At 71.3% G+C, this 55,312-nt stretch carries 53 protein-coding genes (1 of these 53 cut by a window edge); 28 read left to right on the top strand and 25 right to left on the bottom strand.

Features of this window, described 5'->3' with window-relative positions:
• The 3 genes from JMJ55_RS15360 to JMJ55_RS15370 all read right to left on the bottom strand — a co-directional run.
• Positions 1-6,674 (bottom strand): hypothetical protein (locus JMJ55_RS15360; protein WP_456237077.1); only part of this gene is annotated, 6,674 nt, incomplete at its 3' end.
• A gap of 51 nt (positions 6,675-6,725) precedes the next feature.
• The gene (locus JMJ55_RS15365) at positions 6,726-7,625 is read right to left on the bottom strand and encodes a hypothetical protein (RefSeq protein ID WP_202826461.1); all 900 of its coding nucleotides are present in this window, start codon (positions 7,623-7,625) and stop codon (positions 6,726-6,728) included.
• A complete protein-coding gene (locus JMJ55_RS15370; RefSeq protein ID WP_202826462.1) occupies positions 7,618-8,619 on the bottom strand; it encodes an NADP-dependent oxidoreductase in 1,002 nt (333 codons plus the stop codon). The genes JMJ55_RS15365 and JMJ55_RS15370 overlap by 8 nt, the downstream gene beginning before the upstream one ends.
• 64 nt (positions 8,620-8,683) lie before the next feature.
• Here JMJ55_RS15370 and JMJ55_RS15375 point away from each other — a divergent pair, with 64 nt between their 5' ends.
• Positions 8,684-9,157, top strand: a complete 474-nt coding sequence (locus JMJ55_RS15375) for a DUF427 domain-containing protein (RefSeq protein ID WP_236033757.1) — start codon at positions 8,684-8,686, stop codon at positions 9,155-9,157.
• A 1-nt stretch (position 9,158) separates the two neighbouring features.
• Here JMJ55_RS15375 and JMJ55_RS15380 read toward each other — a convergent pair whose 3' ends face one another.
• A complete protein-coding gene (locus tag JMJ55_RS15380; protein WP_202826463.1) occupies positions 9,159-11,162 on the bottom strand; it encodes a 4Fe-4S binding protein in 2,004 nt (667 codons plus the stop codon).
• Between the two features lie 78 nt (positions 11,163-11,240).
• Between JMJ55_RS15380 and JMJ55_RS15385 the strand changes: the two genes are divergently transcribed.
• The 12 genes from JMJ55_RS15385 (at position 11,241) to JMJ55_RS15440 (ending at position 21,852) form a co-directional block, all read left to right on the top strand.
• Positions 11,241-11,906, top strand: coding sequence for a biotin/lipoate--protein ligase family protein (locus JMJ55_RS15385; protein WP_202826464.1), 666 nt, complete (start codon positions 11,241-11,243; stop codon positions 11,904-11,906).
• Complete coding sequence (locus JMJ55_RS15390) at positions 11,903-12,418, top strand: DUF6505 family protein (protein WP_202826465.1); 516 nt, start codon at positions 11,903-11,905, stop codon at positions 12,416-12,418. The genes JMJ55_RS15385 and JMJ55_RS15390 overlap by 4 nt, the downstream gene beginning before the upstream one ends.
• Positions 12,415-13,446: a DUF6352 family protein gene (locus JMJ55_RS15395; RefSeq protein WP_202826466.1), complete on the top strand. Its 1,032-nt coding sequence runs from the start codon at positions 12,415-12,417 to the stop codon at positions 13,444-13,446. The genes JMJ55_RS15390 and JMJ55_RS15395 overlap by 4 nt, the downstream gene beginning before the upstream one ends.
• Positions 13,446-13,910 carry a DUF3305 domain-containing protein gene (locus tag JMJ55_RS15400; protein ID WP_202826729.1) on the top strand — a complete coding sequence of 155 codons (465 nt, stop codon included), beginning with the start codon at positions 13,446-13,448 and terminating at the stop codon, positions 13,908-13,910. The genes JMJ55_RS15395 and JMJ55_RS15400 overlap by 1 nt, the downstream gene beginning before the upstream one ends.
• On the top strand, positions 13,907-14,458 hold the full coding sequence (locus JMJ55_RS15405) for a DUF3306 domain-containing protein (RefSeq protein WP_202826467.1): 552 nt from the start codon (positions 13,907-13,909) through the stop codon (positions 14,456-14,458). The genes JMJ55_RS15400 and JMJ55_RS15405 overlap by 4 nt, the downstream gene beginning before the upstream one ends.
• Before the next feature lie 106 nt (positions 14,459-14,564).
• Positions 14,565-15,161, top strand: coding sequence for a TorD/DmsD family molecular chaperone (locus tag JMJ55_RS15410; protein WP_236033758.1), 597 nt, complete (start codon positions 14,565-14,567; stop codon positions 15,159-15,161).
• 13 nt (positions 15,162-15,174) lie between these two features.
• Positions 15,175-15,393: a twin-arginine translocation signal domain-containing protein gene (locus tag JMJ55_RS15415; protein WP_202826468.1), complete on the top strand. Its 219-nt coding sequence runs from the start codon at positions 15,175-15,177 to the stop codon at positions 15,391-15,393.
• 8 nt (positions 15,394-15,401) lie between these two features.
• On the top strand, positions 15,402-18,332 hold the full coding sequence (locus JMJ55_RS15420) for a formate dehydrogenase subunit alpha (RefSeq protein WP_202826469.1): 2,931 nt from the start codon (positions 15,402-15,404) through the stop codon (positions 18,330-18,332).
• A gap of 1 nt (position 18,333) precedes the next feature.
• A complete protein-coding gene (fdh3B, locus tag JMJ55_RS15425) occupies positions 18,334-18,930 on the top strand; it encodes a formate dehydrogenase FDH3 subunit beta (RefSeq protein ID WP_202826470.1) in 597 nt (198 codons plus the stop codon).
• Positions 18,927-20,093, top strand: a complete 1,167-nt coding sequence (locus JMJ55_RS15430) for a formate dehydrogenase subunit gamma (protein ID WP_202826471.1) — start codon at positions 18,927-18,929, stop codon at positions 20,091-20,093. The genes fdh3B and JMJ55_RS15430 overlap by 4 nt, the downstream gene beginning before the upstream one ends.
• A 10-nt stretch (positions 20,094-20,103) precedes the next feature.
• Complete coding sequence (mobB, locus tag JMJ55_RS15435) at positions 20,104-20,607, top strand: molybdopterin-guanine dinucleotide biosynthesis protein B (protein ID WP_202826472.1); 504 nt, start codon at positions 20,104-20,106, stop codon at positions 20,605-20,607.
• Positions 20,608-20,616: 9 nt separating this feature from the next.
• On the top strand, positions 20,617-21,852 hold the full coding sequence (locus tag JMJ55_RS15440) for a molybdopterin molybdotransferase MoeA (protein ID WP_202826473.1): 1,236 nt from the start codon (positions 20,617-20,619) through the stop codon (positions 21,850-21,852).
• A gap of 3 nt (positions 21,853-21,855) precedes the next feature.
• Here JMJ55_RS15440 and JMJ55_RS15445 read toward each other — a convergent pair whose 3' ends face one another.
• From JMJ55_RS15445 to JMJ55_RS15455, 3 genes are all read right to left on the bottom strand, one after another.
• Positions 21,856-23,217, bottom strand: a complete 1,362-nt coding sequence (locus JMJ55_RS15445) for an ATP-binding protein (protein WP_202826474.1) — start codon at positions 23,215-23,217, stop codon at positions 21,856-21,858.
• Positions 23,218-23,278: 61 nt separating this feature from the next.
• Positions 23,279-23,995: a response regulator gene (locus tag JMJ55_RS15450; RefSeq protein WP_202826475.1), complete on the bottom strand. Its 717-nt coding sequence runs from the start codon at positions 23,993-23,995 to the stop codon at positions 23,279-23,281.
• 80 nt (positions 23,996-24,075) lie between these two features.
• On the bottom strand, positions 24,076-24,666 hold the full coding sequence (locus JMJ55_RS15455) for a MarR family winged helix-turn-helix transcriptional regulator (protein ID WP_202826476.1): 591 nt from the start codon (positions 24,664-24,666) through the stop codon (positions 24,076-24,078).
• A gap of 186 nt (positions 24,667-24,852) precedes the next feature.
• Between JMJ55_RS15455 and JMJ55_RS15460 the strand changes: the two genes are divergently transcribed.
• The 3 genes from JMJ55_RS15460 to JMJ55_RS15470 are packed head-to-tail and all read left to right on the top strand — an operon-like array spanning position 24,853 to position 28,075.
• A complete protein-coding gene (locus JMJ55_RS15460) occupies positions 24,853-25,929 on the top strand; it encodes a branched-chain amino acid aminotransferase (RefSeq protein WP_202826477.1) in 1,077 nt (358 codons plus the stop codon).
• Positions 25,930-25,935: 6 nt separating this feature from the next.
• The gene (locus JMJ55_RS15465) at positions 25,936-26,514 is read left to right on the top strand and encodes a LysE family translocator (protein ID WP_202826478.1); all 579 of its coding nucleotides are present in this window, start codon (positions 25,936-25,938) and stop codon (positions 26,512-26,514) included.
• A gap of 31 nt (positions 26,515-26,545) precedes the next feature.
• Positions 26,546-28,075: an AMP-binding protein gene (locus JMJ55_RS15470; protein WP_202826479.1), complete on the top strand. Its 1,530-nt coding sequence runs from the start codon at positions 26,546-26,548 to the stop codon at positions 28,073-28,075.
• On the opposite strand, the gene JMJ55_RS15475 is transcribed toward JMJ55_RS15470, so the two are convergent.
• From JMJ55_RS15475 to JMJ55_RS15530, 12 genes are all read right to left on the bottom strand, one after another.
• Positions 27,981-29,348: a hypothetical protein gene (locus tag JMJ55_RS15475; protein ID WP_202826480.1), complete on the bottom strand. Its 1,368-nt coding sequence runs from the start codon at positions 29,346-29,348 to the stop codon at positions 27,981-27,983. The two genes, JMJ55_RS15470 and JMJ55_RS15475, sit on opposite strands and share 95 nt — an antisense overlap.
• Positions 29,345-29,728, bottom strand: a complete 384-nt coding sequence (locus JMJ55_RS15480; RefSeq protein ID WP_202826481.1) for a VOC family protein — start codon at positions 29,726-29,728, stop codon at positions 29,345-29,347. Before JMJ55_RS15480 ends, JMJ55_RS15475 begins: the two co-directional genes overlap by 4 nt.
• The gene (locus JMJ55_RS15485) at positions 29,725-30,180 is read right to left on the bottom strand and encodes a molybdenum cofactor biosynthesis protein MoaE (RefSeq protein WP_202826482.1); all 456 of its coding nucleotides are present in this window, start codon (positions 30,178-30,180) and stop codon (positions 29,725-29,727) included. Before JMJ55_RS15485 ends, JMJ55_RS15480 begins: the two co-directional genes overlap by 4 nt.
• Complete coding sequence (gene moaD / locus JMJ55_RS15490) at positions 30,177-30,428, bottom strand: molybdopterin converting factor subunit 1 (protein WP_202826483.1); 252 nt, start codon at positions 30,426-30,428, stop codon at positions 30,177-30,179. The genes JMJ55_RS15485 and moaD overlap by 4 nt, the downstream gene beginning before the upstream one ends.
• Positions 30,429-30,436: 8 nt before the next feature.
• Positions 30,437-31,123, bottom strand: coding sequence for a hypothetical protein (locus JMJ55_RS15495; RefSeq protein WP_202826484.1), 687 nt, complete (start codon positions 31,121-31,123; stop codon positions 30,437-30,439).
• A 92-nt stretch (positions 31,124-31,215) separates the two neighbouring features.
• Positions 31,216-31,818 (bottom strand): CDP-diacylglycerol--glycerol-3-phosphate 3-phosphatidyltransferase, encoded by a 603-nt coding sequence (pgsA, locus tag JMJ55_RS15500; protein WP_202826485.1) that lies wholly within the window; start codon positions 31,816-31,818, stop codon positions 31,216-31,218.
• 50 nt (positions 31,819-31,868) lie between these two features.
• Positions 31,869-33,749 carry an excinuclease ABC subunit UvrC gene (gene uvrC / locus JMJ55_RS15505; protein WP_202826486.1) on the bottom strand — a complete coding sequence of 627 codons (1,881 nt, stop codon included), beginning with the start codon at positions 33,747-33,749 and terminating at the stop codon, positions 31,869-31,871.
• A gap of 293 nt (positions 33,750-34,042) precedes the next feature.
• Positions 34,043-34,456 carry a dihydroneopterin aldolase gene (gene folB, locus JMJ55_RS15510; RefSeq protein WP_202826487.1) on the bottom strand — a complete coding sequence of 138 codons (414 nt, stop codon included), beginning with the start codon at positions 34,454-34,456 and terminating at the stop codon, positions 34,043-34,045.
• On the bottom strand, positions 34,453-35,232 hold the full coding sequence (locus JMJ55_RS15515) for an SDR family oxidoreductase (RefSeq protein WP_202826488.1): 780 nt from the start codon (positions 35,230-35,232) through the stop codon (positions 34,453-34,455). Before JMJ55_RS15515 ends, folB begins: the two co-directional genes overlap by 4 nt.
• A gap of 32 nt (positions 35,233-35,264) precedes the next feature.
• Entirely contained in the window at positions 35,265-36,527 is a 1,263-nt protein-coding gene (locus JMJ55_RS15520; protein ID WP_202826489.1) for a DNA polymerase IV, read from the bottom strand.
• Positions 36,527-36,898: a hypothetical protein gene (locus tag JMJ55_RS15525; RefSeq protein ID WP_202826490.1), complete on the bottom strand. Its 372-nt coding sequence runs from the start codon at positions 36,896-36,898 to the stop codon at positions 36,527-36,529. Before JMJ55_RS15525 ends, JMJ55_RS15520 begins: the two co-directional genes overlap by 1 nt.
• Entirely contained in the window at positions 36,888-37,784 is an 897-nt protein-coding gene (locus tag JMJ55_RS15530) for an ROK family protein (RefSeq protein ID WP_202826491.1), read from the bottom strand. Before JMJ55_RS15530 ends, JMJ55_RS15525 begins: the two co-directional genes overlap by 11 nt.
• Before the next feature lie 41 nt (positions 37,785-37,825).
• On the opposite strand from JMJ55_RS15530, the gene JMJ55_RS15535 reads away from it, so the two are divergent.
• A complete protein-coding gene (locus JMJ55_RS15535; RefSeq protein ID WP_202826492.1) occupies positions 37,826-38,059 on the top strand; it encodes a sulfurtransferase TusA family protein in 234 nt (77 codons plus the stop codon).
• A complete protein-coding gene (locus JMJ55_RS15540) occupies positions 38,056-38,982 on the top strand; it encodes a histone deacetylase family protein (protein ID WP_202826493.1) in 927 nt (308 codons plus the stop codon). Before JMJ55_RS15535 ends, JMJ55_RS15540 begins: the two co-directional genes overlap by 4 nt.
• Here JMJ55_RS15540 and JMJ55_RS15545 read toward each other — a convergent pair whose 3' ends face one another.
• Positions 38,983-39,225 (bottom strand): hypothetical protein, encoded by a 243-nt coding sequence (locus JMJ55_RS15545; protein WP_202826494.1) that lies wholly within the window; start codon positions 39,223-39,225, stop codon positions 38,983-38,985. It abuts the gene before it with no gap.
• A 64-nt stretch (positions 39,226-39,289) separates the two neighbouring features.
• On the opposite strand from JMJ55_RS15545, the gene JMJ55_RS15550 reads away from it, so the two are divergent.
• From JMJ55_RS15550 to JMJ55_RS15565, 4 genes are all read left to right on the top strand, one after another.
• Positions 39,290-39,712: a VOC family protein gene (locus JMJ55_RS15550; protein WP_202826495.1), complete on the top strand. Its 423-nt coding sequence runs from the start codon at positions 39,290-39,292 to the stop codon at positions 39,710-39,712.
• 244 nt (positions 39,713-39,956) lie between these two features.
• Positions 39,957-41,687 (top strand): YbaL family putative K(+) efflux transporter, encoded by a 1,731-nt coding sequence (gene ybaL / locus JMJ55_RS15555; RefSeq protein ID WP_328702676.1) that lies wholly within the window; start codon positions 39,957-39,959, stop codon positions 41,685-41,687.
• A gap of 181 nt (positions 41,688-41,868) precedes the next feature.
• Positions 41,869-43,113, top strand: a complete 1,245-nt coding sequence (locus JMJ55_RS15560; protein ID WP_202826497.1) for a Zn-dependent hydrolase — start codon at positions 41,869-41,871, stop codon at positions 43,111-43,113.
• A 125-nt stretch (positions 43,114-43,238) separates the two neighbouring features.
• Complete coding sequence (locus tag JMJ55_RS15565; RefSeq protein ID WP_202826498.1) at positions 43,239-46,094, top strand: cadherin repeat domain-containing protein; 2,856 nt, start codon at positions 43,239-43,241, stop codon at positions 46,092-46,094.
• Positions 46,095-46,115: 21 nt separating this feature from the next.
• On the opposite strand, the gene JMJ55_RS15570 is transcribed toward JMJ55_RS15565, so the two are convergent.
• Complete coding sequence (locus JMJ55_RS15570) at positions 46,116-46,856, bottom strand: VIT1/CCC1 transporter family protein (protein WP_202826499.1); 741 nt, start codon at positions 46,854-46,856, stop codon at positions 46,116-46,118.
• Positions 46,857-46,965: 109 nt separating this feature from the next.
• Between JMJ55_RS15570 and tkt the strand changes: the two genes are divergently transcribed.
• The 6 genes from tkt to JMJ55_RS15600 all read left to right on the top strand — a co-directional run bounded on the left by tkt (position 46,966) and on the right by JMJ55_RS15600 (position 52,701).
• Positions 46,966-49,014, top strand: a complete 2,049-nt coding sequence (gene tkt / locus JMJ55_RS15575) for a transketolase (protein ID WP_202826500.1) — start codon at positions 46,966-46,968, stop codon at positions 49,012-49,014.
• A gap of 37 nt (positions 49,015-49,051) precedes the next feature.
• Positions 49,052-50,092 carry a type I glyceraldehyde-3-phosphate dehydrogenase gene (gene gap / locus JMJ55_RS15580; RefSeq protein ID WP_202826501.1) on the top strand — a complete coding sequence of 347 codons (1,041 nt, stop codon included), beginning with the start codon at positions 49,052-49,054 and terminating at the stop codon, positions 50,090-50,092.
• Between the two features lie 56 nt (positions 50,093-50,148).
• Positions 50,149-51,345: a phosphoglycerate kinase gene (locus JMJ55_RS15585; protein ID WP_202826502.1), complete on the top strand. Its 1,197-nt coding sequence runs from the start codon at positions 50,149-50,151 to the stop codon at positions 51,343-51,345.
• Between the two features lie 63 nt (positions 51,346-51,408).
• Positions 51,409-51,684: a hypothetical protein gene (locus tag JMJ55_RS15590; RefSeq protein ID WP_202826503.1), complete on the top strand. Its 276-nt coding sequence runs from the start codon at positions 51,409-51,411 to the stop codon at positions 51,682-51,684.
• Positions 51,685-51,727: 43 nt separating this feature from the next.
• Positions 51,728-52,273, top strand: a complete 546-nt coding sequence (locus tag JMJ55_RS15595; RefSeq protein ID WP_202826504.1) for an NUDIX hydrolase — start codon at positions 51,728-51,730, stop codon at positions 52,271-52,273.
• Positions 52,270-52,701 carry a hypothetical protein gene (locus tag JMJ55_RS15600; RefSeq protein WP_202826505.1) on the top strand — a complete coding sequence of 144 codons (432 nt, stop codon included), beginning with the start codon at positions 52,270-52,272 and terminating at the stop codon, positions 52,699-52,701. Before JMJ55_RS15595 ends, JMJ55_RS15600 begins: the two co-directional genes overlap by 4 nt.
• 42 nt (positions 52,702-52,743) lie before the next feature.
• On the opposite strand, the gene JMJ55_RS15605 is transcribed toward JMJ55_RS15600, so the two are convergent.
• The 4 genes from JMJ55_RS15605 to mtaB all read right to left on the bottom strand — a co-directional run.
• On the bottom strand, positions 52,744-53,544 hold the full coding sequence (locus JMJ55_RS15605) for a creatininase family protein (protein ID WP_202826506.1): 801 nt from the start codon (positions 53,542-53,544) through the stop codon (positions 52,744-52,746).
• Between the two features lie 17 nt (positions 53,545-53,561).
• Entirely contained in the window at positions 53,562-54,008 is a 447-nt protein-coding gene (locus JMJ55_RS15610; protein WP_202826507.1) for a hypothetical protein, read from the bottom strand.
• A 10-nt stretch (positions 54,009-54,018) separates the two neighbouring features.
• Positions 54,019-54,906 (bottom strand): signal recognition particle-docking protein FtsY, encoded by an 888-nt coding sequence (gene ftsY, locus JMJ55_RS15615; protein ID WP_236033772.1) that lies wholly within the window; start codon positions 54,904-54,906, stop codon positions 54,019-54,021.
• Between the two features lie 401 nt (positions 54,907-55,307).
• Positions 55,308-55,312: the final stretch of a tRNA (N(6)-L-threonylcarbamoyladenosine(37)-C(2))-methylthiotransferase MtaB gene (gene mtaB / locus JMJ55_RS15620; protein ID WP_328702663.1), read on the bottom strand. Its footprint extends 1,234 nt past the window's final position; the window shows 5 of its 1,239 coding nt (coding positions 1,235-1,239); its start codon lies off the right edge, out of view; its stop codon occupies positions 55,308-55,310.

Consider the following 55,312-nt stretch of genomic DNA (forward strand, 5'->3'; position numbering starts at 1 on the left):
ATGCTGTCGGCGCCGGTGCCGCCGTCCAGCGTATCCTTGCCGGCATTGCCAGACAGCGTGTCGTCGCCGGCGAGGCCGCTGAGCGAGTCGCTCCCGGCGGTGCCGGTGAGTGCCTCGGCCGTCGCGGTGCCCGGGACCGAATTCACGGTCGTAAAGGTGCCGGCCGAGAAATCCCCGGTTCCGATCGTCAGCGGCTCGGCAGCATTCAAGCGGACTGCCAGATCCCCGCCATCCAGCACGCCGTCCCGGTTCACATCGACGACGAGCCAGCCGCCGGCGACCGCATCCGGCACCCAGTAGGCCGAATAGGTGAGCGGCAGGGTGCCCGCGCCCGGCAGGGAGAGGCCCGCCGTCAGGCTGGTCTGCGCGGCGGTGCTGCCCTGCCAAACTAGGCCGAGGCCAATCCCATACGGGTTGAAGGTCCCGTCGCCGTCACCGAGCGTTAGCTTGTCGCCCTCGGCGCTGCTGAAATCGGCGATGGTGTCCATGCCCGAGAGCACGGACCAGTCGGGCGCGCTGGCGAGGTTCAGTGGTTGGAGGTTGAACACATCCGCGCCGGTCCCGCCGATGAGGGAATCGCCGCCGCCATCGCCTTCGAGATAGTCGTTGCCCGCGCCGCCATCCAGCGTATCCCGCCCGGCGCCGCCATAGAGCTGGTCGTTGCCGGCCCCGCCCGAAAGCAGGTCCGCATGGTCGCCGCCCTGCAGCATGTCGTTGAAGCCGGAGCCGAGCACAGCCTGGATGTTTACCAGCGTGTCGTGGCCGCCAAGCCCGTCATCAATGGCCTGGCCGCCATGGAGATCGACCATGACGCCGGCGCTGCTGTTGCTGTAGCTGGCGGTGATCAGCGTATCCACTTTGCCGGCGATGATCGTGTCGTTGCCCTTGTCGCCGCGTAGGAAAGTCTGCACGCCGGCAATGGCGACGCCGGTCATCTTGTCGGCGAGGATGGTGCCGATAACCGAATGGACATTCACCAGCGTATCGGTGCCATCCCAGGGGTTGGCAGCAATGCCGGTCACGAGGTTGATCGTCACGCCATGGGTCGGCGGGCCGCCATAAAAGCTGTTATAGGCGACGGTGTTGACCCCGCTGCGGCCGTCGAGGAAATTATCGCCGCCGACGCCGATCAGGGTATCGTTGACCGGCGTGCCATAGATGGTGTCGTTGCCGTCGCCGCCCGAAGCGCTAGAGAAGCGAAGCAGCGCGTCTACCGCGCCGCCCTGCTTGACGGCGGCGCCCTGGTAGCCGCCACCGGCGATGGTGGTCGTGCCGAGGTCGATCAGCACGTTCTCGGCGCCGCTGTAGCGGTATTGATTGGTCCCGCTCGCGCCGTCCAGCAGGTGGCTGCCGAGAACTGCGCTCTCGATCGTATCGTTGGCACTGCTGCCAGTGATGGTATCGTTGAAGTTGGAGCCACGAACCCGGATGACATTGATCAGGGTGTCGGTACCGCCGAGGCCGTCGCTCGCCGTGCCAGCGCCGAGATCGATGACGGCCGCCGCGGTCGCACCCTGGTAATCGGCGCGATTGGCGCCGAGGCCGAAGCCGTCGATCGTGTCATTGCCGCCAGCGCCGCGCAGATTGACAGTCAGGCTGTAGGTGCCGGCCGGCGCCGCGACCGGGCTGCCGCGTAACAGGTCGCCGCCGGTGGTGCCGTTAACGCCGGCGATATAGGTCAGCGTATCGGTGCCGTTGGCGCCCTTGTCGACCGTGGCATGCTGCCAGTCCGAATAGGTGACCGTCAGCGGACCGCTGTAATTGGTGTAGTCGATGGAGGTCGAAGCGAGCGGCAGCGCGCCGTTGATGATATCGGAGCCGGTGCTGCCCCAGAACTGCGTGCCGGAGCTCGGATAGCCGGGCAGGCCCGCAGCGCCGGAGAGGATATTGGTGCCGGTCAGCGTGTCGTTGCCCGGCGAGCCTTCGACGTTGCGGATGCCGCTGATGGTTTCGGTATTGCCGAAATTATCGGTCGCGGTCCCGGTCGTCAGATTGACATCGACGCCCTGCGTTCCGGCCGGCTGGCCGTAATAGGCACCATAGGACAGGCGATCGACGCCTCCCCCGCCGCTGATCGTGTCATTGCCGCCGAGCGGATAGAAGACCTCCGCCCCAGCACCGCCGGCCATGCTGTCGGCGCCGGCGGTGCCGACGATCCGGCTGATGCCGGTGAACGTGTCGGTCGCGGTGCCGCCGGCGGTCAGCGTCTTGACCACCGTGCCGCTCCCATTGCCCGTCCAGGTGACGGCGATGCTGGCGACACCGGGAGTCGCGGCATAGGTGACGACGTCGGTGCCGCCATTGCCGTCGATCTGCCAGGAGACGGCGCCGGCCCCCTGGAAAGTGTCGTTGCCGGTGCTGCCGCGGATCGCCACCACATTCACCAGCGTGTCGGTGCCATTGCCGCTCGACACCACGGAGCCGGTGGCGAGGTTGGCGTTCAGGCCCCCCTGGCCCGCATAGTCGGCGATGTTGTGGATATTGCCGGCACCGTTGATGGTGTCGTTGCCGCCCATGCCACGCAGGAAGATATCCGCCGTCGCGCCGGCGGCGCCCTTCAGGCTGTCGGCGCCGCTGCCGCCCTGGATGATTTCGATCACGCTGAAGGTATCGGTATAGGCGATGCCGCCGACGGTCTTCGCGACCACGCCGCCACTGCCGGCGAGGGTCACGGAAACCGCGGCGGACTGGGCGCTGTAGTCGAGCGTATCGGTACCGCCGCGGCCGTCAAAGATATCGTTGCCCGCGCTGGCGCTGAAGACGTCATCGGTGGCGGCGCCACGGATCGCGTCATTGCCGGAACCGCCCTGCACCCGCAGGACATTCAGCAGTGTGTCGGTACCGCCGAAGCCATCGCTCGCCGTCCCCGCCTGGAGGTCGACGGTGACCGCGGCGGAACTGCCGCTGTAGCTGACGAGGTTGCGGAGGCTGCCCTTGCCGTCGATGCTGTCATTGCCGGCATCGCCTTCCAGGGTGATCGTGGTGCCGGTCGCCAGCGTGGTACCGATGAGGGTGTCGTTGCCGCCGCTGGCGCGGATGCGCTCGATATTGGTGAACTGGTCGGTGCCGGCGGCGATGCCGTTGGACGTCTTCGCAACGGCGCCGGCGGCATTGCCGGTGAAGGTCGCGACCAGTGCGACGCCGCTGCTGAAGCGCGCATAATCCAGGCTGTCGAAACCGGCGCCGCCATCGATCGAATCGCTGCCCAGGCCGGGGCTGAAGGTCTCGGACGCCGCCGCGCCGATCAGCGTGTCGGAGTAGTCCGAGCCGAAGAGGTTGGTGACGGCGGTCAGGCTGTCGGTGCCGCCATAGCCATCGGTCGCGCTGCCGGTGGCGAGGTTGACCGAGACCCCCGTCGGATCCAGCTGGTAGCTGACGGCATTCCACCCATTGCCGTAGCCGTTGAAGCTGTCATTGCCGGCGGCGCCGATCATCTGCACCAGATTGGTGGCGGTCGCGCTGCCGCTGCCGAGGAAGCTGTCGGCGCCTGCGGTGCCGATGATGCTTTCGAGGGCCAGCAGGGTGTCGGTGCCGCCCGATTTCGTCACCGTCGCGCCATTCCCGGTGGCAAGCTGGACGCTGATCGGCTGATGGGCGGCGAGGGAGGAATAGCTGACGGTGTCGGTGCCGGCATTGCCGTCGAGGCTGTAGAAGCCGGTTGCGTTGCCGAGAAAGGTGTCGCCGGTCGCGCTGCCGCGGATGGCCAGCACGTCCAGCAGCATATCGGTGCCATAGCCGGTGGAGATGGCGCTGCCGGTGACGAGGTTGACGGTCAGGCTGCCTTGCCCGGTGTAGTCGGCGATGTTGTGGCTGTTGCCGGCGCCGTTGATGGTGTCGTTGCCGCCCATGCCGCGGAGGAAGATATCCGTCGTGGCGCCGGAGAAACCCTGCAGAGTGTCGGCGTTGATGCTCGCCGTGACGATGCCGATGCCCGAGAAGCTGTCGGTCCCCCCGGCCGATTTGAGCACCGTGCCGCCCTGGGCGGAGGTCAGGGTGACCATGACCGTGCCGACGCTGGTCTGGCTGGCATAATCGAGCCGGTCGATGCCGCCGCCGCCGGCATAGCTGTCATTGCCGGTGGTGCCGAAGAAGACCTCGTTGCCGGTGCCGCCGGTGACGGTATCGTTCCGGCCGTTGACGCCGACCACGCCCTCGATCGAGGTCAGCCGGTCGGTGAAGCCCCAGGAATCGATGGCGATGCCGGTCGCCAGGTTGACGTTGAAGCCGCCCTGGTTGCTGCCGGTATAGCCTGAGGCGACGACCGAGGTCGCGGTGTAGCGGACCGTGTCGAAGCCGCCGCGGCCATCGATCGAGTCATTGCCGGCGACCGGCCGGATGACATTGTCGCCGTCATCACCGAGCAGCGTATCGTCATAGTCGCTGCCGCCGATGTCCTCGAAGCCCGCGAGGCTCTGCACGGCGCCGGCGACGGTGGCCTTGCCGGCCAGGAGGTCGACCGTGACGCCCGTGGTGCCCGAGGCCGGGCTGAAATCGTAGTATTCAAGGCGGTCAGTGCCGCCGCCACCATTCAGCGAATCCGCCCCGCCGGCGCCGGCCATGACATATTCATTGGCGAGGCTGCCGATGATGGTATCCGCCCCGGTGGTGCCGGCGATGTGGCGGACGAGATTGAGGCTGTCGATCTCGTTGCCCGTCAGGCTGACGGTGCCGGCATCGCCCAGCAGGACCGTGATCGGGCCGGTGCGGCCGCGATAGTCGGCGACATTCTCGAAGACGCCATAGCCGCGGATGGTGTCGTTGCCGGTGCCGCCATCGAGGAAGACGAAAAAGCCGCTCGGCGCAGCGGTCGCATGGCCCTGCAGCTCGTCATGGCCGGCATCGCCATAGGCGTAGTCGTTCTCGTCGGTGACGGTGCCGACCACGATCAGGTCGTTGCCCTCGCCGCCACGGAGGATGTCGCGGCCAGAGCCGCCATTCAGCGTGTCGTTGCCGGGGCCGCCATCGATGCTGTCATGGCCGGCGCTGCCGCTGAGCGAATCGGCGCCTTCGAGGCCGGTGATGCTGTCATTCCCGGCGAGGCCGTCGATCGTATCGGGCCCCGTGGTCCCTTCCAGCGTGTCGTCGCCCGCGCTCGGCACGGCGGAGGTGGCGAGGGCCAGGAGGCCGGTGGTGGCGGGGCTGCCGGCATAGTCGTCGCCGGTGACGAGGCTGACGCCGACGGTATAGGCGCCGACCGCCGAGGGCTGGACGTAATAGGTGCCGGAGGTCAGCGGGGTGAAGGCACCGTAATGGGGATTGCCCGCCGCGTCGTAGAAGGTGCCACCGGACGTGCCGCCGCCGGCGGTGTTGGTCGTGGTCACGACATAGGTCTGGCCCGCCGTCAGAGTGACCGAGAACCAGTCATAGTCGCCGGTGAAGCTATACTGCCCGGTGGCGGTGCCGCCGACCGTGAGATGGCCGGTGGTCGCCGGGGTCGCGGCATAATCGTCGCTGGGTGCGGTCAGGGTATAGGTGTAGCTGCCCGCCCCGATCAATGGGTTGCTGGCGATGTAGTAGGTGCCGGCGGTGCGGATGGTGAAGGTGACGACCCCGCTGCTCGAATACATGGAGCCGAAGGCGGCCGGTTGGCCGGCGGCGTCGAGGACGGGGCTCATGAAGCCGAAGCCGAAGCTGGGGCCGGTCAGCACATAGGTCCGGTCCGCCTGTAGGGACACGGCATACCAGTCGGAATCGCCCATGACCTCATGCGTGCCGGAGAAGGGCACGCCGATGGTCGCGGTGCCGGCATGGGCAGGATCCTGGCCGTGGTCATCGGCATAGCTGGCCAAGCTGAGGCTATAGGCGCCGAGGCCGGTATCGCTCTCGGCCGCGATGTAATAGGTGCCGCTGGTGAGTGGCGAGCCCGCCAGGGTGGAACTGCCAAACGCCACCTGTTCGCCGGCGGAGGAATAGATCGCGAGATGTCCGCCGCTCGCGGCCGTGCCGCTGAGACTCACCGCATAGGATTGGCCGGCGGTGAGGGTGACCGCGAACCAGTCGGAATCCCCGGATCCACCCCAGCTGCCGCTGGCCGTGCCGCCGACCGCGAGGGTGCCGGTCGTGGCCGGCGTCCCGACATAATCATCCGGCACGGTGCTGGCCGAGAGGGTGTAGGCCCCGGTGGTGCCGATAGCCTCGACGAAATAGGTGCCGGTGGTGGGGACGGAGACCCAGACGGTCTTCGGACCGGTCCCGCTGTAATAGCCGAGCTCACCGTCATTGGCGTCGACGATGGTGATGCTGCTGGCCGCGCCGCCGAAGCCGATGGCATAGGTCTGGTTGGCCTGGAGCGTGACCGTGAACCAGTCCACGTCGCTGGAGGTGTTCAGGGTCCCGCTGGCGCTGCCGCCGATCGGCAGGGTGCCGGTGGTGGAGGAATTGTCGGCATAGTCGTCGCTGATCGTCGTCGCCGTCAGCAGGTAGTTCCCGGTGCCGCTGAAGGACTGGGCGGACAGCCAGTAGGTGCCGGTGGCCGGCGCGGTGACGGTGAGGACCGAGTTCCCGCCCCATTCGATCAGCTCTTCCTGGCCGTCGGGGGAGTAGAGCGTCACATAGCCGAAGCTGGCGCCGCTGGTCAGGGCGATGCTGTAGGTCTGGTTGGCGATGAACTGGATGGCGAACCAGTCGTCGTCACCCGTGGAATTCCAGGTGCCGGTCGCGGAATAGGAAGGCATGCGGTAACCCCGGTCCGAAGCGTCGAATGGCGTCGTAGCCTCTCGGAAATGTTATCTCAAGGCTTCGTTTCGAAAAGCGTCTATTTCACGAGACGCCGCCGAAGGCGAGGCGTCCATGCCCGCAGCCATCGGCCCGAGCGCATCCCGCAGCACCCCAATCGGGTCCCGCCCCGGCCCCCGCGCCACCAGCGCCCGGTGCCCGCCCGGCAGCACCCGCACCGGCAATCCGGGTAATCGCACGGAAGCCAGCGGCACCAGCCCATCCCCCAATCCGGCGCCCTGGCCGCGCATCCAGCGGTCGAGCAGCCGGTAGGCCCCTTCCTCGATTCGCCAGGGCGCGCCCTCCAGGCTCGTCGCCAGCACGGCGATCGGCACGCGCCGCGCCAGCGCCGCGATCGCGCTGGACTGCTCGGCCATCCAGGCTGTCCGCACCGGCACGGTCAGGTCGCGCAGCCCCCGCCCGCTGCCGAGGCGGAGCGCCCGCAGCGCACGATGCGCCGCCCGGTGCAGCGGGCGGAGGCCGCAGAGCGCATCCGCGATGGGGGAGCCGTAGAAGGGCGATTGCAGCGCGACGAAGCCATTGCAGCGCCCGGCGGATTCGGGGCGGAGCAGCGCCGCCAGCGCCTCCACCCCGCCCTTGCTATGGCCGATCAGGATCACCGGCCGCGGATCGGCCGCGATGCGGGCGGCGATTCGCGCCGCATTGGTGCCGACCGGCGCGGCGGTCGGCAGCGCCACCACCTCGACGGCCAGGCCAAGGCCGCGCAGCCACTCCGCCTGGCTGCGCATGTAGTCGAAGCGGAGGCCGGCCATGACCTCGCCGAGGAGGCCGTAGCAGAGAAGGATCCGGTGCCCGGCCAGCGCCATGGCGAGGCGGGCATCGGCCTCCGGGCCGGCACCGCCACAAGGGAATGCGCCGCCAGGCGCATTCCCGGACCGATCCTCAGTCAATCTTCACCACGAGCTTGCCGAAATTCTCGCCCTTCAGCAGGCCGATGAAGGCGGTCGGCGCGTTGCGCAGGCCTTCCACCACATCCTCCCGCCAGGTCATGCGGCCGGCCTGCATCCAGCCCAGCATCTCCTGGCGGAATTGCGGGTAGCGCGGCCAGCCGGTGTCGCTGACGATGAAGCCCTGGATGCGCAGCCGCTTGCGGACGGCGGACATCAGGTTCGGGCCCGGCGCCGGCGTGGTGTCGTTGTATTCGGCGATCATGCCGCACATCACCATGCGGGCGAAGTCGCGCAGCCGGGGGAAGACCGCGCGCTGCACCGCGCCGCCGACATTCTCCCAATAGACATCGATCCCCTCGGGGCAGAGCCGGTCCAGCTCGGCCGCGACATCGCCGCGATGGTCGATGCAGGCGTCGAAGCCCAGCACCTCGGTGACGAAGCGGCATTTGGCCTCCCCGCCGGCGATGCCGATCACCTTGCAGCCGCGGATCCTGCCGATCTGCCCAACCACCTGGCCGACCGCGCCGGAGGCGGCGGAGACCACCATGGTCTCGCCGGATTTCGGCCGGCCGATATCCTCGAGCCCGACCCAGGCGGTGAGGCCCGGCATGCCGAGCACGCCGAGGCTGGCCGAGAGCGGCGCATCATCCGGGGCGATCTTGAACAGCGACCCCGGCTGCACGCAGGAGAAGCGCTGCCAGCCGGAGCCGCCGAGCACGGTATCGCCGGGGGCGAAGCCGGGGGCCTTGGAGGCGATGACGGTGCCGGCCGTCTGGCCCGCCATCACCGCGCCGAGGGCGACCGGGGCGGAGTAGCTTTTCGCATCCGACATGCGGCCGCGCATGTACGGGTCGAGCGAGAGGTATTGCGCCCGCACCAGCACCTCGCCCGGCTGCGGCTCCGGCACCGGCGTCTCGACGATCTCGAAATCCTCGGGCACCGGGGCGCCTTGCGGGCGGCGGCGCAGCAGGATCTGCAGGTTGGTCTCGGCCATGGGGGGTCCTCCTTGGCCCGCACCATCGCCCCGGTGCCGTTGCAGGGGAAGGGGGCGGGGCCAGATGAGCGGCATGACCGAACGCGTCGCCGATTATCCCCGTCCGCCCCGGCTGGAGCCGAGCAGCCGGCGCATCCGCATCCGGCTCGGCGGCGAGACCATCGCCGAGACCAGCGCGGCCTGGCGGGTGCTGGAGACCTTCCATCCGCCGAGCTGGTACCTGCCGCCCGCGGCCTTCCGCCCCGGCGTGCTGCGCCCGGCGCCGGGCGGCAGCTTCTGCGAATGGAAAGGCGCGGCGCGCTACTGGACGCTGGCGGCCGGCGGCGTGGTGGCCGAGGCGGCGGGCTGGAGCTACCCGTCCCCGACCCCGGGCTTCGCGCCGATCCGCGACCACATTGCCGTCTATGCCGGGCGGATGGAGGCCTGCTTCGTCGATGACGAGCAGGTGGTGCCGCAGCCCGGCGGCTTCTATGGCGGCTGGATCACAGGCGAGCTGGAAGGGCCCTTCAAGGGCGGGCCCGGGACGCTCGGCTGGTAGCTCAGGCCTCCCCGCCCTCGCGCAGCCAGTCCTCGGTGGTGCGGACCACGGGCCGGGACGGGCCGGCATAGGGGTCGATCCCGCCCGTCGTCGCTTCGGCCGCCCGGCAATCCTCGCAGAGTTCGAGCAGCGCCAGCCGGGTGGGGTCGCGGAACATCCAATGGCCACTGGCCTGGAGGCGGGACTTCACGCGGGCGATGCTGCTCGCCGTGCCGAAGGGCTTGGCGCAGCGGGTGCAGAGCGCCGGCGCCTCCTCCTTCACCACCTGCGGCTGGGCGGCTTCCGGCGCCAGGTTCAGCCGCGGGGCCAGCGTGATGACACGCTCCGGGCAGGTGGCGGCGCAGAGGCCGCATTGCACGCAGGCCTCCTCCAGGAAGCGGAGCTGCGGCCGGTCGGGATTGGCCGAGAGCGCGCCGGTCGGGCAGACCATTGTGCAGGCGAGGCAGAGGGTGCAGCCCTCGGCGGCCACGACTGCGGCGCCGAAGGGCGCGCCTGGCGGCATCGGCAGCAGGCTCGGCGCCCCGGGCTCCGCCGCCGCATGCAGGGCGCGCAGGGCTTGGCCACGGACCTCGCGCGGCGTGCCGAGGGGCAGGAAGGCCGCCGCCTGCCAGCCGGTGCGGAGCGCCAGCGCCGGGGCCAGGGCCTCGCCCAAGGTGAAGGGGTCGTCCGTCTCGACCGCCGCGGCGCGGCCGGTGCCGAGGCCGAGCCCCTCCAGCACCGTCCCGATCAGGCCGAGATTGGCGAAGGCGGCCTCCGCCCCATGCGGGCGCCGGGCGGGCAGCAGCAGGCGGACCCCGGCAGCGCCCCAGGCGAAGGCGGCGGCGAGGGTGGCGAGGTCGATCGCCGTCGCCTCATTCACCAGCAGCGGCAGGACGCGGGCGGGCAAGCCATCGCCATGCCGGGCCAGGGCCTCGATCAACGGCTCGCCATGCTGGCCGTCATGCAGCAGCAGGATCGGGTCGCGGCCGCCGGCCTCGCGGAAGGCCAGCAGCAGGGCGCGCAGCCGGGCGAGGGTGGTGGCGGGCGGCGGCAGCGCAGTGGTCACGGCGCCGGTCGGGCAGGCGGCGGCGCAGGCGCCGCAGCCGGCGCAGATCTCGGCGCTGATCGCCACGCTCTCCTTTCCCGGCGTGATCGCGCCGGTCGGGCAGAGATCGAGGCAGCGGGTGCAGCCGGTGCGGCGGTTGCGCGCATGGGCGCAGAGCCCGGCATCGAAGGCGACGAAGCGCGGCTTGTCGAATTCGCCGACCAGCCCGCCCGCCTCGGCGACCAGCCGCTCGATCGCGGCGCCATCGCCCGGCGCGGCGCGGAGATAGCCGCTGCGGGTTTCGTGGAAGAGCGGCGGACCGCCGGTGAGGTCGAGGATGAGGTCGCAGCGGCTGGTCGCGCCGTCGCGCCCCGGACCCCAGGCATAGGCAGCGCGGGAGGCAGGCGAGGGTGCGGCATGCCCGTCCACCACCACCTCGAACTGCCCGAGCCAGCCGGTCGCGCTGCGGGCGCGGCCACGCAGCACCGGGAATTCCGCGCGGCGCAGCGGCGCGACTGGCTCTTCCCCGGTCAGCAGCACCGTCAGGTCGAGCCGGTCGGCCAGCCGCTCCGCGACCGCGAGCGCGGCGGCGTCGCGGCCGAGCACCAGCGTCACCCCCTCCGACCGCAGCGGGACGAGTGGCGTCGGCGGCGGGGCGATGGCGGCGGCGGCCAGCAGCGCCGCCATCTTCGGCCCGGCCGCCTCGCCCTCGCGCGACCAGCCGGCGGCCTCGCGCAGATTGACGAAGGCGGGGGCGGCGGCGCCGGCCTCGGCGGCTTCCTCGGCGAAGAGCGGCGCTTCCTGGGTGCAGCCCACGGTCAGTGGCCGGCCGGTGCCGAGCGCCGCCAGGAAGCGGTCGAGCTGACTGCGGCAGAGCTGCTCGGCGGTGCGGAGCTCGGCGCCGCAGCTGCGGGCGATCGCGCGCCCGTCCAATGCCATGCTGTCCTCGCAACTGCAGACGAGGGCGATCCTCTCGACCATTGAATCCCGTGCTTCCCGCTGGCGATCCTCGATGCGGCCACCTATAGGGCTGGGCTCGCGGAGTTGCGAGCGGGAAGGATGGAACTGCCGACGGTCTTCGAACCGGTGATGCTGCGTGAGGGCGCCGATGCCCTGGCGCGCGCTGTGGCCCTCGCCCCGCAGCGAGGCGCGGGGCTGCTGGCCTGGGTCGGCTCCGCTGCGCGGGCCGAGGCGGCGCTGGTGCTGGAGCCGGAGCTGCCGCTGGTCGAGGCGCGGCTGGCCCTGCTGGCGGCAGCCAATGCGCTGGCGGATGCGCTGGGCGCTCTAGGTCCGCCCGAGGCGGCGGTGACCTTGCGCTGGCCGGCGCGGCTGCTGGTGAATGGCGGGGATTGCGGCGGGCTGCGCTTGGCCGCGCCGCCCGATGCTGCCGAGGACGCGGTGCCGGATTGGCTGGCGGTGGGGTTCGAGCTGGCGCTCAGCTTCCCGCCCGGCACCGAGCCGGGGCATGATCCGGGCCGCACCTGCCTGGAGGAGGAAGGGTTCGCCGATGTCACCGCCGAAGCGCTCACCGAAGCCTGGGCGCGCCATCTGATGGCGGGGCTCGATCTCTGGGGCGCCGAGGGGCCGCGGCGGCTGCTGGCGGATGCGCTGGCGCGGCTTGAGGATCATCGCGGCATCCCCGGCCTCCGGCGCGGCATCGACCCGGCGACGGGCGCGCTGGTGCTGGAGCGCGAGGGCCGGCGCGAGACGGTGCCGCTGGCATGATCCTGTTGCCGCGCACCATCCGGCTCGACCCCTCGGATGCCGTCGTCTTCAGCCGCGCCGCGGCGCCCGGGGAATGGGCGGTGCCGGGCGGCTTCGCCTTCTGGGAGGAGGACCCGGCCATGATGGCGGGCAAGCGCCGGCAGGAATTCCGCGCCGGCTTCCTCGGCCTCGGCAGCTTCGGCTGGTCGACGCTGGTGGAGGTGGCGGAGGTGGATGTGGCGGGGCGGGAGACTGCTGTCGGCGCGCTCGCCGCCCATATCCTGGCGGAATACGGCGCGCCGAATGCCGATGCGGCCCGGGCGGCGGCGGAGGAGGAGATCGGCTTCGCCGCCTCGCTCTGCGACGGCCATCCGCCTGGCACGGTGCTGGCGCTCAGCCGCAGCCTGGAGGATGGCGCGGTGCGGGAGCGTTTCCGCACCCTCCACTGGCGCCCGCCGGCGCCGGTCTTCGCCATCGCCGAAGCCGAGGAGGAGGCGCCGGTGCTTCCCGACCTGACGCGGCCGCTGCCATGATCCCGCCCAGCGAATTCTGGCTCTCCTCCGGCCATCTGCTCTGCGACCGTGATGCGGCGGGGCGGCTGGTGGCGACGCCCGATCTCTGGCGCGCCTTCCTGGCGCGGCCGGAGCTGCTGCCGCCGGAAGAGGCCTGCGATGCCGAGCGCGCGCTGCATGCCGGGCTGCTGGCGGAGCCGCTGCGCGCCGTGGCGCCGGCCGAGATCGCGGCGCTGGAAGACCCCGATGCGCGGGAGAATTGGGGGGTCTTCCTCGGCTTCCGCGACCGGGTGGCGGCGGCCCCGACGCTGGAGGCGGCCTGGCTGGCGCTCTATCGCGGCGATGTCGCCGGCATCCCGCCGCTGTTTCTCCAGATGCTGACGCATCTGGTGGCGCGTGCGGCTTTGGAGGGGGAGGGCGATCCCTTCGTGCTGCGCGCCGCCGAATGCCTGTTTCGCCCGCAGCGCGCCGCGATCCACCAGGGCGCGACCCTGCTGGCGGATGAGGAGGTGCTGCAGGCCCGCGCCGCGGATGGCGGCTTCGGCCCGCTCGGGCGGCTGCTGGAGGAAGCCGGCGCCCCGCCGCGCGAGGTGGAGCTGGAGGTGCTGTCGGAGGCGAACGGCCCGGGCTATGCGGCGCGGTCGGATGCGCATGACCTCGCCCTCGACATCGCCGAGGGGCGGCGCGGGCAGCACGGGCTGGCGCGGGCGCTGGAGCGCTTCATCGGCCATGTCATCGGCGAGACGGTGGCGATCGCCCCGGTGCCGGTGATTGAGGATGCGGCCTGGACCTGGCATGTCGGTCTCGACGCCGAGGCGACGGCGATCGCCAATGCGCTCTGGCAGGGGGAGGCGGTCGGGCAGGCGCGGCTGGCGCGCATCCTCTGGCTCGGGCGGCTGGACTTCGCCGATACGGCACGGGTGTTGCCGCGGGCGGCGGGACGGCCGGTCTATCTGGCGCTGGCCATGGATGCGGCGCAGCGGGTGCGGCTGAAGCCGCAGAACCTGGCGGTGGGGCTGCCCTTGCTGGCGGCCGGGGAGGGGGCGTGATGCGGCTGGAAGTGCCGGGCACACTGCGCCTGCCGGTCGCCGTGCTGGCCGAGCGGCGACCGGGCGCCACGCCTTGGGCCGACTGGTCCTGGCGCGCGGTCGAGGTGCTGGCCGAAGCGCCCAACCTGCCCGACTGGACCGTGCTGCGCGAGGCGGAGGGGCGGACGCTCTTCCTCGCCGGAAGGGCAGAGGTGGTGCTGGTCCCGACCGATACGCCGAATTACCGCGACAACCTCTCGGCGCCCGAGCCGGCGATCTGGGTGGTGCTGCGGCCGGTGGAGGCGGCGCCGGGATTTGCCCTGCATGCGGTGACGGTCGATTCCGGCGAGGCGCAGCTCTATGCCGATAGCGGCGCCGACCTGCTGGAGCGGCTGCCGCTGCCCGAATGGCTGCGCCCGGCGGTCGAGGCATTCATCGCCGCCCACCATGTCGAGCGGCAGCATTTCAAGCGGCGGCGCGAATGAGCGGGGAGGGGTTCCTCAGCCGCTGGTCGCGGCGCAAGCGGGAGGCGGTGCAGCAGGCCGAGCCGGAGCTGCCGGCGCCGGTCGAGCAGGCCGCTTCCCCCGAGCCCTTCGACCCGGCCAGCCTGCCGCCGGTCGAGAGCCTGACCGAAGCCAGCGACTTCACCGCCTTCCTCCGCGCCGAGGTGCCGGCGGCGCTGCGTCAGGCGGCGCTGCGGCGGGCCTGGACGCTCGACCCTGCCATCCGCGACTTCATCGGCCCGGCCGATTATGCCTGGGACTACAACGCGCCCGATGGCGTGCCAGGCTTCGCCGCCTCGCTCGCCGGCGATGTGACGAAGCTGATCGAGCAGGCGGTGGGGGCGGTGGAGCGCATCGTCGCCGAACCCGAAGCGCCGGAGGCCGTGCCCGCAGCGGAGGAATTGGTCGTGGCGGCGCTGCCACAGCCCATGCCGGATCCGCGACCGGAACCGGCCGCCGAACCAGCGCCGGACTTGGCCCCAGAACCGCCGCCGCCGCGCCGCCGCCATGGCGGTGCCATTCCCGTTTGACTTTGCGAAAATGGCACCAGATACGGGTTGTGTCTCATCTCCGGGACGTATCCCGCCGGGCTGCGCAAGAACCTTGTCGTTACTGACATGACATCGTAATGTGCCGATGATGGAATCGGTTGGGGAAGCGCCAGGACAGGGGGATACCCTGGATGCCGAACGGGCACGGCTTTTCGCCCTGCTCGGGCGCCTGCTGCTGGCGCCGCCGGATGCGGCGCTGCTGGCCGGGCTGGCCGGGCTCCGGGGTGATTCCTCCCCGCTCGGCACCGCGCTCGGCGCGCTGGCCGAGGCGGCGGCGCGGACCGATGCGGCGGCGGTGGAACGGGAGCATTTCGCGCTTTTCATCGGCATCGGACGGGGCGAGGTGCTGCCCTATGCCTCCTACTACCTGACCGGCTTCCTGCATGAACGGCCGCTGGCCGCGCTGCGCGCGGCGCTGGCGGAATCGGGCATCGCCCGCGCCCCCGGCATGGCGGAGCCGGAAGACCATTTGGGCTTCTGCTGCGAGGTGATGGCGGGGCTGCTGGAGGGGCGCTTCAAGGGCGATGCGGACGGGTTCTTCGCCCGGCATCTCGCGCCCTGGGCGGGGCGGTGCTTCGCCGATATCGCGGGCGCGGAGGCAGCCCGCTTCTACCGCGCGGTGGGCGGCCTCGGCCGCGCCGCGATCGAGATCGAACAGGCGGCGGCGGCGCTGCCGGCATGAGGGGGACCGGGCCATGAGTGACAAGACCCTGGCCGAACGGCGCGGCTTCCTGCGCGCCCTCGGCTTCGGCGCCGCCGCGGCGGGCGCCGGGACCGCTGCAGCGCAGCGGGCCGATTCCGTGCCGCCCGCCCAGGCGAAGAAGGAGAACGAGGCCGGGCGCCTCGCCCCGCGCTACCAGGCGAATGCCCAGGATGTGCAGGCCTTCTACCGCACCAACCGCTACGAGCAGTAGGCCAGGCGATGCTGATCAAGCGCACCGACGGACGCGCGGCGCGGGGCCGGCTGGCCTCCGCCTATCAGGGACTTTCGGGCGGCGGGATGGACCGCCGCGGCTTCCTCCGCCAGGCCGGGCTCGGCAGCGCCGGGCTGGCCGCGCTCGGGACGCTCGGCGCGAGCCGGGCGCAGGCGAGCGGCGCCGCGACCGGCGTGCTGGACCACGCCAAGCCCGTGACGCGGGTGAAGAATGTCTGCACCCATTGCTCGGTCGGCTGCACCGTCACGGCCGAGGTGCAGAACGGCGTCTGGGTCGGCCAGGAGCCGAGCTGGGACAGCCCGATCAACCGCGGCACGCATTGCGCCAAGGGTGCCTCCGTGCGGGAGCTGGTGCATGGCGACCGGCGGCTGAAATACCCGCTGAAGCTGGTCGGCGGCGAATGGCGCCGGATCGGCTGGGACCAGGCGCTGGACGAGATTTCCGCCAAGCTGCTCGAGGTGCGGGAGAAGGCAGGGCCGGACAGCGTCTTCTGGCTCGGCTCGGCCAAGTTCACCAACGAGGCCGCCTACCTGTATCGGAAGTTCGCGGCCTTCTGGGGCACCAACAGCGTCGACCACCAGGCGCGCATCTGCCACAGCACCACGGTCGCCGGCGTCGCCAATACCTGGGGCTATGGCGCGCAGACCAACAGCTACAACGACATCCGCAATGCCCGCACCATGATCGTCATGGGCGGCAACCCGGCGGAGGCGCATCCGGTCTCGCTCCAGCACGTCCTTTCGGGCAAGGAGATCAACCGGGCCAACCTGATCGTCATCGATCCGCGCTTCACCCGCACCGCCGCGCATGCGACCGAATATGTGCGGCTGCGGCCGGGCACCGACATCCCGCTGATCTGGGGCATGCTCTGGCACATCTTCCAGAATGGCTGGGAGGACAAGGAGTTCATCCGCCAGCGCGTCTACGGCATGGAGGAGATCCGGAAGGAGGTGGCGAAGTGGACCCCGGATGAGGTCCAGCGCGTCACCGGCGTCCCGGGCGAGCAGCTCAAGCGCGTGGCGCAGATGTTCGCCACGCAGAAGCCCTCGACCCTGATCTGGTGCATGGGCGCGACGCAGAAGACCGTCGGCACCGCCAATGTCCGCGCCTATTCGGTGCTGCTGCTGGCCACCGGCAATGTCGGCGCGACCGGCACGGGCGCCAATATCTTCCGCGGCCATACCAACGTGCAGGGCGCGACCGATCTCGGCCTCGATGTGACGACGCTGCCGGGCTATTACGGCCTCGACGAGAATGCCTGGCGGCATTGGGCCCGCGTCTGGGGCGTCGAATACGAGTATCTCCTCGGCCGCTTCGGCAGCAAGGCGCTGATGGAGATGCCGGGCATCCCCACCACGCGCTGGTTCGACGCGACGCTGATGCCGGGCGAGCGGGAGAAGACCGCCGCCGATGGCGAGGCCTATGTGGCCCAGCCGCACAGCCTGAAGGCCATGATGGTCTTCGGCCATGGCGGCAACACCGTCACGCGCATCCCGGAATCCATCAAGGGGCTGGAGAAGCTGGAACTGCTGGTCGTCGCCGACCCGCATCCGACCACCTTCAGCCAGATCTCGGGCCGGAAGGAGGGCACCTACCTCCTGCCGATCTGCACCAGCTTCGAAATGGATGGCAGCCGCACCGCCTCCAACCGGTCCCTGCAATGGGGCGCGAAGGTGGTGGAGCCGATCTTCGAGAGCCGCAACGACTACGACGTCCTGTATGCGCTGGCCCGGCGGCTCGGCCTCGCGGACCGGCTGTTCAGGGATATCGAGGTCCGCGACGGGAAAGTCTCGGCCGAGAGCATCCTGCGCGAGATGAACAGGGGCCTCTGGAGCATCGGCTATACCGGCCAGTCGCCGGAACGCCTCAAGCTGCATATGGAACACCAGGACAAGTTCGACCTCGTGACGCTGCGTGGGCGCGAGGGCACGCCGGTCGCGCATGACACCTACGGCCTGCCCTGGCCCTGCTGGGGCACGCCGGAGATCAAGCATCCCGGCAGCCACATCCTCTACAACACCAACCTGCATGTGAAGGATGGTGGCGGCACCTTCCGCGCCCGCTTCGGCGTGGAGCGCAATGGCGAGACGCTGCTGGCCGAGGGAAGCTGGTCCAAGGGATCGGAGATCCAGGACGGCTATCCGGAATTCACCGTCGCCGTGCTCAAGCGGCTCGGCTGGTTCGATGAGCTGACGGGCGAGGAGAAGGCGAGCCTCGAGCGGCATTTCGGCGCCAATATCGACCGCGCTGCCTGGTCCACCGACCTCTCGGGCGGCATCATCCGCGTGGCGCTGGAACATGGCTGCTCGCCCTTCGGCAATGCCAAGGCCCGGGCCGTGGCCTGGAACCTGCCCGACCCGGTGCCGGTCCATCGCGAACCGATCTACACCGTGCGGCCGGACCTGATCGCCAAGTATCCGACCCTGCCGGACCGCCGCGGCTTCCGCATGCCGCATCTCGGCCAGAGCGTGCAGGCGCGCAGCACCACGGTGGTGAAGGACTTCCCGATCGTGCTGACCTCGGGGCGCCTCGTGGAATATGAGGGCGGCGGCGAGGAGACACGGTCGAACAAATGGCTCGCCGAGCTGCAGCAGGAGATGTTCGTCGAGGTGAACCCGGCCGATGCGCAGGAGCGCGGGGTGCGCGACGGCGCCTGGGTCTGGGTCAGCGGGCCGGAGAACAATGCGCGGGTGAAGGTGAAGGCGCTGGTGACGGAACGCGTCGCCAAGGGCGTCGCCTTCATGCCCTTCCATTTCGGCGGCTTCTACCAGGGCGAGGACCGGCGGCGCTTCTACCCCGCCGGCACCGACCCGATCGTCCTCGGCGAGAGCGTCAATACCGTGACCACCTATGGCTATGACCCGGTGACCTTCATGCAGGAAACCAAGGTCACCCTCTGCCAGATCCGGAGCGCATAAGATGGCGCGGATGAAGTTTCTCTGCGACAGCGACCGTTGCATCGAATGCAACGCCTGCGTCACCGCCTGCAAGAACGAGCATGAGGTGCCCTGGGGCATCAACCGGCGCCGCGTCGTCACCATCAATGACGGCAAGCCGGGCGAGCGCAGCATCTCCATGGCCTGCATGCACTGCACCGATGCGCCCTGCGCCGCGGTCTGCCCGGTGAGCTGCTTCTACACCACCGCCGACGCCATCGTGCTGCACGACAAGGATCTGTGCATCGGCTGCGGCTACTGCTTCTACGCCTGCCCCTTCGGCGCGCCGCAATATCCGCGCGTCGGCAATTTCGGCGGGCGCGGCAAGATGGACAAATGCACCTATTGCGCCGGCGGGCCGCAGCAGGACAACAGCCCGGCGGAATACATCCAGTACGGCGCCAACCGAATCGCCGAGGGCAAGCTGCCGCTCTGCGCCGAGATGTGCTCGACCAAGGCGCTGCTCGCCGGCGATGGCGAGATGATCGCGGCGATCTACAAGGAACGGGTGCAGCGGCGCGGCTACGGCTCCGGCGCCTGGGGCTGGCGAACCGCCTATCGGGAGACGGTGCCGGCATGAAGCCCGTGATCCTCGGGGCGGCCCTCGCCCTCGCCCTTCTCGCCGGGCCGGTCGCGGCCCAGCAGGCCGGCGGCGCGCCGGAGGTCCAGGCGCCGGTGCCGGAAGTCGGCGCCGGCCGTGGCGGCGTGGGCGCCGGCCAAGTCCCGGCGACGACCGAGCCGCAGCGGCCGACCGGCCAGCCCGCGGCCCCGCAGCCCGCGGTCGCGCCGCGGCCCGCAGCACCCATCATCGCCCCGGCGCCGCTCGGCGATCGCGGCCAGCCCGATGCGGCGGAGCTGGAATTGCAGGCGGCGCTGCGCGGGGAGCGCATCGCCGGCCGCATCTCCATCCCCGATCCCAAGGCGGCCAATCTGATCCAACCCGAGGGCCGGGACTGGCGCGCCTTCCACAACCGCACGCTCGCCTGGATCGGCGGCATCGCCGTGCTCGGCATGCTCGGCATCCTGGCGCTGTTCTACCTCATCCGCGGCCGCATCCGGCCGGAGGAGGGGATGTCCGGCGTGACCATCCCGCGCTTCACCCTGCTGGAGCGGGCCAATCATTGGATGGTGGCGAGCTGCTTCATCATCCTCGGCCTCTCGGGCCTGAACCTGACCTTCGGCCGCCACCTGCTGCTGCCGCTGATCGGGCCGGAAGGCTTCACTGCCGTCAGCATGGCGGGGAAGATCGCGCATAACTACCTGGCCTTCCCCTTCACCCTCGGCCTCGTCGTGATGCTGCTGCTCTGGGTGCGGGACAATATCCCGAACCGGCTCGACCTCGACTGGCTCCGCGCCGGCGGCGGCTTCATCGGCCGTGGCCATCCGAAATCCGGCCGCTTCAATGCCGGGCAGAAGCTGGTCTTCTGGATCACCGTGCTCGGGGGCGCGCTGGTTGCCGCCTCGGGCTATGTGCTGATATTCCCCTTCACCGTGGTCGATATCGCCGGGCAGCAATCCGCGCATATGATCCATGGCGTGCTGGCGGTGCTGATGGTCGCGGCCATGCTGGCGCATATCTATATCGGCAGCCTCGGCATGGTCGGCGCCTTCGATGCCATGGGCAGCGGCCAGGTGGATGTGAATTGGGCCAGGGAGCATCACGCGCTGTGGGTGGAGCAGGAACTGGCCAGGACAAGGCAGGCCGCGGCGCCCGGGGGCGCCAGGGCCGCCGGCGCGGACTGAACCTGCCCCCATGCGGGTAATCGGCCTCGCCGGCTGGAGCGGGGCCGGGAAGACGACCCTGATGGCCCGGCTCATCCCCGAGCTGGGCCGGCGGGGCGTCGCCGTCTCCACCATCAAGCACGCGCATCACCGCTTCGATGTCGATACGCCGGGCAAGGATTCCTGGGTGCATCGGGAAGCGGGGGCGCGGCAGGTCCTGGTCGCCTCCGAACTGCGCTGGGCCCTCATGACCGAGTTGCGGGGCGCGCCGGAGCCGGGGCTGCGGGAGTTGCTCGGGCAGCTCTCCCCGGTCGATCTCGTCGTGGTCGAAGGGTTCAAGCGCGACCGGCATCCGAAGATCGAGATTCACCGCGCCGCCAATGGCAAGCCCTGGCTGCACCCGGAGGACCCGGCGATCCGCGCCATCGCCAGCGACGTATCGCCGCCCTCGGCGCTACCCTGGGCCCCCCTGGACGAAATCGCCACGATCGCCGATCTGGTGTTGCGGCATGCGGCCGGGCTCGAGGACTGGTGAGGGGCAGGGGTGGCGCAGCTTTCGGATGACTGCTTCGCCTTCGGCGGACCGCTGCTCTCGGTGGAGGCCGCGGAAGCGCTGATCGCCGAGCGGGTTCCGCCGCTGCCAGGGCAGGACGAGGTGGCGCTGGCCGAGGCCGCGGGCCGGGTGCTGGCCGCGCCGCTGACGGCCCGGCTGCCGCTGCCGCCCTTCTTCAATGCCGCCGTCGATGGCTATGCCTTCCGCCATGCCGACCTGCCGCCGGGCGCGCGGGCGCTGCTGCCGATCGCGGCACGGATCGCGGCCGGGGAGGCGGCGGATACCCTGCCGCCCGGCCAGGCGGCCCGCATCTTCACCGGCGCGCCCATGCCGGCCGGCGCCGATACGGTGGTGATGCAGGAGGATGCGGCGGAGGAAGCGGGTGGGGTCTGGGTGCCGCCCGGCCTCAAGCCCGGCGCCAATGCCCGCCCAGCCGGCGAGGACGTGCCGGCCGGCGCCGAGGCGCTGCCCGCCGGGCGGCGGCTGCGGGCGCCGGAGATCGGCCTCGCCGCGGCGCTCGGCCATGCCCGGCTGGCGGTGGCGCCGCGGGTCCGGGTCGGGGTTTTCTCCACCGGCGATGAGCTGGCGCCGCCGGGCGCGCCGCTCGGCCGGGCGCAGACCTATGACAGCAACCGCTTCGCCCTGCTGGCCCTGCTCGGCCGGCTGCCGGTGGTGGCGAGCGATCTCGGCATCCTGCCCGATGATGCGACGGCGACGGCGGCGGCGCTGCGGGCGGCGGCGGAGACGCATGACCTGCTGCTGACCTCGGGCGGCGTCTCCACCGGGGAGGAGGACCATGTGCGCGCCGCCATCGAGGCGGGCGGGCGGCTGGTCTTCTGGCGGCTGGCGGTGAAGCCGGGGCGGCCGGCGGCGATGGGGGTGGTGGCCGGCCGGCCGGTGGTCGGGCTGCCGGGCAATCCGGTCGCGGCCTTCGTCACCTTCCTGCACCTCGCCCGGCCGCTGGTGCTGCGCCTGGCCGGCGCCCTGCCGGAGCCGCTGCCGCGCTTCCGGGTGGAGGCGGGGTTCCACTACCGCAAGAAGGCCGGACGGCGGGAATATGTGCGCGTGCGGCTGCAGGACGGAAGGGCGGAGAAATTCGCGCGCGAGGGGGCGGGGCTCCTGACCTCGCTGACCGGCAGCGACGCCTTCGCCGAATTGCCGGAGGAGGTGGTGGCGGTGGCGCCCGGCGATCCGGTGCAGGTGCTGCCCTTCGCGGCGGTGTTCTGAGGCCTAGACGGGGAGCAACAGCCGCGCCCTGAGCCCGCCGAGCGGGCTCTCCTCCAGCAGGATGTCGCCGCCATGCGCCCGCACGATGTCGCGGGCGATGGCGAGGCCGAGGCCGGTGCCCTCCGGCCTGCCGCTGGCGAAGGGGCGGAAGGCGCCCTCGCGCTCGGCGGCCGGGATGCCCGGCCCATCATCATCCACCGTCACCTGGGCCCAGAGCGACTGGCCCTCGCCCCCGGGCCCGCTGGTATCGGCGCGCGGCACCGTCTCCACCGCCACCGCGACGCGCCTGGCATGGCGGCGGGCATTGTCGATCAGGTTGCCGAGGCAGCGCCGCACCGCATCCGGCCGCAGGGGCAGAGGGAGGGCGCCGGGTGCCGCGACCTCCACCGCCGCCCCGCCACGGCGGGCCTTGGCGGCCACGTCCTGCACCAGCGCCACGAGGTCGGCCGGGCGGGACTGTTCCGTGCCCTCGCCGCGGGCGAAGGAGAGATAGGCGGCGATCATCCGCTCCATCTCCTCCATATCCTGGGTGAGGGCGGCGAGGTCCTCCTCGGTCTCGGCGGAGCGCGGCAGCATGGTGATGCCGAGCCGCATGCGGGTCAGCGGCGTGCGCAGGTCGTGGCTGATGCCGGCCAGCATCTCGGTCCGCTGGCCGACGAAGCGGCTGATGCGTTCCCGCATGCGGTTGAAGGCGGCGGCGGCCTGGCGGACCTCGCTCGCCCCCTCCGGCTTGATCGGGCCGAGATCGCGGCCGAGGCCGAAAGCCTCCGAGGCGATGGCGAGGCGGCGGATCGCCCGCACCTGGTTCTTCATGAACAGGATGGCGACGCCCGAGAGCAGCAGCGCCGAGCCGACCAGCCAGATGACAAACAGGTAGAGCGTCGTGGTGAAGAGGCGCTTCCGCGGCGCCTCGACATGCAGCACGCCCTCCGGCAGCTGGACGCGGATGATGACGCTGCGCGGGTCGCTCTGCCAGTCGGTGTCGAAGCGGGCGCGGACGCGCTCGCCGAGGGCGTTGTTCAGATCCTCCTCGAGCGGCAGGATCGACATGCTCGGCCGGCGCTCGCCCTGGATGATGGCATCCCGCTCGAAGGCGAGGCCGAGATCGAGCCGCCAGGCGGCCTCGCGGAAGATCCAGGGATGGTCCTCCACCGGCTCCCGCCGGATCAACTCGGCGACGAAGGCGACATCGCCGGCGACGCCGCCGGCCAGCCGGCGCGAGATCACGTCGAGATGCCCGCCATAGAAAAGCTGCAGCGCGACGGCCTGGAGCACCAGCATGGGGACCAGGATGATCAGCACCGAGCGCGCCATCAGCGAGCGCGGCAGCAGCCGGCGCAGGCCGCCCATGACGAGACCTGGCATCAGAGCAAACCCCGGACGGGCGGAATCGCCCGGGAGGGGTAATGTGCTCGCCTTTGCATGATCAAGGCCCCGGCCGCAGCACGTAGCCGCGGTGGCGGACGGTGTGGAGGAAGCGCGGCTCGCGCGGATCGGGCTCGATCTTGCGGCGCAGGCGGGTGACCTGCACGTCGATCGCGCGCTCCCCGGCCTCCGGCGTGCCGAGGGCGGTGGCGATCTCCTCGCGGCTCAGCACCTCCCCGGCGCGGCGGGCGAGGGCGTCGAGCAGCGCCGCCTCGCCACCGGTCAGGCGCACCGTGCCATCGGGACCGCGCAGCTCGGAGCGTTCGGCATCGAACCAGCGCATGCCGAGCTGGACCGGGGCGGCGGTCAGCGGCTGGGGCGCCGGCGCGACGCGGCGGAGGATGGTGCGGATGCGCAGCGCCAGCTCGCGCGGGTCGAAGGGCTTGCCGAGATAATCGTCGGCGCCCGATTCGAAGCCGGCGACGCGGTCATCCGGCCCGCCGCGCGCGGTCAGCATCAGCACCGGCACGTCCTTGCCCTCGCGCCGCAGCGTCTCGACCAGTTCGAGGCCGCTTTCGCCCGGCATCATCACATCGAGCACGAGCAGATCGAAGGCGACGGCGGCCAGCTGGGCACGGGCGGCGGCGGCATCGGCGGCGATGCTGACGCGGAAGCCCTGTTCCGAGAGGAATCGCTGCAACAGGGCGCGCAGCCGAGCATCGTCATCGACGACGAGCAGATGGGCGGTCTCCGCGGCGGGCGCGGATTCGGCAGGCATGGCTCAGGCGTTCCTTCGTGACTACGGCTGGCATGACCGGGGCCGCCGCGACACCGCAACGCGGTGTCGGGGGGGGGGTACTACCCCGTGCGCGGCCAGTCTGTGGCCTCGCCGCGCGCAAGGGAAGCGCGGGGCTGCGCGGGGCGGTCGGCGGGCTGCTCCAGCCGTTCCAGCTGGCTGCGCGCATCGGGGCCCATCAGCCCGCGCATCACCCGCCGGAAACCCTCGACCGCGACCGGCCCGGCTTCCCGATAGGCGCGCATGACCCATTCGCGCTGCCGCTCGAACAGCCGCCGCTCCAGCGCCTCGCCTTTCGGCGTCAGGGAGAGCAAGCGCTGGCGGCGGTCGTTGCGGCCGGTGGATTGCAGGACATAGCCCTGCTCGACCAGCGGGGTCAGCACGCGGCCGAGCGACTGCTTGGTGATGCCGAGGATGCCGAGCAGGTCGCCCACCGTGATGCCCGGCCTTCGGCCGACGAAATGCAGCACCCGGTGATGCGCCCGGCCGAGATCGAGCTCGGCCAGGATCTGGTCGGCGCCGGCGGTGAAGTCGCGATAGCCGAAGAAGAGCAGGTCCTGGGCGAGGCGCAGCTCCTCCTCCCGCAGGAAGAGCAGGTTGCGGCCAGCGCCGACGGGGGCGGCAGTCGGCGGGCCGTCAGTCTGTTCCGGCATAGCTGGCATGCTGCCCTTTCAGGACATATTGGGTCAGGGTCATTGACACATTTTTCCGATCCAGTCTAGCTTGCCCCTGTCGAAGCAAGGAAATTGCGGAACAGACCGCCAGACTATCGCATCCTTTCAATACTCCGCTGCGCGCCACAAGCGACGCGGCCACGAAACCCCTGAAGGACGACCAGCATGGCTGACTTCCCGATCACCCGCACAAGCACCCCGAAGCCGAAGCCGGATGAGGACAACCTCGCCTTCGGCCGCGCCCTGACGGACCATATGTTCCTGATGGACTATACCGAGGGGAAGGGCTGGCATTCGCCGCGGATCGTCCCCTATGGCCCGATCCCGATGGATCCGGCGACGACGGTGCTGCATTACGGCCAGGCGGTGTTCGACGGGCTGAAGGCCTTCCGCGGCGCCGATGGCACCATCCGCCTGTTCCGCGCCGACCGACATGCGCAGCGCCTGAACACCTCGGCGACGATCATGTGCATGCCGGAGTTGCCGGTGGACATCATCCGGCAGAGCTTCGACGCGCTGGTCTCGGTGGAGGCCGACTGGGTGCCGCGGCGCCCGGGCACCTCGCTCTATCTGCGCCCCTCGATCATCGCCACCGATGTGATGCTCGGCGTCCATCCGGCGCATAGCTACCTTTATTTCCTCATCCTCTCGCCGGTCGGCGCCTATTACAAGGAAGGCGTGAAGCCAGTGAAGATCCTCGCCTCGGACACGCATGTCCGGGCGGTGAAGGGCGGCCTCGGCGAGGCCAAGACGGCGGCCAATTACGCTGCGAGCCTGGCAGGCCAGCGCGATGCCGAGAAGGCCGGCTATACCCAGGTGCTCTATCTCGACGGCGTCCAGCGCAAATACCTCGACGAGGTGGGCACGATGAACATCATGCTCCGCATCGGCGACGAGGTGATCACCCCGCCGCTCGCCGGCACCATCCTCGATGGCGTGACGCGCAACAGCGCGCTGACGCTGCTGCGCGACTGGGGCCTCAAGGTCACCGAGCGGCCGATCTCGATCGATGAGGTGATGCAGGCCGGGCGCGACGGGACTCTGCGCGAGATGTGGGGCACGGGCACCGCCGCCGTGGTCTCGCCGGTCGGCACGCTCGGCTATCGCGGCGAGGACATCCTCATCAATGGCGGCGAGACGGGCGAGCTGACGCGCAAGCTCTATGACAGCATCACCGGCATCCAGTACGGGCGCAGCAACGATCCGCATGGCTGGACCAGCCGCGTGCCCGTGGCGGGCTAAACGGGCATGGAAGCCGCCTGGCTCGCCTCGGCCACCGGCTTCGCCCTGGCGATGTCGGCGACGCCAGGCCCCAACAATGCGATGGTCGCGGCCTCGGCGGTGAATTTCGGGCTGCGGCGGAGCCTGCCGCATATGCTCGGCGTCTCCATCGGCTTCCCGGCGATGCTGGTGCTGGTGGCGCTGGGGGCGGGGGAGGTGCTCGCCGCCTCGCCCGGCCTCCAGGCGGCGCTGCGCTGGGTGGGGGCGGCCTGGATGCTGTGGCTGGCCTGGAAGATCGCCACCGCGGCGCCGGCCGCACCGGGTGCGACGCCGCGTGGCCGGCCGCTGACGCTGCTGCAGGCGGCGCTGTTCCAATGGGTGAACCCCAAGGCCTGGGTCATCGCCGGGGCGGCCATCCTCGCCTATGGCGCTTCCCCGCTCCTGGCGGCGATCTTCGGCCTGGCCGCCTTCGGCAGCCTGCTGCTCTGGGCGCTGGTCGGGCTCGGCGCGGCGCGGGTGCTGCGGCGGCCGGGGGCGCTGGTCTGGTTCAACCGGGCGATGGCGGCGCTGCTGGTGCTGTCCCTGGTGCCGGTGCTGCGGGGCTGACATCCTTCCGCCCAAAGCGGGAGGAGATCGAATGGCTGGATTCCAGCATGGCATGCCGGGGCCCTTCGCCGGGATGGACCTGCCCTGGCTGCTCGCGGCCAAGGCGCGGCAGCGGGGCGACCATCCCTTCCTGATCTGGGCCCCGGCTGAGGGACCCGATGAAATCTGGTCCTATGCCCGTTTCCAGGCCGAGGTCGGCCGGCTGGCGGCGGGGCTGGCGCGGCGCGGCATCGGCCCCGGCGATCCGGTCCTCATCCACCACGAGAATGCGCCCGCGTTGCTGCTGGCCTATTTCGCGCTCGCCGAGATCGGGGCGCTGGCAGTGCTGACCAATACCCGCGCGGCGCGGGATGAGCTGGCCTATTACGCCAGCCATTCCCGCAGCATCGCCGCGATCACCCAGCCGAGCATGGCCGGGCTGGTGGCGGAGGCGGCGCCGGCCTTGCGCTTCCTCACCGTGACCGGCACCGCCGACTGGGAAGCGCTCTTCGCCGAATCCGCCGACCGGCCGCGGCGAGCGCCGGAGCCGGAGCGGCCGCTCTCCGTCCTCTACACCTCCGGCACCACCTCCCGCCCCAAGGGCGTGGTCTGGACCCATGCCAATGCGCTCTGGGCGGCGCGGGTGAATGCGGCGCATGAGGGGCTGGTGCCGGGGGATGTGCACCAGGTCTACCTCCCGCTCTTCCATGCCAATGCGCTTGGCTATTCCATGCTGGCGACGCTCTGGGCCGGCGGGACGGTGGTCTTGCAGCCGAAGTGGTCCACCAGCCGCTTCTGGCCGGTGGCGCTGCGGCATCGCACGACCTGGGTCTCCTTCATCTGGTTCTCGCTGCGGGCGGTGCTGGAGGCGGAGATCCCGGCCGGCCATCACCTGCGGATGTTCGGCTTCGCCACCTCGGACCCGCCGGCGGCGGCGCGGCTGGGTGTGCCGGCGATCGGCTGGTGGGGCATGACGGAGACGATCAGCCACGGCATCGTCGGCAGCCTGCATGTGCCGAATCGGCCGGGCGCCATCGGCCGCGCCGCCCCGGAATACGACATCCGCATCCTGCGCGAGGATGGCAGCCCGGTCGCGCCGGGCGAGACGGGGGCGCTGTTCTGCCGCGGCGTGCGCGGCGTCTCCATGTTCCTCGAATATCTGCACGACCCAGCGGCGACGGCGGCGGCCTTCGATGCCGAGGGCTGGTTCGACACTGGCGACCTGGTGACGCTGCTCGATGACGGCTCCATCCAATTCGCCGACCGGGCCAAGGACATGCTGAAGGTCGGCGCGGAGAATGTCGCCGCCTCGGAGATCGAGCGGGTGGTGCTGGGCGTCGCCGGCGTGCGGGAGGCAGCGGTGGTCGGCCGCCCGCATCCGATGCTGGACGAGGTGCCGGTCGCCTTCGTGACCTTGGCCGAGGGCGTGGATGCGGCGGCGCTGCCGGAGGCGGTGATCGCCGCCTGCCGCGCCGCGCTGGCCGATTTCAAGGTGCCGCGGGAGGTGCTGGTGATCGAGGACATGCCGCGGGCGACGCTCGAGAAGATCGCCAAGGCGGAGCTGCGGCGGCGGCTCCGGTAGCGGGCCGCAGCACCAGCAGCGCCGCCAGCGGCAGCAGCCAGGCGAGGCGCGCGCCATAGCGGTCATGCGGGCCGGAGAGCCCGCCGGTGACCAGCGCGTTCACCGCGATGCCGGCCAGCACACACAGCACGAGGCCGAGCCGCGGCGCATCCCCCGCCCGCGCCGCCCACCAGCCGCCGAGCAGCGTCCCGCCGAGCCCCGCCAGCAACACCAGCGGATGCAGGATCAGGAAAGGCGCGGCCACGAGCGGCAGCACCCCGCGCGCCTGCAGGCCGGCGGCGAAGCGCGCCCCCTCGGCTGCCGGGAAGCCGAGCGCCAATTGCTTGCCGACCGAGCCAGCGAGATTCTCCGGTCCCAGCGTGTCGCCGACGCGGTTGCGCAGCAGCTGCCGTCCGCCATTCGCCAGCACCGCCCGCAGCACGCCCAAGGGCTCGCGCCGCAGGGTCTCGGCAAGGATGGCGGCGGCCTCCGGCGTAAGGCCGATCGGGCCGCCGGGATGGGTCCAGACCGGGCCCTCGCCGGACCAGAGGAATTCATCCGAGTCCTCCGGCAGGCGCCCGGCCCAGCGGCAGAGATGCCAGCCCGCCTCCGGGCAGCGCGCGGCGATGGTCCGCACGGCGGGGCCATCCGCCACCAGCCGGGCGAGGGGGAAGACGGCGCCATAGGGCGAGAGGGCGAAGCGCCCATGCAGCGCGAGATTGCCGAGCGGCACCAGCAGCAGCGCGGCGGCGAGCGGGACGGCGCAGCGCAGCGCGGCCCTCCCGCGCCAGGCCATCATTAGCAGGACCAGCGCCGCACCGAGCGGCAGATGCGAGGGATGCGCCGCCATGGCGAAGGCGGCGAGCGTCTGCAGGCCGAGCCGCTCGCCGCGCCCCAGCCGCTCCGACGCGGCACCGAGCAGGGCGAGGGCCAGCACCAGGCAGGGCGCCAGGATATCCGGCAGCAGCAGGCCCGCGAACCAGGGCGCCGCGCTGCCGGCGGCGAGCCCGGCGCAGACCAGCAGCAGGAACCCCGCCCCCGCCTGTCCGGCGACGACCCGCGCCGCCAGCCCGATCAGCCAGGCGAGCAGCAGCGCCTGTGCCAGGAGCGGCAGCCAGAGCGTCCATCCCGCGCCCAGCGCGCCGAGCGCCAGCCCATAGGCCGGCGGCTTGTCCCAGACCGGCCAGCCCTCGGCGGTCAGGGCCAGGAAGGCGCCGGTATCGCTGAAGACCAGCGGGTAGTGGTTCAGCAGCGCCGGCCAGGCGAGCAGCAGCGCGGCGACCGCCAGCCTCACCCCGCCGGGGCGGCGAAGAGTTCGACCACATTGCCCTCCGGGTCGGAGAGGCGCAGCAGCCGCGGCGGGGCGCCGGTCGGGCCGGGCGCATCCAGCACCGCGACCCGCAAGGTCAGCATGCGGCGATAAAGCCGGTCCAGCTCGGCATCCGCGATCGGGAAGGCGAGCAGGATGCCGGCATCGGATTGGCCGAAGGGAAACAGCACGTCGCCGCGCTGGCGCAGCACCAGCTCCACCACGCCGAGCGAGAAGCGCAGCGAGGAATCGCCGGCGCTGAGCGGCAGGCCGAGGATCCGGCCGTAGAAGTCCCGCAGCCGGCGCGGGTCGCGGCAGGGCAGCTCCACCCGGGCGAGCGGCCCGAGCGCCGAGCCGGAGTTCAAGCTGGGGCCCAGCGGGCGGTGGCGGCGTCATCCTCTGCCTTGGCCTCCACCCAGCGGGCGGTGCCGTCGGCCCATTCCTCGCGCTTCCAGAAGGGGGCGCCGGTCTTCAGCCAGTCGATCAGGAAGGCGCAGCTCTCGAGCGCGGCGGCGCGATGCGAGGAGGCGGTGAGCACCAGCACGATCGGCGCGCCGGGCGGCAGGCGGCCGACCCGGTGGATCACGGTGCAGCCGAGCAGCGGCCAGCGCCCGGCGGCTTCCTGGGCAATGCGGTCGATCGCCCGTTCGGTCATGCCCGGATAGTGTTCCAGGACCATCGCCGCCAGGCCGTCATCGGCGCGGCAGAGGCCGACGAAGCTGGCGAGGCCACCGACATCCGTGCGGCCCGCGGTGAGGCGGGCCGATTCGGCGCCCAGGTCGAAGGGCGCCTCCTGGATGGCGATGCGCGGCGTCATCCGCCCGTCACCGGTGGAAAGAAGGCAATCTCGTCATTCGCCGCCACGGGATGATCGGGGCCGGCGAAATCCTGGTTCACCGCGGCACGGATGGTGCGCGGATTGGCGAAGGCGCTGGCATGGCCGGGGCTGCGCGCCGAAAGCCAGGCGATCAGGCCGGCGACGTCGCGCACCGTCTCGGGCGGCGCGACCTCCTCCTCGGCCATGCCGACCCGCTGCCGCACCCAGGCGAAATAGAGCACCCGCATCGGGCGGCCTATCGCGGCGACGGAACGGTCGTCACCTGGCCGTTCGGACCGATGAGGGTGGTGGTGTTGCCGTCATTGTGCAGCGTGCCGGTGCTGCCATTGGGCGCGATATAGCCCTGCACGCGGTCGGTGCCGCCGGTGCTGGTGACCGGGCCACGCGGGGTCTGCACCACGCGCCCCTCGTTGCGCGGCGAGGGCGGGGCATTCGCGCCGGCCGGCGAGGGATAGACCGGGAAGCGCGGCGGGTCATTCGGCTGGAGCGCCGGCGGGGGCATGCTGCTGCTGCTGTTGATGCCGGCCGGCGCCGTGGGCGGGGCCGGCGGATCGGTGGGCTGCCAAGTGGAGCGGCCGGCCGGGCCCGACATCCGGTCCAGCTCGCCCGGGCGATAGGTCGGGATGTTGCGCATGGCCGCATCCGGATTGGCCAGCGTCGCGCGCGGGCCTTCCTGGGCGGGCCAGACATTGCCCGGCTCGACCTGGAGCGTGGCGAGCCGCGGCTGCTCGCCGCGGAGGCGGGCGACGGTCTCGCTCTCCTGGGGCGGCGTCGCCTCCATCCGGCCCCAGGGCGCGCCGATGGCGTCGCCGGCATTGGTGATGCCGTTCACGGCCTGGTAGCTGGCCCGGTTGGCCCAGCCGCAGCCGCCGAGCAGCGCCGCGAGGCCGAGCGCCGCCGCCGAGGGGAGGATCCGTCGCATGGTCGACTCCTGAAGCCTGGCCGGGCTGGTCCCGGCGCGGGCAATGCTGGAAAGATGCGCCGCCCTCGCACCAGTCTCAAGGGGCGCGAGGCTCACGGACGGGTGGCGGGCTCCGGCCGGCCCGGCGGCGGGGCGGCGCTACGCAGCCCGGCGCGGAGATAGTCCCAACCGGTGACGAGGGTGAGCGCCGCCGCGGTCCAGAGCATCGCCTCGCCGATCAGCGCGACCGGCAGGAAGGAGAGGTGGAAGATCGTGGCACCGGTCTCGCCGGCGATCAGCGTGCCGAGCGCGCCCATCTGGAAGCCGGTCTTCCATTTGGCCAGCCGGGTGACCGGCAGGCCGATGCGGAGCTCGGCGAGGAATTCGCGGAGGCCCGAGACCAGGATCTCCCGCAGCATGATGAGGATGGCGGGGTAGAGCGAGAGGCCGGGCAGCCGGCCGAGCCCGGCCAGCAGCATCAGCGCCGCGGCGACCAGCAGCTTGTCGGCGATGGGGTCGAGCATGCGGCCGAAGCCGGAGATGGATTTCCGCTGCCTCGCGATCTTGCCGTCGAAATAGTCGGTGATGGCGGCCGCCGAGAAGACGCAGCAGGCGGCGGCATCGGTCAGGGGCGTACGCAGCGCGACCAGCAGCACCAGCAGCGGGATGGCCGCGATGCGCGACAGCGTCAGCAGGTTCGGCAGGTCGGTGGGCATGTCGGCGCAGTCATGGCCGAGCGGCGGGCGCGGGGCAAGCCTCGGGAGGCTCAGCTATTCCCCGGATGGAAATGGTCATGGATCTTCCGCGCCACCGCCGGGCCGATTCCGGGCGCATTCGCCAGATCCTCCAGCGCCGCGTTCCGCACCCCGCGGGCGCTGCCGAAATGGTTCAGCAGCTTCCGCTTGAGCGCGCTGCCGACGCCCGGGATGTCGTCCAGCTCGGACCTGGTCAGGGCCTTGGAGCGGCCGGCGCGGTGGGTGGTAATGGCGAAGCGATGCGCCTCATCCCGCAGCCGCTGGAGGTAATAGAGGACGGGATCGCGCGGCGGCAGCTGGAAGGGCGCATGCCCGGTGCGGTGGAACCACTCCCGCCCGGCATCCCGGTCCGGCCCCTTGGCGACGGCGACCAGCGGGATGTCATGCGCGCCGAGCTCGGCCATGATCTCGCGGGCGGCATTCAGCTGGCCGAGGCCGCCATCGATCAGCACCAGGTCCGGCCAGGTGCCGCTCTCGCGCTCGGGGTCCTCCTTCAGGGCGCGGCCGAAGCGGCGCTCGAAGACCTCCCGCATCATCCCGAAATCGTCGCCGGGCTTCACCGGGCCGCGGATCGAGAATTTGCGGTAGGCCTGCTTCAGGAAGCCCGAGGGCCCGGCCGCGACCATGACGCCATAGGCATTGGCGCCCTGGATATGGCTGTTGTCATAGACCTCGATCCGCTCCGGCATGGCGGGCAGGTCGAACAGGGTGGCCACGCCCTGCAACAGGGTCTGCTGCGCCGTGCCCTCGGCCATGCGGCGCTCCAGCGCCTCGCGGGCATTGGTCTCGGCATGCTCGACGGCGGCGCGCTTGTCGCCGCGCTGGGGACGGTGCAGCTCCACCTTGCGGTTGGCCTTGATCGAGAGCGCCTCGGCGATCAGGCCGCGCTCCTCCGGCTCATGGCTCAGCAGGACCAGGGGCGGGGGCGGCAGGTCGTCATAGAGCTGGGCGAGGAAGGCGCCCATCACCTCCTCCGGCCCCTGGTCGCCCTTGGAGAGGAAATAGGGCCGGTTGCCGTTGTTGCGGCCGCCGCGGAAGAAGAAGACCTGCACGCAGGTCTGGCCGGCGAGCTGGTGCAGCGCCACCACATCGGCATCGCCGATGCCCTCCATATTGATCCGGTCGCGGCCCTGGATATGGGTCAGGCCGCGGATGCGGTCGCGGATGGCCGCCGCGCGCTCGAATTCCAGCGCCTCGGCAGCCTCCTCCATCTCCCGGGCCAGGGTCTTCTGGATCGAGGGGGTCTCGCCTGAGAGGAACTGCTTCGCGTCCCGCACCAGCTCCGCATAATCCTCCTTCGAGATGCGGTCGACGCAGGGGGCCGAGCAGCGGCGGATCTGGAACAGCAGGCAGGGCCGGTCGCGGCTGTCGAAGACCGTGTCGCGGCAGGAGCGCAACAGGAAGACGCGCTGCAGGGCCGTGAGGGTCTGGTTCACCGCCCAGGCGGAGGCGAAGGGGCCCCAATAGCTGGCGCCCTTGCGGCGTTCCCCGCGATGCTTGGTGATCTGCGGATAGGGGTGGTCCTCGGTCAGGACCAGCCAGGGATAGGATTTGTCGTCCCGCAGGACGATATTGTAGCGAGGCCGCAACTTCTTGATGAGGTTGGCCTCGAGCAGCAGCGCCTCCGCCTCGGAGGCGGTGGTGATGACCTCGAGGCTCCGGGTCTCATGGACCATGCGGCGCAGGCGTTCGGGCAGGCGGGCGATCTGGGTATAGGCGACCACCCGCTTCTTCAGCGCCCGGGCCTTGCCGACATAGAGCGCGTCGCCCCGGGCATCGAGCATGCGGTAGACGCCGGGGGAGAGGGGAAGGGTGGCGAGCGCCCGTTCGATCACCCGGACGCCTTCGAGCACCGGTGGGGCGTCATTCGGTGCGGAATCGGCTTGACTCATGGGAGTCGATTAGGGGGCGGCGGTTGCCGTGGACAAGGCGGGTTTCTCCACCGATCCTGTGGACAAGTCTGTGGACCGGCGGCGGGCATTCGCCGGAAAATGGCTGTCATCCGCCAGCCACACTGGTTTGCCCAAAAATTAAGCAATATCGCAACCCATTGAAAACGCTAGTTTCGTGTGTTTCAGCCTTGTTGCTGGCCAGTCAAGAGCCCTTCTTCACTTGACAGGCCCCGGACGCGCTCACGGCCAATTTTTCCGGTGGATGACTTTCGCGGCGAACCGTTGCCGACGTGTCATCCCATTGTCATCTCGGCTCTCACTCTCTCGATGACCACCCCGACGCTGGCAACATCGTGAAAGGCCTCGGGTTTCTCGACCGAGACCCGGGCGCGCTGCACCCGCGGATCGGCTAGGGCGGCCAGGGCGATGCGCTCGGCCAGGGTCTCGACCAGCAGGATATGGCCCGCCGCCACCGCGGCGCGGGCGGCGCGGACCACCCGCTCGTAATCCACCACCCGGCGCAGTTCGTCGGCACCGACCGAGGCGGGGGCGGCCTCGTCCTCCACCGCCAACTCCACGCCGACAATGACGCGCTGGGGCTGGGCCTTCTCATGCGGGTAGATGCCGAGGCGGGCCTGCAATTCGAGGCCACGCACGAAGACCAGGCGGAGCCGCCCGGCCGCATCGGGGGCGAAAGCGCCGCTCATTCCTCGGGCGCCCCGGATTCGGGGCTCGGCGCCCATTGCAGGTGCTGCCCGCCATCGAGGGCGATCATCTGCCCGGTCATCGAGGGCAGGGCGAGGATGGCGATCGCGGCACGGGCGATCTCCTCCGGGCTGGTGCCGTGGCGGAGCGGCACGGACTGGCACTGGCGGCGGAATTGCTCCTCGGTCTGGCGCGGGCTCGGCAGGGCGGGGCCGGGGCCGATGCCGTTCACCCGGATGCGCGGGGCGAGCGCCAGGGCCAGGGTCCGGGTCAGGGCCCAGAGCCCGGCCTTGGAGAGGGTGTAGCTGGTGAAATGCGGCGTCAGCGACCAGACCCGCTGGTCCAGCATGTTCAGCACCAGCCCCTCGGCCCCGTCCGGCAGGGCGCGGGCCAGGCCTTGGGCCAGCAGGAAGGGGGCGCGGAGATTGGGTTCCAGATGCCGGTCCCAGCTTTCGCGGCTGGCGTCGTGCCACTCGTCGCGCTCGAAGGTGCTGGCATTGTTCACCAGCACGCCGATCGGGCCGAGCGCGGCGGCGGCATCGGGCAGCAGGGCAGCCGTCTCGGCTTCCACACCCAGATCGGCACGCAGCGTCACGGCGCGGCGGCCGTGGGCGCGAATCGCCTCCGCCGTCTCGGCGGCGGCATCGGCGCTGCCGGCATAATGGATGGCGATGTCGAAGCCGGCCTCGGCCAGGCTGAGGGCGATGGCGCGGCCGAGGCGCTTGGCGCCGCCGGTGACCAGCGCCGCGCGCGGGATTGCGGGGGAGATCGGGAGCATGGCCTGGGCTGTAGCGCGGCGGCGGGCCGCCGTCACGCGCGGGGCTTGAGGCCGCGGCCCTGGACCACCGCGGCCTCGCCGAAGCGGGCCCGCAGCGCCTCCACCGCCTGCCAGCGGGCGGCACGGCGCGGTGCCTCGGGGTCGGCCAGGTCGCCGCGATCGGCGCCGGTGGCGGGGGCGAGGGGCTGGGCACCGATCCCGATCAGGCGGAAGGGGGTGCCATCGGCCTCCCGCAGCAGCAGCGGCCGGGCGGCGGCAAAGAGGGTCTCCGGCAGGCGGGTCGGGGAGGGGAGGCGGGCATTGCGGGTGCGCAGGGCGAAGCCGGCCGTCTTCAGCTTCAGCACCACGCCGGCGGCGGCCAATTCCTTCTCCCGCAGCCGGCGGGCCAACTTCTCGCACATGCGCCAGAGCGGCGCCTCGAGATCGGGGATGGCGGCAAGGTCGCGGTCGAAGGTGGTCTCGGCGCTGATGCTTTTCGTCTCGCGCTCCGGATTCACCGGCCGGCTGTCCTCGCCCCGGGCGCGGGCGGCGAGGCCCGGCCCATCCTCGCCGAAGCGCCGTGCCGCCTCGATCGGGGTGAGCGCCGCCAACTGCCCGAGCCGGGTGAAGCCCGCCGCCTCCAGCTTGCGGGCCAGCGCCGGCCCGACGCCCGGCAGCAGGGTGACGGGCTGCGGCGCCAGCCAGGCCGGTGCCTCGCCCGCGCCGATGACGGCGAAGCCGCGCGGCTTGTCCCGCTCGGCAGCGAGCTTGGCCATCAGGCGGTTGGCGGCGAGGCCGATGGAGACGGTGACGCCCACCTCCCGCTCCACCGCGCGGGCGAAGCGGGCGAGCACGGCGGCGGGCGGGGCGCGGTGCAGGGCCGCGGTCCCGCGCAGGTCGAGCACCGCCTCATCGATCGAGAGCGGCTGGACCAGGGGGGTGAGGCCCTCCATCAGGCCGCGGATCTGTCGGGCGGCGGCGGCGTATTTCGCCATGTCCGGCTTGATGACGACGGCATCGGGGCAGAGCCGGAGCGCCTTGAACATCGGCATGGCGCTGCGCACGCCGCGGGTGCGGGCGATGTAGCAGGCGGCCGCGACGACGCCGCGCTTGCCGCCGCCGACGATGACGGGCAGGGCCAGCAGCTCCGGTCGGTCGCGCTTCTCGATGCTGGCATAGAAGGCGTCGCAATCGATATGGGCGACGGTCAGGCTGAACAGCTCCGCATGGCGGACGAGGCGGCGGGAGCCGCAGGCGGGGCAGGCGGCCCGCGCCTCGGGGACCTCCCGGAAGCAGTCGCGGCAGAGGGCGGGCATCAGCGGAGCCGCAGCGCCGGCATGGCGCCGAAGGCGGCAAGCAGGCCAAGGCCGATCCAGCCGGCCGGCGTCGTGGCGCGCTCGGCCCAGAGGAGATGGCCGCGCACGGCCAGGTCGAGCGCCGATTCGGCCAGCACCAGCAGGACCAGGCCGGCCGCGCCCATGCCGAGCGGGGCCGGGCGGCCGAAGCGGCGGGCCAGCACCGGCGCCAGGATGGCCATGCCGATCAGCATCGGCACCGCCTCCAGCGCCGCCGCAGCGGTCGGGCCGAATCGCGGCGCCAGGACCAGCTCCCGCACCGGGCCGAGCAGGGCGCCGAGGCCGAACATCGCCGCGGCATAGGCGGCGCCGGCCCGCAGCTCAGCCGGCATCCCAGAGCCTGGCGGCGCCCAGCACGCCGGAACTGTCGCCATGCCGCGCCCGCAGCAACGGCGTCTCCACGACATCCGAGAAGACGAAGGCGCGCCAGCGCCGCGGCACTGCCTCATAGAGATGCGCCATGTTGGACAGGCCGCCGGCCAGCAGGATGCAATCGGGGTCGAGCAGGTTGATCACATGCGCCAGGGCCCGGGCCAGCCGGTCGGCATGTTGGGCCAGGGCGCAGGCGGCGGCCGCATCCCCGGCCTCGGCACGGGCGGGGAGGGGGCCGGCATCGCGGGCGCCCGGCCCATCGGCCGCGGCAGCGAGCGCCGGGCCGCAGAGGAAGGTCTCGATGCAGCCATGCCTGCCGCACCAGCAGGCGGGGCCGGGATACTCCTCGGGCATCATCCAGGGCAGCGGGTTGTGGCCCCATTCGCCGGCGATGCGGTTGCGGCCTTCCTGGATGCGGCCCCCGATCGTGATCCCGGCCCCGACCCCGGTGCCGAGGATGACGGCGAAGACGGTGCGGAAACCCGCCCCTGCGCCATCCGCCGCCTCGCTCATCGCCAGGCAGTTCGCGTCATTCGAGATGCGGACCGGGCGGCCGAGCCGGGCGGTGATATCAGCATCCAGCCTGCCACCATTCAGCCAGGTGGAATTCGCCCCGCGCACCAGCCCCGTCGCCGGGGAGAGGCTGCCGGGGATGCCGATGCCGACCGTGCCCGTGGCCCCCAGCTCCGCCTCGGCAGCCTCGACCAGCCCGCCGATCAGGGCGATGACGCCGGCATAGTCGGGCGGCGTCGGGGCGCGGCGGCGGAGGCGGATGGCCCCGGCCGCGTCCAGCGCCACGATCTCGGTCTTGGTGCCGCCGAGATCGATGCCGAGACGGAGTGCCATGGTGCTTGCCATCCTGGTGGGGCGGGTGCTGCACTCGCAGAATGTCGGAAACGCTGCTCGATGTGCAGGGGCTCTCCTGTCCCCTGCCGGTGCTCAAGGCCAACAAGGCGCTGCGCGGCCTGCCGCCCGGGGCGGCGCTGGTGGTGCTCGCCACCGATCCGGCGGCGCGGAAGGATTTTCCCGCTTTCTGCGCCGAGACCGGGCATGAGCTGGTCGAGGCGACCGAGGCCGAGGGGGTGCTGCGCTTCGTCCTCCGCAAGCGGGTGGCGGCATGAGCGTCCTGCTCCTCTCGCACCGCGCCTGCCTCCGGCACGACCCCGGCGACTACCACCCCGAATGCCCCGACCGGCTTCGCGCCGTGCTGCGGGCGCTGGAGGCGGAGGAGTTCAGCGACCTCATCCGCGGCGAGGCGCCGGAGGCCACGGTCGAGCAGCTCGAGCGCGCCCATCCGCGCAACTACGTTGACGCGATCATGCAGGTCCGCCCCGGCCCGGGCGAGAGCGTGGCGATGGATGCGGATACGGTGATGAGCGAGGGCAGCGCCGAGGCCGCGCTCCGCGCTGCCGGCGCCGCCGTCGCCGCGGTGGATGCGGTGATGCGGGGCGAGGTGCGGCGGGCCTTCTGCGCCACCCGCCCGCCCGGCCACCATGCCGAACCGGCCCGGCCGATGGGCTTCTGCTTCTTCGCCAATGCGGTCGTCGCCGCGCGCCATGCCCAGGCGGCGCATGGGGCGGAGCGCGTCGCCATCCTCGATTTCGATGTCCACCATGGCAACGGCAGCCAGGCCTGCGTCGAGGCGGATGGGACGATCCTCTATGCCTCCTCGCATCAATGGCCGCTCTATCCCGGCACCGGCGACCGGCGGGAGAGGGGGGTGGGCAATATCTTCAACGCGCCGCTGCGGCCGGGCGCGGATGGGGCCGAGTTCCGCGAGGCCTGGCAGGGGCTGCTGCCGGCGATCGACGGCTTCGATCCCCAATTGCTGGTGATCTCGGCCGGCTTCGACGCCCATGCGCGCGACCCGCTGGCGCAGCTCCGCCTGCGGGAGCCGGATTTCGCCTGGCTGACCGCCGAGCTCTGTGCCATCGCGGAGCGGCGCTGCGGGGGGCGGGTGGTGAGCCTGCTGGAGGGCGGCTACGACCTCGATGCGCTCGCCAGCAGCACGGCGGCGCATGTGCGGGTGCTGATGCGGGCTTGATCAGAAGGGATAGGCCGGGATACCGCGCCTTCGGTCGTTCTGCCGGTTCCAGCGCTCATGCTGGTCGCGGGTCAGGTTGCGCCGGGCCTCGCGCGGGCCGTTGATGGCGCGGTCGGTCGCCTCCTTCTCCCGCTGCCGGGCCCACCAGGCCTCGAGTTGACGCTGCCGCTCGGCCGGGCTGGGCTCGGCGAGCGCCGCGGCGGGGGCGAGGAAAAGGCTGGCGAGGAAGAGGCGCCGCTGCATTCCCGCCATATCGTGTGCCATCCCCCGGCTTGCGAGGGGGGCGGCCCGGGGGGAGGATGCACGGATGAGCGATGCCCCGCCCCTTGCCGGTGTCCTGGAGACGGCCCTCTATGCCGCGGATATGGCGCGGGCCCGGGGCTTCTATGAGGGCGCGCTCGGCCTCTCGCCCATGTTCGCGGATGAGCGGCTGACGGCCTATCCGGTCGGCGGACGGAGCGCGCTGCTGGTCTTCCTGAAGGGCAGCACGACCGAGACGGTGCATCTGCCGGGTGGCACCATCCCGCCGCATGACGGCATGGGCGGCGTCCATGCCGCGCTCGCCGTGACAGCCGAGGCGCTGCCGAACTGGGAGGCGCGGCTGGCGGCGCATGGCATCACCATCGAGGGCCGGACGCGCTGGCCGCGTGGCAGCACCAGCATCTATTTCCGCGACCCGGACGGCAACCTGCTGGAACTGGCGACGCCGGGGCTCTGGCCGGTCTGGTAGGCAGGGGCCCTGGCGAAGCCCTATCATTGCGATGGACTATTGCCCGCGTTGCAGCCCGGCAGACCGGGTCTGCATGCGGGCAGGCTCGGCCGAGGTGATGGTCCGGTGCGCCTGCTCTCATTGGACGAACGGGATCGCGCGTCCATGGCCTGATTCGTTCGGGGCCGAATCGTAGAGGATGTGGAGAGATCAGCATGATAAATCGCTGGTCACGGCTTTACCGATTCGGAGCGCGAGTTTGACCGTGCATCAGACGCCTCTTATCAGCACCATTGCCGCTGGCCTGGTGCTCGCTTTTGGCTTCGGCATTGCCGCGCACCGGCTGCGCATATCGCCGCTGGTCGGCTACTTGTTGGCTGGCATCGTGGTGGGCCCTTTCACGCCGGGCTTCGTCGCCGACCAGGAGTTGGCCAGCCAGCTCGCCGAGATCGGCGTCATCCTCCTGCTCTTCGCTGTCGGGCTGCATTTCTCCCTTGCGGACCTGATCTCGGTACGTGCTGTCGCACTGCCCGGAGCAATCGCTCAACTCAGCCTGACGACCTTGCTTGGCATGGCGCTTGGCTGGAGCTTTGCCTGGTCCCTGGGTGCCTGCTTTGTCTTTGGCCTGGCACTCGCCTGCGGCAGCACGGTGGTGCTGACGAAGTCGCTGCAGGAGCGACGCCTGCTGGACACCGATCGCGGGCGCATGGCGGTTGGTTGGCTGATCGTCCAGGACCTCGCCATGGTCATCGCCCTGGTGCTGCTGCCGACCCTGGGCGGGGCGGGAGACGGAAATGCGTCCTGGGAGGACATCGCCACCGCAGTGGGCGTGACCATCGCCAAGGTCGCTGCCTTCATCGCGCTCATGCTCATCGCCGGGCGTCGCCTGGTACCGATGATCTTGCACTATTCCGCCCATACGGGCTCGCGCGAGCTGTTCCGCCTGGCCGTCTACGCCATCGCTATCGGAGTGGCGTATGGGGCAGCGACATTGTTTGGCGTCTCCTTCGCGGTGGGCGCCTTTTTCGCAGGGATGGTGCTGGCGGAAAGCCCGCTCAGTCAGCGGGCGACCGAAGAGGCGCTGCCACTCCGTGACGCCTTTGCCGTGCTGTTCTTCGTCTCCGTCGGCATGTTGTTCAACCCGTATGTGCTGTGGGAGCGGCCTTGGGCGGTGCTGGCCACGCTGGCATTGATTGTTGGCGGGAACGGGGCTGCCGCTTTCGCCACGGCCCGCCTGCTGGGCCAACCAGGACCGACCGCCTGGACCATTGCGGCCAGCATTGCCCAGATTGGCGAGTTCTCCTTTATCCTGGCCGGGCTCGGCGTAGGCCTTGGGCTGCTCTCGCCGGAAGGGCGCGACCTGATCCTCGCCGGGGCCATCCTGTCGATCCTGGCCAATCCCTTTCTGTTCGCGGCGGTGGAGCGCGGTCGGGTGCAGATCGTGCCACGTTCAGCGCCGGAGCCGATCCAGCCGACGGTGTCGGCTCCCGAAACCCAAGCCGGGGCAGGTGGCACAGCCGATGGCGCCGCTTCCGTGCCCGTCGCAGTCACCGCCCTGGAGGATCACGACGTCATCGTCGGATATGGCCGTGTAGGATCCCTGCTGGGACATAGCCTGGTCGCCGCAGGACGACCGATACTCGTATTCGAGGAAGGTGAGGCGGCGATCGCGGCAGCACGGCGGGACGGGGCGGAAGTCGTGGTTGGCAACGCTGCCGACCCCGAGGTGCTGGCCGCAGCGAACCTGGCTGCGGCGCGACGGCTCCTGGTCACCATCCCTCAGGCATTCGAGGCTGGCCAGGTGGTACAGCAGGCGCGTCGCGCCAACCCGGCTCTGGAAATCGTGGCCCGGGCCCACTCGGATGCAGAGGTGCAATATCTGACCCAGCTTGGCGCTGACCTGACCGTCATGGGCGAGCGGGAAATCGCCCAGCGCATGATCGAACGGGCACTGCGGAGCAATGAAGCGCCCGTTCCGATAAGGGGCGCTGCATGATGCTCGTGACCTGGAGCAAGCTCCGGTCGACCGGGACCACCTGATCGAGGTAATTCGCTCGCGCAAACGAAGGTGCGGAGCGGGGATATGGGGTGCATGACCGTGCCCGAGCGGGCGGCATGCCAAGCCTTGCCCGCCGCGCCGCCCCGGCCTATGGCGCGGGCAGCAGGGGATCTTGGCGATGAGCGGCACCAACCAGCGGATCGACGGCAAGCGGCTGTGGGACAGCCTGATGAGCATGGCCGAGATCGGCGCCACGCCGAAGGGCGGCGTGAAGCGCCTCACGCTGACCGATGTGGACCGGCAGGGGCGGGAGCGCTTCCGCGGCTGGTGCGAGGCGCTCGGCCTCACCGTGCGGGTGGATGCCATCGGCAATATGTTCGCCAGGCGGGAGGGGCGCGACCCGAAGCGCCTGCCGGTGCTGATGGGCAGCCATCTCGACAGCCAGCCCTCGGGCGGGAAATTCGACGGCGCGCTCGGCGTCATCGCCGGGCTGGAGGTGATGCGGAGCCTGCATGACCTCGGCATCCAGACCGAGGCGCCGATCGAGCTGGTCAACTGGACCGATGAGGAGGGCAGCCGCTTCGGCCATTCCCTGATGGGCAGCGGCGCCTGGGCGGGCATCTATCCGCTGGAAAAGGTCTATGGCCTGAAGGATGTCGAGGGCGTCTCGGTCGAGGAGGCGCTGACCGGCATCGGCTACAAGGGTGAGGTGCCGGCCAAGCCCTTCCCGGCCGATGCTTATTTCGAGCTGCATATCGAGCAGGGGCCGATCCTCGAGAAGGAAGGCAAGCAGATCGGCATCGTCACCGGGGCGCAGGCGCAGGTCTGGTACGATGCGGTCGTCACCGGGCAGGATGCGCATGCGGGGACGACGCCGCCCTCCGCGCGGCGCGATGCGCTGGTCTGCGCGGCGCGCATCATCGACCTGGTGGACCGCATGATGCGGGCCCGCGGCGAGGATGGGCGCGGCACGGTCGGGCAGCTGCATGTGCTGCCCAACAGCCGCAACGTCGTCCCCGGCGAGGTGCGGTTCAGCGTCGAATTCCGCCATCCCGACTTTGCCGAGATCGAGCGGCTGGCGGCGCAATTTCCGCGCGAGGCCGGCTTCATCGCCCGCGATTGCGGGACGCCCCTGAAGCTGGAGGAGCTGTTCCGCCTGCCGGCCCAGCCCTTCGATCCGGGCTGCGTCGATCTGGTCCGGCAGGCGGCGGTGCGGCTCGGCCTGCCGGCGCGGGAGATCGTCTCCGGCGCCGGGCATGACGCGGTCTATGTGGCCCGCAGCGTGCCGACGGCGATGATCTTCACCCCCTGCAAGGACGGGCTCAGCCACAACGAGGCGGAGAGCATCGAGCCGGGCGAGGCGGAGGCGGGGTGCCAGGTGCTGTTCGAGGCGGTGGTGGCGCGGGCGAACAGGGCGCTCTGACGAGGGAGAGGGCCGCGGCTGCCCGCTGGGACGGCGCCGGGATCACGATTTGGTGCGAATACGGATTGTTTTGGATACGATTTGGAAGCATCTAGGTCCCTGCTATCTCGCAGCAAGGACCGTCGATGCCGAACCGCGCCCCGACCAGCATTTCCCTGGCCGCCCTCCCGGTGGCCGAGAACCAGAAGGGCGCCGTCATCGGCACCCTCTCGGGGACCGATCCCGATAGCGGCGACAGCCTCACCTGGTCGGTGTTGACGCCGGGCTATGTGGTGACCGGCGATACGCTCAGCCTCGCGCCCGACTTTGCGCTGGATTTCGAGGCGCTGCGGGGCCAGCCGGCCAAGGTGAAGCTCGTCGCCACCGACCGCGCCGGCGCCACCCTGACCCGCACCCTGAGCTTCGCCGTCACCGACGCGAACGAGGCGCCGACCCGGATCACGCTGTCCAACGCCAAGCTCGCCGAGAATGCCGCCGGCGCCGTCATCGGCACCCTGGCGGTCAGCGACCCGGATGCCGGCGACCTCCATCGGCTGACCGTGTCCGATGACCGGTTCGAGGTGGTGGGGAACGCGCTGAAGCTGCGGGACGGCATCGCGCTGGACTATGAGGCGGCGAAGACCGTGACCGTCACCGTCACGGCCACCGATCGCGGCGGGCTGGCCCTGTCGCAGGACTTCCGGATCGCGGTGCAGGACGCCAACGAGGCGCCGACCGACATCACCCTCTCGGCCACGAGCATCCGGGAGAATGCGGCGGGCGCCGTGCTGGGCAGCCTGCGCGCCTTCGACCCGGATACGCGGGACTCCTTCGCCTGGACCGTCTCGGACGACCGGTTCGAGGTGGTGTCGGGCCGGCTGAAGCTGAAGGCGGGCATCGCCCTCAACCACGAGGCCGGAGCGAGCCTCGCCCTGACCGTGACGGCGACCGACAAGGGCGGGCTGTCGGTCAGCAAGGGCTTCACCATCGGCGTGCAGGACGTGAACGAGGCGCCGTCCGCGGTGCTGCTGTCCTTCACCCAGCTTAAGGAGAATCAGCGCGGCGCGGTGGTCGGCAGCCTGCAGGTGGTCGACCCGGATGCCGGCGACAATGTCCGCTACCGGCTGTCCGACAACCGGTTCGAGGTGCGGGACGGCATGCTGAAGCTGAAGGACAGCGTGGCGCTGCCGGCTTCGACCCTCCAGCTCACGGTGACCGCCTTCGACAAGGGTGGGCTGAGCAAGGCGCAGGCCTTCACCCTGACGGTGGCCAATCCGCTGGATGTCCATGACGACCAGGCCGCGATCGGCGCGCGCGGCATCGATGGCGCGCACGGGGTCGGCTATGGCGAGGCCGGTGGCGCGGGCACGGACGGTGCCTCCGTGCTGTCGCTGGCGACCGACCATCACTGGATCGGCGGCCAGTTCTCGGATTCGGTGGCGATCAGCCGCTATGGCTATGGCGGCGAGGGTGGCCATGGCGGCTCGGGCAGCGTGGGCGAGCCGGCGGGCTCCTGGAAGATCGGTGACGTCTGGTATTCCGGCGATGGCGGCCATGGCGGCGCCGCGGGGGCGGGCGGCGATGCCGGGAATGGCTCGGCCCGTATCGAAGGCCAGGACTTCCAGGGCGTCGAGATCGTCAGCCTGCATGCCACCGCCGCAGGCAACCGGGGCGGGTTCGCCGGGGGCAGTGCGCCCGGCCAGCCCGCGGGCAGCAACCAGACTCACAACGGCGTGGTCACGGCCGTCGGCGGCGTGGGCGGGAATGGGGGCGGTGCTGCCCCGGGTGGCGATGGCGGTTCCGCCCATGCGACGGTTGCCGATACCGATATCGTCGCGGACGGGCTGGTGGTGTGGGTCGCGGCCTCGGCGACCGGCGGCATCGGCGACAGCGGCAGCAGGGAATATTTCGTGGCGGGCCCGCAGGCTGGCTCCGGCGCGGTCGGCGGGGCCGCCACGGATGGCGGCGCGGGCGGGGCCGGCGGCGCGGCCGTGGCCGAGATTTCAGACTTCGCCGTGACGGCGCGTGTCGGGATGGTCCTCGGGCTGCTCGCCAGCGCGACCGGGGCCAGCGGCGCTGCCGGCAGGGAAGGTGGCTCCCCAGGATTTGGCCTGAGCGGCGAGATGCACGCCAATCCGGACACCAACGAGCCGGTCATCCTCATGACCTTTACCGCCGGCAGCCCCGGCGGCGATGGCGGCAATGGCGGGAATGGCGGTGACGCCACGGCCCGGATCGCGCAGGCGAATCTGGCCGGTGGCACCGGCCATGACGAGGTGACGCTGACCCTGTCGGCCACGGCCGGGGCTGGCGGGCAGGGCGGTCATGGCTATCCGGGCTCTGCCGGCGGCACGACGACCAGTGGCTGGATCACGCAGACCTTTCTTGGTTGGTCCGCCGGGAGCGACGGCGCGGACGGCAGGGCCGGCCATAGCCTGCTCGAACTCACCGACAGCCGCATCGCGCTCGGGGCCGGCGACGACACCCTGACGCTGAAGCTCTCCATCGGGCCCTGGTACGCGCCGGAGATGCTGACGACCGACAGCCTGCATTTCACCGGCAACAGCTTCGACGGCGGCGCCGGCTGGGACTACCTGCTGCTGGGCGATGTCGGGGCGGGCGTGGTCGTCGACCTCGCCGCCGGCACGCTGTCGATCGCGGGATCGCCCGCCAACGGCCTCTCCGGCTTCGAGTCCTTCTCCAACACGGCCTATGCCGACCGCTTCGTGGACGGAGCCGGCAATCAACTCTACGCCCTCTCGGACGGGGACCATCTCCGCATCGGCGCGAACCATGGGCAGGACACGGTCGGCGGCTTGCAGGATGCGGTGATGGAGCTGGATCTGGGCCCGCAGCTGGACAGCTTCGATGAGCTTCTGGCCGCGGCCGAGGACTTCCGCTTCGGGGTCGGGGTCACCATCGATACCGGCGATGGCGGCAGCATCACCCTGGCGGGCATCGGCAAGGCTGGGCTGACCGAGGCCATGTTCTCCTTCGGCTGACGGGCCGGGCGGTGGGCGGCGTCAGCCCCCCACCGCCTTCGCCACCACATAAGCCACCGCCGCCGCCAGCCCGCCGATGCCGAGGGTCTGCAACGCCCCACGCAGCGCCGGCAGCCCGGTCGCCCGCGCCTTCAGCCAGCCGAAGCCGAGCAGCGCAAGCCCGGTCATCAGGGCGGAGACCATGAGGGCCTCATGGGTCTCGCTCAGCAGGATATAGGGCGAGAGCGGGATCATCCCCCCCACCACATAAGCCCCGCCGATGGTCGCCGCCGAGCGCGCGGCGCGGCCGGGTTCCGGCTCGGCCAGTTCCAGCTCGAAGCGCATCATGAAATCCACCCAGCGGCGGCGGTCGGCGGCGATCGCCTCGGTCGCCTGGCGCAACGTCTCGCCGCGCAGCCCGTAGCGGTGGAGGATGGCCGAGACCTCCCATTTCTCCCGCTCGGGATAGTCCTGCGTCTCCCGCTCCTCGCGACCCCGCTCGGCCTCGAAATGCTGCGCATCGGTCCGGGCTGCCAGATAGCCGCCGAGGCCCATGGCGACGCAGCCGGCGGCGATCTCGGCCAGGCCGGCGGTCACGATCAGCGGATTGGCGGCGACGGCGCCCGAAAGGCCGGCGGCGAGGGCGAAGGGGACGGTCAGCCCATCCGCCATGCCGATGACCAGGTCGCGCACCGTCGCCGAGGCAGTGAAATGCTGCTCGCCATCCGGCGGGCCGGGGGGCTGGGGCGGCAATTCCTCACGGGCGGGGGCGACGGCATCCATTCCGGGGAGATAGGCTGCCGGCCGGCCTCCTGCCAGGGCCAAGGGGGGAGCGGGTTGCCCCCATGCGCCGCGCGCCCTATAGGGCCGGCGCTCTCTCAGGAGTCCTGATTTGGCCAGCCTCGAGCCCGATTCCCAACCCCAGCCTAAGCCCAACCCGGCCCTCGAAGCCCAGGCCGCGATCCTGGCACGCCCGGCGACCGAGGAACGGCGGATGGCGGATGCGATCCGGGCGCTCGCCATCGATGCGGTGGAGAAGGCGAAGTCTGGCCATCCCGGCATGCCCATGGGCATGGCCGATGTGGCGACCGTCCTCTTCACCCAATTCCTGAAATTCGACGCTGCCGATCCGCGCTGGGCCGACCGCGACCGCTTCGTGCTCTCGGCCGGCCATGGCTCCATGCTGCTCTATGCGCTGCTGCACCTGACCGGGCAGGCGGGCATGGCGATGGAGGATATCAAGCGCTTCCGCCAGCTGCATTCGCCGGCCGCCGGGCACCCTGAGTTCGGTGAGCATCCGGGGATCGAGACCACCACCGGCCCGCTCGGCCAGGGGGTCGCGAATGCGGTCGGCATGGCGCTGGCCGAGCGGATGCTGGCGGCGCGCTTCGGCAAGTCGTTGGTCGATCACCGCACCTGGGTCATCGCCGGCGATGGCTGCCTGCAGGAGGGGATCAGCCATGAGGCGGCCTCCCTGGCGGGGCATCTCAACCTCGACAAGCTGACTCTGCTCTGGGACGACAACAGCGTCACCATCGACGGCGCGACCGAGCTCTCCTTCACCGACGACACGCTGAAGCGCTTCCAGTCCTATGGCTGGGCGGTGCGGAGGGTCGACGGGCACGACACGGCCGAGGTCGCGGCGGCGCTGGCCTGGGCGGTGCGGACGCCCAAACCCGTCCTGATCGCCTGCAAGACCATCATCGGCTTCTCGGCTCCCAAGAAGGCCGGCACGGCGGCCAGCCATGGCAGCCCGCTCGGGCCTGAGGAAGGGGCGGCGGCGAAATCGGCCCTCGGCTGGAACCACCCGCCCTTCGAGGTCCCGGACGGCCTGCGGGAGCGCTGGGAAGCGGCCGGGCGGCGCTCGGCCGGCACCCGCCGCACCTGGCTGAAGCGGCTGGCCAAGCACCCGATGAAGGCCGATTTCGAGCGCGCCATGGCCGGCCGCCTGCCCGAGGCCTGGCACGAGGCGCTGGCGGCGCTGCGGGCGAAGACCGCCGAGGACCGGCCGAAGATCGCCAGCCGCATCGCCAGCCAGCGCGCGCTGGAGGCCCTGGTGCCGGCGGTGCCGGAGATGGTGGGCGGCTCGGCCGACCTGACCGGGTCGAACAACACCAATGTGAAGGGCATCCCCTCGGTCAGGCGCGGGGATTTCTCCGGGCGCTACATCCATTGGGGCGTGCGGGAACACGGCATGGCGGCGGCCATGAACGGCGTGGCGCTGCATGGCGGCCTGATCCCCTATTCCGGCACCTTCCTGGTCTTCGCCGACTATCTGCGCCCGGCCATTCGCCTCGCCGCGCTGATGCGCCAGCGGGTGATCCATGTGCTGACGCATGACAGCATCGGCCTCGGCGAGGACGGGCCGACCCACCAGCCGGTCGAGACGCTGGCCAGCCTGCGCGCCATCCCGAACCTCCTCGTCTTCCGCCCCGGCGATGCGATGGAGACGGCCGAGTGCTGGGAGCTGGCGGTGAAGCGGGCGGACGGGCCGAGCGTGCTCGCCCTGTCGCGCCAGAACCTCACGCCCTATCGCGCGGAGGCGGGTGAGAATCGCTGCGCCCGCGGCGGCTATGTGGTCGAGGAGGCGTCTGGCCCCCGCCGCGCAACCTTGATCGCAACTGGCTCGGAAGTGTCCCTCGCCCTGGTTGCCCGGACGGCGCTGGAGGCCGAAGGTATCGCCACCGCCGTGGTCTCGCTGCCCTGCTGGGAGCTCTTCGCGGCCCAGGATGCCGGCTACCGGGAGGAGGTTCTCGGCAGCGCGCTCCGGGTCGGGGTGGAGGCGGCCATCGGCTTCGGCTGGGACCGCTGGCTGGGGCCGGAAGGCCTGTTCATCGGGATGGAGGGCTTCGGCGCCTCCGCCCCGGCGGAGGAGCTGTTCCGCCATTTCGGCATCACCGCCGAGGCGGTGGCGGCAGCGGTGAAGAAGCGGATCGCATGAGCCCGGACGGGCTCCACGAGGGAAGAGGATAAAGACGATGGCCGTGAAGGTCGGGATCAACGGGTTCGGGCGCATCGGTCGCCTGGTGCTGCGCGCGATGATCGAGAGCGGGCGCGACGACGTCGAATGCGTCGCCATCAACGACCTCGGCTCGGTCGAGGCCAATGCGCATCTGTTCCGCTACGACAGCGTGCATGGCCGCTTCCCGGGCGAGGTGCAGGTCGAGGGCAACTCGATGATCATCTCGGCCAATGGCCGCCGCTATGCCCCGATCAAGGTGACGGCCGAGCGCGACCCGACCAAGCTGCCCTGGCAGGGCGTCGATGTCGCGGCCGAATGCACCGGCATCTTCACCAATTCCGACAAGGCGGCGCTGCTGCTGCAGTCCGGCGCGCGCAAGGTGCTGGTCTCCGCCCCCGTCACCTGGGCCGAGGCGCATGCCGACGACAGCGCGCAGGCGACCATCGTCTATGGCGTGAACCACAAGATCCTGAAGCCGAGCCACCAGATCGTCTCGAACGCCTCCTGCACCACCAACTGCCTCGCCCCGGTGGCGAAGGTGCTGCACGAGAAGTTCGGCATCCAGCGCGGCTATATGGTGACGATCCACGCCTATACCGGCGACCAGAACACGGTCGACACGCTGCACAAGGACCTGCACCGGGCCCGTGCCGCGGCGGTCTCCGCCATCCCGACCTCGACCGGTGCGGCCAAGGCCGTCGGCCTCGTGCTGCCGGAGCTGAAGGGCAAGCTGGACGGCACCGCCATCCGCATCCCGACGCCGAATGTCTCGCTCATCTCGCTCGACGTGAACCTCAAGACCGAGGGCGTGACGAAGGAGATGGTGAATGCGGCGATGAAGGAGGCCGCGGAGGGCGAGCTGAAGGGCATCCTCGGCTACAACACCGCGCCGCTGGTCAGCATCGACTTCAACCATGACGCCCATTCCTCGACCTTCGACGCCACCCAGACCCAGGTGGTCGACGGCGCGCTGGTGCGGGTGATGAGCTGGTACGACAACGAGTGGGGCTTCTCCAACCGGATGTCGGACACCGCCGCGCTGCTCGGCAGCCTGTAAGCCTGGACAACACGGCGCCCGCCGAGCTGGCGGGCGCCGCATGAGGACCCCACCGGATGCCCCGCTTCCGCACCCTCGACGACCTCGACCCCAAGGGCCGCCGCATCCTGCTGCGGGCTGACCTGAACGTGCCGATGAAGGATGGCACGATCACCGACCGCACCCGGATCGAGCGGCTGGCGCCGACCATCCAGGAGCTGGCGGAGAAGGGCGGGCGGGTCATCGTCTGCAGCCATTTCGACCGGCCGAAGGGCAAGCGCGTGCCCGAGATGTCGCTGAAGCCGATGGCCGAGGCGCTCTCGCTCGCGCTCAATCGCCCGGTCCGCTTCGTCGATGACTGCATCGGGCCGGAGGCGGAGGCGGCCGCAGCGGCGCTGAAGGATGGCGAGGTGCTGCTGCTGGAGAACACCCGTTACCATGCCGGGGAGGAGAAGAACGACCCGGCGCTGGCCGCGGCGCTGGCGAAGCTCGCCGATGTCTATGTGAACGACGCCTTCTCCGCCGCGCATCGCGCCCATGCCTCGACCGAGGGCGTGGCGCGGCTGCTGCCCTCCTATGCCGGCCGGCTGATGCAGGCGGAGCTGGAGGCGCTGGATGCGGCGCTCGGCAATCCGTCGCGGCCGGTCGTCGCCATCGTCGGCGGCGCCAAGGTCAGCACCAAGCTCGACCTGCTCGGCAACATGGTGAAGAAGGTCGATGTGCTGGTCATCGGCGGGGCGATGGCCAATACCTTCCTCGGCGCGCAGGGCCATGCCATGGGCAAGTCCCTGCAGGAGGCCGGGATGTACGACACCGCCCGCGCCATCCTCGAAGGCGCCAAGACGGCGAATTGCGAGATCATCCTGCCGACCGACCTGGTCGTGGCCGCCGCCTTTGCCGAGCATGTGCCGACGCGGGAGGTCACCGTCGATGCGGTGCCGTCCGACATGATGGCTCTCGATGTCGGGCCGGATACGGTGGCGGCGATCGAGGCGCGGCTGCGCCAGGCCTCGACCCTGGTCTGGAACGGCCCGCTCGGCGCCTTCGAAACGCCGCCCTTCGATGCGGCGACGGTCGCGGTGGCGCAGTCGGTGGCTGGCCTGACGCAATCCATGGGGCTGAAATCGATCGCCGGCGGCGGCGATACCGTCTCCGCCCTGAAGCATGCCGGGGTCGAGGAGCGGATGACCTATGTCTCTGCGGCCGGCGGCGCCTTCCTGGAATGGCTGGAAGGCAAGACCCTGCCGGGCGTGGCGGCGTTGGAGACTGCCTGAGTCCTGCTCAGGTGTGACCAAGGGTTACTGGACGGTTAACGGGGCGGTCGGCGATGCTGCGGCATGCGCCAGCCGCCCCGTCCCGGATCCGATGCGCCCTTCATCGCGGATTCAGATCTCGCGGCGATGATCCGCGGCATGATCAGCAGCAATACGCTTGCAGCCTTCACCGCGCAGGTGGCGCCGGCCCGGCCGGCCCAGCCGGTGCGCGGACCTGCCGTCCCCGCCGGCCCCTCCGCTGCCACCCAGGCCCAGCCCGTCCAGCGGGGGCTGGAGGCGGTGCCCGCCGCCCCGGCCCGGCCGCCGCCGCGCGGCTCGCTGCTCGACCTGCGGGTCTGATCCCACCCTTGCGTCCGCCGGGGGCGCCGCGCATCCTCGGCGCATGGCGAGCTTCGTGCGCACCATCCCCGAGGGCGACGACCGTGAGCGGCTGACCTGCGCCGATTGCGGCTTCGTCGCCTATGAGAATCCGAAGATCGTCGTCGGCAGCGTCGTCGCGGTCGATGGACAGGTGATGCTCTGCCGCCGCGCGATCGAGCCGCGCCGCGGCTTCTGGACCCTGCCGGCCGGCTATATGGAAATGGCCGAGACGGTCGAGGAGGGCGCCCGGCGCGAGGCCTGGGAGGAAGCCCGGGCACGGATCGCGCTGGAGGGCGTGCTGGCGGTCTATTCCATTGCCCGCATCGGCCAGGTGCAGGTGATCTTCCGCGCCGGCCTGGCCGAGCCGGGTTTCGAGGCCGGGCCGGAGAGCCTGGAGGTGCGGCTCTTCGACTGGGCGGAGATTCCCTGGGGCGAGATCGCCTTCCCCTCGGTGCACTGGGCGCTGCGGCGGTGGCGGGAAAGTCTCGGGGCGCCGCTCGGCGCGCCGGCGACCAACCCGCCGGAGGATGCGCGCGGGACCAGCCCGATGGAGGGATCGGCGCTATGAGGGCCTGGGCGCTGCCGCTGCTGCTGCTCGGCTGGACCACGGCCGCCCTGGCTGAGGAGGCGGTGGTCACGCCCGAGCCGCCCGCCGCCGCCGCGCCCGCCCCGGCGGCCCCGCCACGGCCCGCGCCGCCGCGCCGGCCCCGGGTGCCGGCGGTGCCGAAGCCGCCGCCGCTCGACCTCGCCAAGCAGGCGCCGCGTCCGCAGGCGCCGCGCATCCCGCCCATGGTCGGCAGCCAGGCGCCGGTGCCGAATCGCGACCTCGATCCGCGCCAGGTCCTGCCGCAGGAGCGGACGAGCCTCGGCCCCAGCCTGCTCTACCGGAACCTGCCGGGGCGGGGGCTGGCGGCGGAGGGGGCGCCGAACCTGCTGGAGGACAAGCTCTACAAGCCGGCGCCGGGCGCCCGGCTGACGGTGCCCTTCGCTTACTGAATCCCCCACGACGCCGCCGCGCGGCGCCGCGGGGACCCCGGCTTATTGCGGCTTCAGCCCGCGGCCGCTGTCCCAGACCGCATCGGGCGCGGTCCAGAGCACGGGGTCGCGCATCGCCGCGGCGATGGCCTTGGTAACGGCGGCGAAGATGGCCTCGCCCTTCTCGGCCGTCGCGGCGCGCGGATCGCCGCGGACACCGGTGCGGGGGGCGCGCTCCTCGAAGGAGTAGAAGCGGACGAAGCCGGCGGGCGGGTTGGGCGGTGGGTTGGACAGGCTCTCGGCGATCATCCCCTGCCGCACCTGGGCGGCGTCGAGGGCAAGCCAGAGGCTGGTCTCGCCCTCGCAGGCATGCTGCACGCCGGGCTGTGTCGTCAGGATGGCGCCGATTTCCTTGGCCGCCGCCTGGGGCCAGGTGGTGGTGACGATGGGGATGCCGAATTCCACCGCCAGCTCCCGGCCCGCGACGGCCAGCGGGTCGATATTGCCGCCATGGCCGTTGACGATCAGCAGCTTGCGGAAGCCCTCCGCCACCAGCGAGCGGACCACGCAGCGGATTACCGCCTGGAAGGTGGCGTGGTCGAGGGTGATGGTGCCGCCGAAGGGCAGGTGATGCTCCGACAGGCCGAGCCAGAGCGGCGGCAGCACCGCGACGGGCAGGTCATCGGCGACCGCAGTGGCGGCGCGGAGGGCGAATTCATGGGCGCAGGCGCTGTCGGTCCAGACCGGCAGATGCGGCCCGTGCTGTTCCATGCTGCCGACCGGCAGCACCACCAGCGCGTCGCGCCCGGCGAGCGCCTTCAGCTCCGGGCCGGTCATCCGGTCCCAGCGGATCTCGGTCGGCATGGCGTGTCCCCCTCTGCTCAATGTGCGGCGGCGATCGCCGCCATGGCCTCGGCCACCGTCTCCCGCACCGCGACATCGGTGGCGAAGCGCAGCCCGGCGACGACGATGGCGGACCGGGCGCCGGCTGCGTGCCGCTCCTCCGACGGGCGCACCACCACGATGCGGTCCAGCGCGAGATAGGTGCGGCCGCCGTTCAGGTCGGTCAGCGGCACCATCCGCAGCCCGGCGGCCTGGAGGCGGCGGATCACCGCGTCCAGCGATTCGCTGCTGCGCTGCTGCACATAGGCGGTGGTGTCGAGCACGGTGGCGCCGTCGAGCCGCGCGACGCGCACCACCTGCATGGCGTTCAGCCGCACCGCGGCGCGGCCCTCGGTCGGGATCAGGTCGATGAAGGCGGCGGGCGGTTCCTGCGCCCGGGCGGCGGGGGCCAGCAGCAGCAGCGGCAGCGCCCGACGGGGGATCATGACTGCGCGATCATGCGAGGCCGACCAGGCCCCGCGCATAGTCCCGCGCCTCGAAGGGGCGGAGGTCGCCGGCCTTCTCGCCGACACCGACGAAATGCACCGGCAGGCCGAATTCCTGGGCCAGCGCCACCACGACGCCGCCCTTGGCGCTGCCATCGAGCTTGGTCACCGCAAGGCCGGTGACATCGACCATCTCCTTGAAGACCTTCACCTGCTGCAGGGCGTTCTGGCCGGTGGTCGCGTCCAGAACCAGCAGCACGGAATGCGGCGCCTCGGGCTCCACGCGCTTGATGACGCGGATGACCTTGCGCAGCTCCTCCATCAGGGCGGACTTGTTGTGCAGCCGCCCGGCGGTATCGACCAGCAGCACCTGGGTGCCATCGGCGCGGGCCGCGGTCAGCGCATCGAAGGCGAGGCCGGCGGCATCGGCGCCTTCCTTCGCCGGGGCATGGACGCGGGCGCCGGTGCGGTCGCCCCAGATCTGCAGCTGCTCGACCGCGGCGGCGCGGAAGGTGTCGCCGGCGACGAAGGCGCAGCGCAGCCCCCCCTCGCGGTATTGCTGGCCGAGCTTGGCGATGGTCGTGGTCTTGCCGGTGCCGTTCACGCCGACGACCAGCACCACATGCGGGGCGCGGGCCGGCTCCAGCGGCATCGGCGCCGCGACGGGGGCGAGGATGGCGGCGATCTCCTCGGCCAGCGCCGCCTTCACCTCCTCGTCGGTGACCTCCTTGCCGAAGCGCGTTTTGCGGAAGCCTTCGACGATGCGGCGGGCGGCGGCGACGCCGAGATCGGCGGCGATCAGCGTCTCCTCCAGCTCCTCCAGCGCCTCCTCATCGAGGCGGCGCTTGCGGAAGAGGGTGGTGACGCTCTCGGTGAGGCGGGCGGTGGAGCGGGACAGGCCGGCGCGGAGGCGGGAGAGCCAGCCGGCGCGGGCGGCGGGACCGGCCTCAGGCGTGGGCTCGGCCTCCGGCTCCTCCTCCTCCGGCTCCAGATTCTCCTCGGCTTCGCGCAGGGCGCCTGCATTGTCCTGCGGCGGCAGCAGCTCGAGGGGCGGGGAGGGAGGGGGCGCGGCGGGCTCGGGCTCGGCGCCGATGCGGGAGAGGGGTGGCTGGGCCGTAAAGGGCGGCGGGGAGGCCACCGGCGGGATGGGAAGGCCCGGCGAGGCCGGCGAGAACAGGGTGGGGGCGCCGGTCGGAGGCTCGGGCTCCGGCAACTGGCCGGGCGGGGTGGAGAGGGGCGTCTCGGTTTCGGTCGGCGCCTTGCCGCGGAGGCGGGTGAGCCAGTCCTTCAGCGCCATGGTCAGG

This window comes from Belnapia mucosa, assembly GCF_016775475.1.
GTDB classification, from domain to species: domain Bacteria; phylum Pseudomonadota; class Alphaproteobacteria; order Acetobacterales; family Acetobacteraceae; genus Belnapia; species Belnapia mucosa.

Bases quoted from the DNA above. Each gene is read 5' to 3' on its own strand.
- JMJ55_RS15395 (WP_202826466.1), top strand. From the start codon at position 12,415: ATGATCCCGCCCAGCGAATTCTGGCTCTCCTCCGGCCATCTGCTCTGC.
- JMJ55_RS15525 (WP_202826490.1), bottom strand. From the start codon at position 36,898: ATGCCGGCTGAGCTGCGGGCCGGCGCCGCCTATGCCGCGGCGATGTTC.
- JMJ55_RS15470 (WP_202826479.1), top strand. From the start codon at position 26,546: ATGGCTGGATTCCAGCATGGCATGCCGGGGCCCTTCGCCGGGATGGAC.
- pgsA (WP_202826485.1), bottom strand. From the start codon at position 31,818: ATGCCCACCGACCTGCCGAACCTGCTGACGCTGTCGCGCATCGCGGCC.
- JMJ55_RS15600 (WP_202826505.1), top strand. From the start codon at position 52,270: ATGAGGGCCTGGGCGCTGCCGCTGCTGCTGCTCGGCTGGACCACGGCC.
- JMJ55_RS15540 (WP_202826493.1), top strand. From the start codon at position 38,056: ATGAGCGTCCTGCTCCTCTCGCACCGCGCCTGCCTCCGGCACGACCCC.
- JMJ55_RS15385 (WP_202826464.1), top strand. From the start codon at position 11,241: ATGGAACTGCCGACGGTCTTCGAACCGGTGATGCTGCGTGAGGGCGCC.
- JMJ55_RS15565 (WP_202826498.1), top strand. From the start codon at position 43,239: ATGCCGAACCGCGCCCCGACCAGCATTTCCCTGGCCGCCCTCCCGGTG.
- JMJ55_RS15455 (WP_202826476.1), bottom strand. From the start codon at position 24,666: ATGCCGGAACAGACTGACGGCCCGCCGACTGCCGCCCCCGTCGGCGCT.
- JMJ55_RS15535 (WP_202826492.1), top strand. From the start codon at position 37,826: ATGTCGGAAACGCTGCTCGATGTGCAGGGGCTCTCCTGTCCCCTGCCG.
- JMJ55_RS15550 (WP_202826495.1), top strand. From the start codon at position 39,290: ATGAGCGATGCCCCGCCCCTTGCCGGTGTCCTGGAGACGGCCCTCTAT.
- JMJ55_RS15465 (WP_202826478.1), top strand. From the start codon at position 25,936: ATGGAAGCCGCCTGGCTCGCCTCGGCCACCGGCTTCGCCCTGGCGATG.
- JMJ55_RS15450 (WP_202826475.1), bottom strand. From the start codon at position 23,995: ATGCCTGCCGAATCCGCGCCCGCCGCGGAGACCGCCCATCTGCTCGTC.
- JMJ55_RS15380 (WP_202826463.1), bottom strand. From the start codon at position 11,162: ATGGTCGAGAGGATCGCCCTCGTCTGCAGTTGCGAGGACAGCATGGCA.
- JMJ55_RS15570 (WP_202826499.1), bottom strand. From the start codon at position 46,856: ATGGATGCCGTCGCCCCCGCCCGTGAGGAATTGCCGCCCCAGCCCCCC.
- JMJ55_RS15520 (WP_202826489.1), bottom strand. From the start codon at position 36,527: ATGCCCGCCCTCTGCCGCGACTGCTTCCGGGAGGTCCCCGAGGCGCGG.
- JMJ55_RS15495 (WP_202826484.1), bottom strand. From the start codon at position 31,123: ATGCGACGGATCCTCCCCTCGGCGGCGGCGCTCGGCCTCGCGGCGCTG.
- JMJ55_RS15605 (WP_202826506.1), bottom strand. From the start codon at position 53,544: ATGCCGACCGAGATCCGCTGGGACCGGATGACCGGCCCGGAGCTGAAG.
- JMJ55_RS15390 (WP_202826465.1), top strand. From the start codon at position 11,903: ATGATCCTGTTGCCGCGCACCATCCGGCTCGACCCCTCGGATGCCGTC.
- JMJ55_RS15430 (WP_202826471.1), top strand. From the start codon at position 18,927: ATGAAGCCCGTGATCCTCGGGGCGGCCCTCGCCCTCGCCCTTCTCGCC.
- gap (WP_202826501.1), top strand. From the start codon at position 49,052: ATGGCCGTGAAGGTCGGGATCAACGGGTTCGGGCGCATCGGTCGCCTG.
- JMJ55_RS15375 (WP_236033757.1), top strand. From the start codon at position 8,684: ATGAGCGGCATGACCGAACGCGTCGCCGATTATCCCCGTCCGCCCCGG.
- JMJ55_RS15445 (WP_202826474.1), bottom strand. From the start codon at position 23,217: ATGCCAGGTCTCGTCATGGGCGGCCTGCGCCGGCTGCTGCCGCGCTCG.
- JMJ55_RS15370 (WP_202826462.1), bottom strand. From the start codon at position 8,619: ATGGCCGAGACCAACCTGCAGATCCTGCTGCGCCGCCGCCCGCAAGGC.
- mobB (WP_202826472.1), top strand. From the start codon at position 20,104: ATGCGGGTAATCGGCCTCGCCGGCTGGAGCGGGGCCGGGAAGACGACC.
- JMJ55_RS15595 (WP_202826504.1), top strand. From the start codon at position 51,728: ATGGCGAGCTTCGTGCGCACCATCCCCGAGGGCGACGACCGTGAGCGG.
- JMJ55_RS15410 (WP_236033758.1), top strand. From the start codon at position 14,565: ATGATGGAATCGGTTGGGGAAGCGCCAGGACAGGGGGATACCCTGGAT.
- JMJ55_RS15400 (WP_202826729.1), top strand. From the start codon at position 13,446: ATGCGGCTGGAAGTGCCGGGCACACTGCGCCTGCCGGTCGCCGTGCTG.
- moaD (WP_202826483.1), bottom strand. From the start codon at position 30,428: ATGCGGGTGCTCTATTTCGCCTGGGTGCGGCAGCGGGTCGGCATGGCC.
- JMJ55_RS15560 (WP_202826497.1), top strand. From the start codon at position 41,869: ATGAGCGGCACCAACCAGCGGATCGACGGCAAGCGGCTGTGGGACAGC.
- JMJ55_RS15460 (WP_202826477.1), top strand. From the start codon at position 24,853: ATGGCTGACTTCCCGATCACCCGCACAAGCACCCCGAAGCCGAAGCCG.
- fdh3B (WP_202826470.1), top strand. From the start codon at position 18,334: ATGGCGCGGATGAAGTTTCTCTGCGACAGCGACCGTTGCATCGAATGC.
- JMJ55_RS15585 (WP_202826502.1), top strand. From the start codon at position 50,149: ATGCCCCGCTTCCGCACCCTCGACGACCTCGACCCCAAGGGCCGCCGC.
- uvrC (WP_202826486.1), bottom strand. From the start codon at position 33,749: ATGAGTCAAGCCGATTCCGCACCGAATGACGCCCCACCGGTGCTCGAA.
- folB (WP_202826487.1), bottom strand. From the start codon at position 34,456: ATGAGCGGCGCTTTCGCCCCCGATGCGGCCGGGCGGCTCCGCCTGGTC.
- JMJ55_RS15530 (WP_202826491.1), bottom strand. From the start codon at position 37,784: ATGGCACTCCGTCTCGGCATCGATCTCGGCGGCACCAAGACCGAGATC.
- JMJ55_RS15515 (WP_202826488.1), bottom strand. From the start codon at position 35,232: ATGCTCCCGATCTCCCCCGCAATCCCGCGCGCGGCGCTGGTCACCGGC.
- JMJ55_RS15415 (WP_202826468.1), top strand. From the start codon at position 15,175: ATGAGTGACAAGACCCTGGCCGAACGGCGCGGCTTCCTGCGCGCCCTC.
- JMJ55_RS15485 (WP_202826482.1), bottom strand. From the start codon at position 30,180: ATGACGCCGCGCATCGCCATCCAGGAGGCGCCCTTCGACCTGGGCGCC.
- JMJ55_RS15610 (WP_202826507.1), bottom strand. From the start codon at position 54,008: ATGATCCCCCGTCGGGCGCTGCCGCTGCTGCTGCTGGCCCCCGCCGCC.
- JMJ55_RS15590 (WP_202826503.1), top strand. From the start codon at position 51,409: ATGCGCCAGCCGCCCCGTCCCGGATCCGATGCGCCCTTCATCGCGGAT.
- JMJ55_RS15405 (WP_202826467.1), top strand. From the start codon at position 13,907: ATGAGCGGGGAGGGGTTCCTCAGCCGCTGGTCGCGGCGCAAGCGGGAG.
- JMJ55_RS15545 (WP_202826494.1), bottom strand. From the start codon at position 39,225: ATGCAGCGGCGCCTCTTCCTCGCCAGCCTTTTCCTCGCCCCCGCCGCG.
- JMJ55_RS15420 (WP_202826469.1), top strand. From the start codon at position 15,402: ATGCTGATCAAGCGCACCGACGGACGCGCGGCGCGGGGCCGGCTGGCC.